The 40,864-nt window shown below is 35.4% G+C and carries 32 protein-coding genes, 1 pseudogene and 1 riboswitch; of the genes and pseudogenes, 15 read left to right on the forward strand and 18 right to left on the reverse strand.

Features of this window, described 5'->3' with window-relative positions; translation table 11 throughout:
* Positions 1-134: 134 nt before the first annotated feature.
* Positions 135-1,856, reverse strand: coding sequence for a methyl-accepting chemotaxis protein (locus DFR57_RS17335; RefSeq protein ID WP_114354483.1), 1,722 nt, complete (start codon positions 1,854-1,856; stop codon positions 135-137).
* A 199-nt stretch (positions 1,857-2,055) separates the two neighbouring features.
* Here DFR57_RS17335 and DFR57_RS17340 point away from each other — a divergent pair, with 199 nt between their 5' ends.
* Entirely contained in the window at positions 2,056-2,430 is a 375-nt protein-coding gene (locus DFR57_RS17340) for an SLAP domain-containing protein (RefSeq protein WP_170133029.1), read from the forward strand.
* Between the two features lie 73 nt (positions 2,431-2,503).
* Positions 2,504-2,854, forward strand: coding sequence for a VOC family protein (locus DFR57_RS17345; protein WP_114354485.1), 351 nt, complete (start codon positions 2,504-2,506; stop codon positions 2,852-2,854).
* Between the two features lie 119 nt (positions 2,855-2,973).
* Here the strand turns inward: DFR57_RS17345 and DFR57_RS17350 are convergent, their stop codons facing one another.
* Together DFR57_RS17350 and DFR57_RS17355 are read right to left on the reverse strand one after the other, a co-directional pair.
* Entirely contained in the window at positions 2,974-4,578 is a 1,605-nt protein-coding gene (locus tag DFR57_RS17350; protein ID WP_114354486.1) for an ABC transporter permease, read from the reverse strand.
* The gene (locus DFR57_RS17355) at positions 4,575-5,480 is read right to left on the reverse strand and encodes an ABC transporter ATP-binding protein (protein WP_114354487.1); all 906 of its coding nucleotides are present in this window, start codon (positions 5,478-5,480) and stop codon (positions 4,575-4,577) included. Before DFR57_RS17355 ends, DFR57_RS17350 begins: the two co-directional genes overlap by 4 nt.
* Before the next feature lie 161 nt (positions 5,481-5,641).
* Here DFR57_RS17355 and DFR57_RS17360 point away from each other — a divergent pair, with 161 nt between their 5' ends.
* On the forward strand, positions 5,642-6,220 hold the full coding sequence (locus DFR57_RS17360) for a TetR/AcrR family transcriptional regulator (RefSeq protein WP_114354488.1): 579 nt from the start codon (positions 5,642-5,644) through the stop codon (positions 6,218-6,220).
* A 138-nt stretch (positions 6,221-6,358) separates the two neighbouring features.
* Positions 6,359-8,794, forward strand: a complete 2,436-nt coding sequence (locus tag DFR57_RS17365) for a sensor domain-containing protein (protein ID WP_114354489.1) — start codon at positions 6,359-6,361, stop codon at positions 8,792-8,794.
* Between the two features lie 140 nt (positions 8,795-8,934).
* Here the strand turns inward: DFR57_RS17365 and DFR57_RS17370 are convergent, their stop codons facing one another.
* The 5 genes from DFR57_RS17370 to DFR57_RS17390 all read right to left on the reverse strand — a co-directional run bounded on the left by DFR57_RS17370 (position 8,935) and on the right by DFR57_RS17390 (position 14,867).
* The gene (locus DFR57_RS17370) at positions 8,935-9,603 is read right to left on the reverse strand and encodes a P-II family nitrogen regulator (RefSeq protein WP_114354490.1); all 669 of its coding nucleotides are present in this window, start codon (positions 9,601-9,603) and stop codon (positions 8,935-8,937) included.
* Positions 9,603-11,084 (reverse strand): DUF1538 domain-containing protein, encoded by a 1,482-nt coding sequence (locus tag DFR57_RS17375; RefSeq protein ID WP_114354491.1) that lies wholly within the window; start codon positions 11,082-11,084, stop codon positions 9,603-9,605. The genes DFR57_RS17370 and DFR57_RS17375 overlap by 1 nt, the downstream gene beginning before the upstream one ends.
* A gap of 474 nt (positions 11,085-11,558) precedes the next feature.
* Positions 11,559-12,710 (reverse strand): iron-containing alcohol dehydrogenase, encoded by a 1,152-nt coding sequence (locus DFR57_RS17380; RefSeq protein WP_114354492.1) that lies wholly within the window; start codon positions 12,708-12,710, stop codon positions 11,559-11,561.
* 283 nt (positions 12,711-12,993) lie between these two features.
* Entirely contained in the window at positions 12,994-13,872 is an 879-nt protein-coding gene (locus tag DFR57_RS17385; protein WP_114354493.1) for an aldo/keto reductase, read from the reverse strand.
* Positions 13,873-13,895: 23 nt separating this feature from the next.
* Entirely contained in the window at positions 13,896-14,867 is a 972-nt protein-coding gene (locus DFR57_RS17390; RefSeq protein WP_114354494.1) for an aldo/keto reductase, read from the reverse strand.
* Positions 14,868-15,112: 245 nt separating this feature from the next.
* Between DFR57_RS17390 and DFR57_RS17395 the strand changes: the two genes are divergently transcribed.
* Entirely contained in the window at positions 15,113-16,705 is a 1,593-nt protein-coding gene (locus DFR57_RS17395) for a histidine kinase N-terminal 7TM domain-containing diguanylate cyclase (protein WP_114354495.1), read from the forward strand.
* A gap of 250 nt (positions 16,706-16,955) precedes the next feature.
* Here DFR57_RS17395 and DFR57_RS17400 read toward each other — a convergent pair whose 3' ends face one another.
* Complete coding sequence (locus DFR57_RS17400; protein ID WP_114354514.1) at positions 16,956-18,245, reverse strand: L-lactate MFS transporter; 1,290 nt, start codon at positions 18,243-18,245, stop codon at positions 16,956-16,958.
* 363 nt (positions 18,246-18,608) lie between these two features.
* Between DFR57_RS17400 and DFR57_RS17405 the strand changes: the two genes are divergently transcribed.
* Positions 18,609-19,538: a DMT family transporter gene (locus DFR57_RS17405; protein WP_114354496.1), complete on the forward strand. Its 930-nt coding sequence runs from the start codon at positions 18,609-18,611 to the stop codon at positions 19,536-19,538.
* Between the two features lie 193 nt (positions 19,539-19,731).
* Here the strand turns inward: DFR57_RS17405 and DFR57_RS17410 are convergent, their stop codons facing one another.
* Positions 19,732-20,394 (reverse strand): type 1 glutamine amidotransferase, encoded by a 663-nt coding sequence (locus DFR57_RS17410; protein WP_114354497.1) that lies wholly within the window; start codon positions 20,392-20,394, stop codon positions 19,732-19,734.
* 475 nt (positions 20,395-20,869) lie between these two features.
* Between DFR57_RS17410 and DFR57_RS17415 the strand changes: the two genes are divergently transcribed.
* The 5 genes from DFR57_RS17415 (at position 20,870) to DFR57_RS17435 (ending at position 26,784) form a co-directional block, all read left to right on the forward strand.
* Positions 20,870-22,231, forward strand: coding sequence for a multi antimicrobial extrusion protein MatE (locus tag DFR57_RS17415; protein WP_114354498.1), 1,362 nt, complete (start codon positions 20,870-20,872; stop codon positions 22,229-22,231).
* Between the two features lie 145 nt (positions 22,232-22,376).
* A riboswitch (TPP riboswitch) is annotated at positions 22,377-22,481 on the forward strand.
* A gap of 181 nt (positions 22,482-22,662) precedes the next feature.
* The gene (tenA, locus tag DFR57_RS17420; protein WP_114354499.1) at positions 22,663-23,334 is read left to right on the forward strand and encodes a thiaminase II; all 672 of its coding nucleotides are present in this window, start codon (positions 22,663-22,665) and stop codon (positions 23,332-23,334) included.
* 402 nt (positions 23,335-23,736) lie between these two features.
* Positions 23,737-24,348: an ECF transporter S component gene (locus DFR57_RS17425; protein WP_114354500.1), complete on the forward strand. Its 612-nt coding sequence runs from the start codon at positions 23,737-23,739 to the stop codon at positions 24,346-24,348.
* The gene (locus DFR57_RS17430) at positions 24,326-26,011 is read left to right on the forward strand and encodes an ABC transporter ATP-binding protein (RefSeq protein WP_114354501.1); all 1,686 of its coding nucleotides are present in this window, start codon (positions 24,326-24,328) and stop codon (positions 26,009-26,011) included. The genes DFR57_RS17425 and DFR57_RS17430 overlap by 23 nt, the downstream gene beginning before the upstream one ends.
* Complete coding sequence (locus tag DFR57_RS17435) at positions 26,005-26,784, forward strand: energy-coupling factor transporter transmembrane component T family protein (protein ID WP_114354502.1); 780 nt, start codon at positions 26,005-26,007, stop codon at positions 26,782-26,784. Before DFR57_RS17430 ends, DFR57_RS17435 begins: the two co-directional genes overlap by 7 nt.
* An 87-nt stretch (positions 26,785-26,871) precedes the next feature.
* On the opposite strand, the gene DFR57_RS17440 is transcribed toward DFR57_RS17435, so the two are convergent.
* The 8 genes from DFR57_RS17440 to DFR57_RS17475 form a co-directional block, all read right to left on the reverse strand.
* The gene (locus tag DFR57_RS17440; protein ID WP_114354503.1) at positions 26,872-28,134 is read right to left on the reverse strand and encodes an ABC transporter substrate-binding protein; all 1,263 of its coding nucleotides are present in this window, start codon (positions 28,132-28,134) and stop codon (positions 26,872-26,874) included.
* A gap of 185 nt (positions 28,135-28,319) precedes the next feature.
* A complete protein-coding gene (locus tag DFR57_RS17445) occupies positions 28,320-28,784 on the reverse strand; it encodes a DUF421 domain-containing protein (protein WP_114354504.1) in 465 nt (154 codons plus the stop codon).
* 277 nt (positions 28,785-29,061) lie between these two features.
* A complete protein-coding gene (locus DFR57_RS17450) occupies positions 29,062-32,145 on the reverse strand; it encodes a beta-galactosidase (RefSeq protein ID WP_114354505.1) in 3,084 nt (1,027 codons plus the stop codon).
* Between the two features lie 16 nt (positions 32,146-32,161).
* The gene (locus DFR57_RS17455) at positions 32,162-33,034 is read right to left on the reverse strand and encodes a carbohydrate ABC transporter permease (RefSeq protein WP_114354506.1); all 873 of its coding nucleotides are present in this window, start codon (positions 33,032-33,034) and stop codon (positions 32,162-32,164) included.
* 5 nt (positions 33,035-33,039) lie between these two features.
* Complete coding sequence (locus DFR57_RS17460) at positions 33,040-33,912, reverse strand: carbohydrate ABC transporter permease (protein WP_114354507.1); 873 nt, start codon at positions 33,910-33,912, stop codon at positions 33,040-33,042.
* A 112-nt stretch (positions 33,913-34,024) separates the two neighbouring features.
* Positions 34,025-35,539 carry a response regulator transcription factor gene (locus tag DFR57_RS17465; protein ID WP_114354508.1) on the reverse strand — a complete coding sequence of 505 codons (1,515 nt, stop codon included), beginning with the start codon at positions 35,537-35,539 and terminating at the stop codon, positions 34,025-34,027.
* Positions 35,514-37,331, reverse strand: coding sequence for a cache domain-containing sensor histidine kinase (locus DFR57_RS17470; protein ID WP_114354509.1), 1,818 nt, complete (start codon positions 37,329-37,331; stop codon positions 35,514-35,516). The genes DFR57_RS17465 and DFR57_RS17470 overlap by 26 nt, the downstream gene beginning before the upstream one ends.
* 122 nt (positions 37,332-37,453) lie before the next feature.
* Positions 37,454-38,776: an extracellular solute-binding protein gene (locus DFR57_RS17475; protein WP_114354510.1), complete on the reverse strand. Its 1,323-nt coding sequence runs from the start codon at positions 38,774-38,776 to the stop codon at positions 37,454-37,456.
* Positions 38,777-39,010: 234 nt separating this feature from the next.
* Here DFR57_RS17475 and DFR57_RS18700 point away from each other — a divergent pair.
* The 4 genes and pseudogenes from DFR57_RS18700 to DFR57_RS17490 form a co-directional block, all read left to right on the forward strand.
* Positions 39,011-39,117: pseudogene (locus tag DFR57_RS18700) on the forward strand (IS1595 family transposase); the annotation flags it as partial.
* A 125-nt stretch (positions 39,118-39,242) separates the two neighbouring features.
* Complete coding sequence (locus DFR57_RS17480) at positions 39,243-39,626, forward strand: hypothetical protein (protein ID WP_114354511.1); 384 nt, start codon at positions 39,243-39,245, stop codon at positions 39,624-39,626.
* 72 nt (positions 39,627-39,698) lie between these two features.
* Entirely contained in the window at positions 39,699-39,899 is a 201-nt protein-coding gene (locus tag DFR57_RS17485) for a DUF4083 family protein (protein ID WP_114354512.1), read from the forward strand.
* A 190-nt stretch (positions 39,900-40,089) separates the two neighbouring features.
* On the forward strand, positions 40,090-40,617 hold the full coding sequence (locus tag DFR57_RS17490; protein WP_114354513.1) for a YfiT family bacillithiol transferase: 528 nt from the start codon (positions 40,090-40,092) through the stop codon (positions 40,615-40,617).
* The last annotated feature ends 247 nt before the right edge of the window (positions 40,618-40,864 follow it).

Here is a 40,864-nt window from a genome sequence, read left to right on the forward strand (position 1 = left end):
CGATAGATATCAAAAACGATTAAACGGCCTTAGCCCTATGGAATATAGAGCTAAAGCCGCTTAAATCATTTTTATTATTTCCACTGTCTACTTGAGAGGGGGCAGTTCATGTTAGAAGTGTGGCTTTTTCATTCTTATAGGTTAAAACGTTTTATTAAACCATTTAAATCTACGGATAAATTTGCTAAGGATTCTGCATTAGCAGCAATTTCCTGCATGGATGAGCTTTGTTGCTCTGCTGTTGCAGAACTTTCTTCTATACCTGCAGCAACCTCTTCTGATGTTGAAGCGATATCGGTACTAGAGCTACTTACCTTATCACTACTTACCGTAATTTCTTGAAGGTTGGTAGAAATAAGACGAATGCGCGTGATCATATCACCCATTGAATGATTGATATCATTAAAGCTTTCGCGACTAACCGCCATCTGTTTATTACCCTCTTCGACCTGTTCATATCCAGCCTCTAAGGATGTAGCTACAGCTGTAGTTTCTTGTTGCACCCCTTGAATAATGCCAGTGATCTCTGTTACAGAATGGCTTACTTGTTCAGCAAGCTTTCTTACTTCATCCGCAACTACGGCAAATCCTTTACCTGATTCACCTGCACGTGCTGCTTCTATCGCTGCATTAAGTGCAAGTAAATTTGTTTGTTCCGCAATATCCTGAATCACGTCAACTAACGTTGAAATTTTATTTGACTGTTTTTCTAAACCTCTTACCTTTTCTACTGATTCTGTTACCATCTTCGTAATTGCTTGCCTTTGTGATACAGAACCATCCATTTGAGTACGACCTTTTTCAGACATCGTTAAGACTTCGCTTGATGCTTGTTTTAAGGTTTCTCCCTCTTCATTTGACTGGATGATTTTACGATTCAATTCTTCCATCGCAACCGAAATATCACTTGAAGAGCTTGCTTGTTCTTCTGCGCCATAAGACATTTCTTCCATTGTTTTCGCAATTTGCTGCGATCCTAAGCTGACCTCTTCTGATGCTTTTGTCAGGTCGTTACTCTGATTGTTCACTTGACCCGAAATCTCTCTTATCTGTCTTACCATACTTCTTAAATATTCAATCATTTGATTTGTGCTTTCTGCTAGCTGTCCGATTTCGTCTTTTCGCTCAGTCGTAGTTGATACAGTACTTAAGTCCCCACTTGCAACTTGTTCGTTTAAAGTAACTAATTCTTTAACTGGTTTTGTAATTTGACGAATTAAGAAAAAGCTTAATAAAAATAAAATTATTATAATAACACTCATTGCTATAACAGAGAAAAGTATTAATTGCGCGTTTTCTTGGTGAATTTCATCAATCATGTTAGTAGCATTTTCTTCTAAGGCAATTTGAATTAAATCAATATCATTTCTGGTATCTTCAAATTCTCCTCGGATAGCTATAAGCTCCTCAATTGGAACAGAAGTGATATCTCTATTAAAGAGGCTCTCAGCATCTGCTTTCCACTCCGTGTAATTAGAATCAAATTCCTCAAAATAACCTCTATTTGTTTCATTATTCAAATAATCATCCGCATACATAATATCTTGTGCAAGTTGCATACGTTCTTCGACTTGAAGGATGTTTTCTTCAAAGGTTGCTTGATCAGCATTATCGGTCCCTTGTGAAAAAACATACATGTTAATTGCTTGATCAGCTTGATAAAAATCCCGATCAGCATTTAATAAAGCAGCATTAGCCTTGTATAAATTATCATAGAGCTCCTCTTCTAAATTATTTGCGGTTGATTGTAAACTAAGCATTAAAAATGTATTACTCACAACAATAGCAATAACTGCAAGCCCTAAAATAATGAATAGCTTTGTCCCTAATTTTCTATTTCTCACCCATTTAGCCATGTGAAACCTCCCGAATTACCATTTTTTAAGATGCTTAATATAAATATCAGCAAATTTCGACATTATTCAAGCTTTATTGCAAAATTAAATTAGGAATTTAAAGGAAATTCAATTACACTAGACAATGTAAAGGGTTTAATAACTAAAATTTTCAAAAACAAGGATCGTTACCTACTATTGAATACAAGGAGAAATGCATATGCACCGTTTATTTTTTGAACCAACATGGGAGAAAAATGTATCTTATGAAATTCGCAAAAAAATAGAAAAACGATTTAGTGACAGAAATACTTCTACTCACATGTTTGATATTCTCTGGACTACACGAAATCACCGTGGACACTTACTCGTTATCACTTTAATTCATAATGAATTAGAAGAAAATTTATCACTCATCCATGAGCAGATAGGTTTATATAAAAATAATCAGTTAATAGCTGAGACTCATGTTACTGAAGAGAAATGTTTTATTCCAAAATATACAAGTATGCCTTGGACTTTCATCTTTCGGGATCACACACAGCTTGATTTACACGGTGAAGAAACGGATAAATTAGAGCTCAGAAAAATTTAATATATAATTTAAAAGGATTATGTAATCTTTCGCCGAATTATTATTCTATTATTTAATTTTGGGAGGTTAACACATGAATCCTATTCAAAACAAAATTAGTGGAATATTCATTCCGGTAAGTAATATTGAAAAAGCGAGAGATTGGTATTGTGATATTTTAGGAGTAGATAATTCAGGGGAGATAATTGCCGGCCACCTGTACGTCATACCGCTAGTTGGCGCAAACCTTGTGTTAGACAGTAAGATATTTAAAGAAAACCATACATTTAAGGTTCCAGCTTTTCATATAGACACAGAGGATATAGAGGCAGCATATCAATATATGCAGGATAAAAAGGTAGAATTAATCACCGCTATTGAGCATGGCCATTGGTTTAACTTTAAGGATCCTGACGGAAATCAACTAATGATCTGCCAATGCTAACTAAATTATTCATCGTTTCTATATTGAAATCTTTTACACCCTTCAATAAATTTTTCTAAGATATTTGATTGATATGCAAATAAACGCATTCCCAAAATATAAGGAATGCGTTTATTAATCTATACTAATGTATCTCTTTTCCTAAAACCGGTAAAACCAACGATACTTAAGGCAAAAGTAATAAGCACTAATACAATTAATGGGAACCACTCCACGTTTTCCACAGGAAGCTGAGGAATGTGTCCATAAACAGAAAGATTTAAAAGCCATTGCGGTAAATCTAACAACCCACCAAGATAGACGGTGAAAAAGGAATAGATCACATACAACCAAATTAAACTGGTTGCTCTCGGAAAAATACCAAGCAGTGTTATTCCAATTCCAATCATAGCCCATATGGCTGGTAAATAAATAAAACCAGCTTCAAAAAAGGTTCCTGCAGCAACCGGTTCTTCCATTACAGAAGCAGATGCTAGCCATATTCCGAGGATTGCAAGACCAAGCATAACAATACTCGATACAAAGGCAAGGACAGTATAGCTGAATAATAGTCTGTATTTTGATACGGACCGTGAAATGAGATGCTCTGTTCGTCCCTTTTTCTCTTCTTTTTTCATTCGCATTAAAAGGATAAGCGTAGGTATGGTAGATAAAATCGCTAAAATGACCATCAGCATGGTAAGAAATTGTTCTGTTAAACTATATGCTGTATTACTCGATAACATTTGCTCTAACATATCATTATTTGCAAAAAAGGATTCTAGATCTCCAAAAACAGATCCATAAGAAATACCTAAAACAAACATTGCAAACGCCCAAGCAATTATCCCTGTTCGTTGTAAGCGTATATTTAAACCGATTGGACTTAACAAGGATTTTGTCGCATTTCTTTTTCCAGCTTTTGAAGGTAAAAAGCCTGCTCCAACGTCACGAATTTTATTTAAATAAAAAGCAAAAAAGAATAATAGAATAAATTGAATCAGAAGCACAAACAGTGGCCACCATATATTATTGACATATACTTCAGTTCGTAATACTAATCCAAGCGGCGAGGCTAATGCTAAAGCTTCACTACTTACATCTCCAATTGCGCGCATTAAATAAAAGAGTAATAGAAAGCCGATCGAAAATCCGACGGTTCCTCTACTGGATTCGGATAGTTGTGCAAAAACTGCTGTAAATAAGACAAAGAAAATGCCAATTGCTGATAAAGAGAAACCGTATAACAAGGATCCTTCTAGACCAATATCTTCTAGCTGCAAAGCGAAAAGAGAAAACCCACTAACTAGACCAATCAGGAAATTAAATCCCGTAAGTACAATAATAGTAGCTGTTAAATTTGTTAATCGGCCTACAGGTAAAGCTCGGACCAATTCTATTTGACCGTCTTCTTCTTCAGCCCTAGTATGTCTCGAGGTTAACAAAATACTCATAATACCAAACACAATTGCAGTAAATAACAGCATTTGATGTGCCATCATTGCGCCATTGTTGTAATTATCAATCCCATAACCCGGCCCCACCATCGCTGTCATCGCTGGATTTTCCATTGTCTCTGCTATTGCTTGTCTTTCTAGGTCTGTTTGATACAACCCTGTAAAAGCAGAAGCAATCAGTACTGTGACAAAGATTAAAGAGATACCCCATATCATGAAACGCCAACGATTTTGTCTAATTTGAAACTTTATTATTGTTCCTAATTGCGCAAATAATTGCCTATTCATGAGGAAGCACCTCGATTTGGGCTATCTTTTTCATAATGACGCATAAATAAATCTTCTAAGGTAGGTGATTTACTTTCAAGCTTCGTAATACCAAATTTGCTGACATATTGCATTACTTGATCTAAATTCTCTGTATCCACTTGAAAGCCAAGTTTTCCCTCCTCTTCTCTTACATCATGCACACCTTTTTGCGAACCTAGTTCTGGTATAGAGGATTTCGTTTCCACAAAGAAATGTGAACGTGTTAAATGGCGCATTTCACTTAACGAGCCACTTTCAATAATTTTCCCTTGACGAATAATGCCAATCCTGTCACATAGTCTTTCTACTTCCGATAATATATGACTTGATAATAATACACTTTTACCATTGCGCTTCGCTTCGTGCACACATTCTTGAAATACTCGCTCCATCAGAGGATCGAGTCCAGATGTCGGTTCATCCAATATATATAAATCAGCTTCAGATGCAAATGCAGCAACGAGTGCAATCTTTTGTCGATTGCCCTTTGAATATGTTCCACACTTTTTGCTTGGATCTAACTGAAACTGTTCGATCAATCGCTCTTTTTTCTTTTGATTTGTTTTTCCTCTTAGTTTTGAGAAAAGATCAATAACCTCTCCTCCTGTAAGGTTTTCCCATAAATTGACGTCACCTGGTACATAAGCAATGCGTTTATGAATCTCAACCGCATCCTGCCACACATCTTTTCCAAAAATTTGTGCACTGCCGGATGTTGCTTGTAAAATACCAAGTAATATGCGAATCGTGGTAGATTTACCTGCACCATTTGGGCCAATAAATCCATAAACTTCCCCTTCTTCTACATTTAAGTCAACTCCATCTAGTGCTGTTACTTTCCCGAATTTTTTAGATAAAGCCTTTGTCGTCACGATCGTCATCTTAAACCCTCCTAGAAAGGAAAAAATATTATTTTTGAAATATTAACCTTTATATATTTCATAATATACCCATTGTTAATTCTTAGCAACTATTTTTTGAACTATTTTTATTGTTTTATTTCATAAAATTCATTAAACTATCATAAAGAGAGGTGAATCAAATGGATGGATTCAAAAAACGCACAGAAATGAAAAAACAAACCATCTTACAAGCGGCCTTAACACTATTTTTAAAGCATGGCTTACAAAAGGTTTCTATTGCAATGATTGCAAATGAAGCTAACGTATCACAAGTAACAATTTATAATTATTATGAAAGTAAAGACAATCTCATCCATAAAGTCATTCATTTTTATATTGACAAAACCTATCAAGACTATGAAGCTCTACTCGAAAGTGACCTAGATTTCCCTGATAAAATTAACCAAATTATTTTTAATAAAACGGAAGTGTCTCAAGAAATTCATGAGGAGCTCTATTCTTACTTAATGAAGGATTTAAACGATAGTAATTACTTAGATAGAATATATCAAGAAAAAGGTCTTCCCTATTTTAAAAAATTAATAGATGAAGGAAAGAACGCTGGCTATATTGATCCAGCATTATCTGAGCATGCTATTATGTATTTTATTCAAATCTTAAAGGACTCGATGCAAAAAGAGGCAGTATATGAATCTATACTACCTTTAACTGAGGATATTATGAACATCTTTTTCTATGGAATCATGGGGAAAAGATAGTGGTTTTCTTCTAGTTAAGACATCTTTACCATTGGAATTTTGCCTGTGCAGTATTCATTTCCTTCTAGTAATGTTAACGTATCCATAGTATGCTTATATGTAAATCAGTCAATCTTCATCAAGGAGTGGAAGACTTGTATGAACGGAATTTTTACTAGTCAAGAATATTATCAAATTCTTCAGCATATAACAGATGCATTATATGTTATCGCTTTAAAACCTAGTGGTGAAATTGGTCAGTTCGTCGAAGTAAATGAAGCGGCATGCTTGCAGTCGGGGTATTCTAGAGAAGAATTATTACAGCTAAAACCTAACGATATGCTTGCATCAGATAGAAACAACATCGACGACTTATTAAATAAACATGTGATGACCGGGAAAACTATAACAATGGAACTTTTGCAGAAGCATAAATATGATGATCCCTTTCCTGTAGAAGTAAACACGCAGCTTATTACGCTAAATAATAATCAACAATATATTGTATCCATTGTTCGCGATATTCGCGCTCGCAAAGAAACAGAGAATAAATTACACGAAAGTACGAAAAAATTACACTCACTATTTGCATTCAATCCCGATATCATCTTCACGATTAATCCTGATGGATATTTTTCTGATGTAAATCCTGCTGCAGAAAAAGTTCTAAAATACCCAAAGAAGGACATAGCTCATATAGAATACCTTAGTATTATTGCTGAGCCATACGTTGAAATGACACAAAAATATTTTGAAAATATTTTAAGAGGAAAAATTGTTCATTTTGAAGTAGTTGTTATCAGTAAAGATGACGAACATATTGAACTCGACATCACAGCTGTTCCAATTATTATCGATGATAAAATTATCGGTGCAATTGGTGTGGGCAGAGATATCACGCTGCAAAATGCCACGCGCAGAAAATTATTAGAAAGTGAGCAACAGTATCGATCCTTGTTCGAAAACAATATTGATCCTGTTATTACCTTTGCTATGGATGGAACTTTCATTTATTTAAATCAAGCAACAGAGGAATTGACCGGCTTCAATAAAGATGAATTAATAGGTGAAACATTCTTGCCCCATATTATTCCAGAAGAACTTGAAAAGACACAAAAAGAATTTGCAGAAGCTTTAAAAGGTAAGCCACATCAATATGAAACATGCATGTACAATAAGATGGGAGAAAAAGTATATTTACATATCACTTTAATTCCGATCATGGTAGATAATAATATGACTGGCATACACTGCATTGGTAAAGATATTACAGAAAAAAGACAAATCGAAGCACGTTTAAATTATATGGCATTTCATGATTATTTAACCGGGCTTCCAAATCAGCATCTATTTCAGAAGGATTTTAAAAAAGCGATGAAGGATGCAAAAAAATTCGATTCTGAACTCGCCCTATTTTTTTTAGATCTTGATCGCTTTAAAGCAATCAATGATTCTCTTGGACATGAGACAGGGGACTTATTGCTGAAGAAAATAGCACAACGCCTTGAAGCACTCTTAGATAACAATGCAGAGGTCTACCGATATGGTGGCGATGAATTCATTATTTTACTTAATAATGCAAATGAAAAAGAGGCAGAAGTGCTTGCTAAAAAGATTCTAGTTGATTTTTCTATTAGTTATGACTTAAATGGAGTGGATGTAGTCGTTACACCAAGTGTGGGGATCAGTATGTATCCGCATAATGGAGTAGATAAGAAAAACCTTATTCGTAAGGCCGATAATGCAATGTATCATGCCAAGCTACTTGGGAAAAATAATTTCCAATTCTACCAAGGGAACATGCGCAATAAAGTAAATGAAAACTTTGAAATGGAAAGCATGCTAAGAAAGGCTCTCGAGCAAGATGAATTATTACTTGTCTATCAACCCCAAGTAAATGCCTCAGGCAATAATGTTGTTGGGGTTGAAGCTTTAATAAGATGGAAAAATGAAAAACTCGGCATGGTATCACCAGGTGAATTTATTCCAATGGCAGAGGAAACAGGATTAATTATTCCTATCGGAGAATGGGTCATTCGTACAGCTTGTTTACAAAATAAAGCTTGGCAAAATCAAGGTTTCGAGCCTATTACCATGTCTGTAAACCTTTCTATTCGTCAGTTTTATCAGAGTAACTTAGCCGCTAAAGTTGAAGAAATACTATTGGAAACAGGATTAAATCCAGTATATTTAGAGCTTGAAATCACAGAGTCTATGGCTATGCAAGCTGATACTGCTACTAAAGTGTTAAATGATTTAAAGAAACTTGGTGTGAAAATTGCAATGGATGATTTTGGAACCGGTTATAGCTCTTTAAACTATTTACGAAACTTTCCAATTGATCATCTCAAAATAGATCAGTCCTTTATTCGTGACATCTCACAAAATGAAGAGGATCAAAATATCATCACATCTATCATTGCGCTTGGTCATAATTTAAATATCAAATTAGTTGCTGAAGGTGTGGAAACAAAAGAACAACGTGATTTTTTAGTAGAGAATGGTTGTGATGTGCTACAAGGCTATTACTTTAGTCGCCCTGTAGAGCATAGTGAAATTCCTGCTTTCATTCGTAGCTTTTTGCATATCAATTAGCATGTAAAAATTCAAAAAGTGATTAATTCTATACGTTCTATACTTTCAGATGTTCACCACATATCTATCTAATTTCTAATAAAATTAAAAAGGCTTTTCAGCGGCAATACATACTCGCGAAAAGCCTTTTTATATTTACTCTACTCATATATTCCATATGTTTGTCCGACTTCCTGGACAAAGATAACCCCATTTCCAGGCTCGTCGATTTTCATCTCTTTTCGAATCGATGCTATAATTGCGTCTGTGCGTGACTCCTCTGAAAGGATCATCACCATTTCTTTTTCCGGCTCAATATTCATGGAAAACAGTTTACTTGTTTCATGAATTCCAGAACCACGCGCATTTATAATGGTACCACCTTTTGAACCTGCCATAACTGCTGCGTCAATAACATCTTCTGCCTTCCCTTTATCCACGATGATAACAATATTTTGATACATGGTTTTATCCCCACCTTCTTTAGCATGCGTATTATCCAGTTTCGAATCGCTTTTTCCATATACACCACTGATAGGTGTTGTAAATGCTATCCCGTGATTTGGTTTTCTAAAATCAAAGGATTTATTTAAACGCTCTAATAAATAATTTGTGTTATCTTGATGAGACAGCATTAACACAATTTCCTTTCTCGTGTCAGAAATAGAAAAAAGTCTTAACAGTCTATTATTTACAGAACCCTTTCCCATTAAAACTGTAGCCCCAGAAACACCATTCTTTTTTGCTACTTGGACCACCTTACTTCCAATACCGTCCTTTACGATGACATAAACTAAATCAATATTAAAATTTTGCTTGGTTGGTTCCATTAATTGAAACCTCCTTTTTTCGACTTAAGTTTAAAAATTAAACCGAGAATTTGAAGGGTGATAAGTGGTGTTAAAGCCACCATAGCTATCATACCAAATCCGTCAACAATCACATCCGCACCTTCAATGGCTTCTGCAGCTCCATGTGTGAAAGCAAGTATAAAGGTAGCTGTCATTGGACCAGACGCAACACCACCTGAGTCAAATGCGATCCCTACAAATAGTTTTGGAGTAACATACATCAAAATAATTGCTATAAGGTAGCCTGGGAGTAGATAATGCCATAGCTGGACCTCTGGAATAAGAATCCGAATCATCGACAACGCCATTGCAATTCCTACGCCAATAGCAAGTGTAAATAGCACGATTTTTCTTTTAACATACCCACTTGTCACATCTTCAATTTGGTGGGTTAATACATAAACAGCAGGTTCTGCAAGTATTGTGACAATCCCTAATATAAAGCCAATTATAATCACATATGATTTATTATCCATTTGGGCAATCGAATAACCAAGTTCGGTTCCTAGCTTCATAAAACCTGCATTTACTCCTACTAAAAATAAAACCAAACCAATAAAAGTAAAGATTATACCGGTTATTATCTTGCGAAAGCTTCGCTTAGATAACTTAAAGGATAATTTCTGAAATACGAGGAAAATTACAATGATCGGTAAAAGAGCAATAAGTACTTCCTGCGATAATAGAGGAAGTTCATGGAAGAAAGGTCCCAAAACAGTACCAGATACTCCGTGCTCCTGTTGCATGGTCCCCTTTATTTCCTCTTGATTAGTAAAGATACTCATTAACATTACAGTAATAATAGCACCCGTTGAGGCAATTGCAACTAGCCCAAAACTATCCTTTTCCGATGCTTTACTATCTTTTTTAAGCATAGAAATACCTAGTGATAAGGCTAAAATAAATGGAACAGTTAAAGCCCCAGTCGTCGCACCAGAAGCATCAAAGGAAATCGCTAAAAATTCGGGTGAAGTAAAGATAGCGATGACTAAAATAATCCCGTATAGAATAGTTAATAATTTATAGAGCGGAAAATTATGAACGATTCTTACGAGCCCGACAGAGAGTAATGCAGCTATTCCAACCGATACAACCACAACGATGGTGAATTTAGGAATAGATCCGCCTGTAACCATTTCAACTTGTCCAGCTAAAATATGTAAATCCGGCTCGGCAATTGAAATAACAAACCCAAGAAACAAACCAGAAAGCATTACTATCCAAATCTTATTTGACTTCGCAATAGCTTTTCCCATGTGATTTCCTATTGGGGTAATTCCAATATCTACACCAAGGAGAAAAATAGATAATCCGATAATAATTAGTACTGCCCCAATAATAAAGCGGATAATTAACATTGGATCAAGCGAGGTTAATGTGAAATTAAGTAGAACGACAATTATTGTAATTGGAAGGACTGCGACAATTACTTCTAGTAGTTTGGATATAAGAATATTCAAATAAACCTCATCCTTTCCTTCTTTCGTTGCTCTATACTATCAATAAATTCTACTATTAGTAGAATGAAGAAATTCGCTAAAAAAGTACTTTTCTTTTTATTAATTGTAGCATATTTCCATATCTTACTGAAAAATATGTACCCTTTCAAAGCCTTTTCCCTTTGAGGTACCTGTACAAACTATCCTCATATGCCCTTTCCTTATCTACCTCCCATTTTATGCATAAAGTAAACATTATAGATTAGAAAAACTAATTTTCCCCCTTTTTCTTTAGCAAATATATTGATACTTCCTATGCTTAATACGTTAATTTTCACTTCTTTGATTAGACTTCTAAGTAAAAAATTTATACTTAACGCACATAAAAGAAACACACTACAGAGTAGCTTAACTACAATGAAGTGTGCCAAAAATCTTATGTTTATTATTGTCTTTTATTCTTCACCAACGTAATATTTTAATCAATCAATCTCATTATAAGATCTCTTTAAACATATCTATAACTTCTTCTTTTGTTGGTTGAAATGGGTTTCCTGGTGCACATGCATCCTTCATTGCATTGTTTGCCAATTTATCAAGGTCAACTTCATTTACGCCAAGCTCAGATAGTTTTGCAGGAATGCCCACTTCTTGAGCTAGCTGTATAATCGCTTGAATGGCTTCTTCCGCACATTGCTCATCTGTTTTCCCTTCTACTTCTAAGCCAGCAGCTTTTGCTATCGCTCGGAATTTTTCAGGATTGCGTTTGGCATTCTCTCTTTCCACAATAGGTAATAACATCGCATTACATACTCCGTGCGGAAGATCATATACTCCACCTAATTGGTGTGCCATTGCATGAACATACCCAAGTCCCGCATTATTAAATGCTACACCAGCAAGGAACATTACATATACCATTTGTTCGCGAGCTTCAATATCCTCGCCATTTTTAACGGCACGTGGTAAATAGCTGAAGACTTTTTCAACGGCTGCTAGAGCGGTGGCATCTGTAATTCCAAAAGCACCAGGTGTAACAATCGCTTCAATTGCATGTGTTAAAGCATCCATTCCTGTTGCAGCAGTTAAATCAGCTGGTTTTCCAACCATTAATTCAGGATCATTAATGGTAATGGTTACCAAACTATTTTTATCCACCATCACCATTTTCACTTCACGCTCTTCGTCCGTAATAACATAGTTAATGGTATATTCAGCAGAAGTTCCTGCTGTTGTATTGACTGCAACGGTTGGTATCGCTTTTTTCTTTGTTTTGCCCACACCTTCAAAATCTCGTACATCCCCGCCATTTGTTACAACTAAGCCAATTCCTTTCGCAGCATCCTGTGGAGAGCCACCGCCGATAGAAACAATAAAGTCACAATCTGTGTTGTTAAATACTAAAACACCGTCATGCACATTTTTTGTTGTTGGATTTGGCTTCACCTCATCATATATAACATAATTCATGCCAATTTGGTCTAATTGATCTGTAACTTTCTTAACAATTCCACTTTCATTTAAATATTTATCTGTAACTACAAGAGCCTTGTTAAATCCTAATTCCTCAATATAAGGACCAACTTCTCGCAAACAACCTCTTCCCATTAAGTTTGTGCTTGGAACATACAATACGTTTGCCATCATTTTCCCTCCTAATTTTTATGCGAAATAAACCATCACTTCTTTATTGCTCAATATTTCACATATTTGTATACTTTTATTTTATTCTTATCACAACAATAAGTCAACGTAAACAAAACTATTTATTTTTGTTTATGTTTGTTCATTCATAATTTAGCCTTTTTTAATGTTCACTTAAAAAAGCAACCAAAATAGTGTTATAACCATTTTGATTGCTTTAACGTTTACAATAACAATTTTAAATATTCAATTTCCTAAAAGCTATAACTACTCGCCCTTTTACTAATTAATCAATCGATGTTGGCGCGCCAAAGATTGTCGTATAACCACTTACCGAACTGAGGATCTTCTCCGCTTCTTCATCTGTCATCGAACCATAGCGTTCCACTGAATCCACTATTTTTGGAAAAAGGTCAACGTCACCCGCACTAGCAAAGCCTGCTAATCCAGGGAAAGATAGCACAAAATGAACACATGCATCAATGATTTCTTGACGATCAAAAGGTTCATACCAAGTATTATATGGTCTATCCGCCCCTTCCTCCCATGGTGCTTTAGCAATTGCTTTTATAACTCGTACAGCTGTTTCTTGTCTTGTTGCTTCTTCCATTAAGGCATCAAATGCTTCTTTATACTCTGGAAGAGAATACATGTAATAGTTTAATGGAAGTAATACAGTATCAAAAGGATAGCGCTTAAGTGCCTCTAAATGTGTTACTGGTGCTTGGTGACCATGTCCTGTAATGCCGATACCACCAATCAGTCCTTCTTCTTTCGCTTCTATCGCTGCTTCTAACGATCCATTTTTTCGTGTGCATTTATCTAATTCTTCTATCGTACCTACAGCATGGAGCTGCAAGAGATCAACAGAATCCACCTTCATTCTTTCTAGTGAACGATATATTTCTTCTTTCGCTTTTTCTTTTGTTCGTTGTCCCGTTTTCGTTGCAAGGAAAATATCATTCCTTACTTCACTAATAATCGGACCTAATCTCACTTCAGCATCACCATAGTCAGCAGCTGTGTCAAAATGATTGATACCATGATCTAATGCATACCTAATCGACTTATTTGCAGTGTCCTGTCCAACATTCCCCAAGCTTGCTGCACCAAACATGACGACAGAGCCATCATAATTTAAGCGACCAATTTTTCTTTTTAACATTTTTATCACTCTCCTAAGTATATTTAAACTGTTTCCTCTGATCGATCGGTTGCGGGAGGAGGTGCTTCTGATAAGCTTGATATAGCTTTTCTTTCTTCATCTGATAATGAAATTTCAGCAGCTTTTAAAGAAGGCTCTAGTTGATCAAGATTTCTCGCCCCAATTATCGGTGCTGTTACGCTTGGATTAGCCATAGCCCAAGCTACTGCTAAAGATGCAGGGTGAGTATCACGTTCTTTAGCATAGCCTTCAAATTTCTCTGCAGTTTCAAAATACCTCTTTTCTTTATAACGTTTTTGATAGCCCTCTTGTTCGATTAAACGTCCTTCTTTTAAATTATTTTCTTTTTTGTATTTACCAGTAAGTAACCCTCCACCAAGTGGACTATACGAAATAACCCCTAGTTTTTCAGAGGCTGCTAATGGTAAAATTTCGACCTCTGCTTGTCTTTTCACTAAATTATACATTGGTTGAATGCACTCAAATCTAGCCAAACTCTCCTTCATCGATATTCCTAATGCCTTGGCAATCTGCCACGCCGCCCAGTTACTAACAGCTGGATACAGTATTTTCCCCTGTCTTTTTAAATCATCGAGAGCCCCCAACGTTTCTTCTATTGGCGTTTCTGGATCAAATGCATGAACAAAATAAAAATCAATTCGATCCGTTTTTAATCTTTTTAAACTGTCCTCCACCGCCATCATGATATGTCGTCTAGAGAGTCCACGATCATTTATTCCATTTCCCATATTTCCATAGACCTTAGAAGTGATAACCAAATCATCACGACAATCCTTCATACACTCCCCAAGAATCTCTTCTGCCCTTCCACCATTATAAACATTTGCACAATCGAAAAAGTTTATACCAGTCTCACGAGCACGATCAAACATCTTTTTTGAAGTTTCCTCATCAGCAATTCCTCCAAATGACATTGTCCCCATACAAAGATTAGAGACTTTTACACCTGTTTTTCCTATAGCTCGATATTCCATTAAAAAACCTCCCTCAAGATCATTTTGGTAACCGCTTCCAATACTGTATCCATCGTTATGTATCTCGATATAATTATACTAAATACACAAAATGATATCGAATAAATAGTCTTATGATTACATAGCAATTTCCTTTCCTGTGACATTGACTTATCGTTCGTTTAAAGTTATAATTTGTTCGTTATAGTATTATTTTTTAATAATTTTGAATACAATTAAAGTATACTTTTAAAGAGGTGTAAACAATGAACGGCTCTGCTCCATACCCTTTTTACCTGATAACCGTTGGCATGCTGCTCTTTCTTCTCAGTTATTCGATCATAAAGCAACCACGCACGTATGGTAGGCAGTATTTAGCGATCATTCTCACTTTATCTGGACTAATGATCATTGCTTCTGCTATGGAATTATTAGCAGCAAGTGAAACGACGATGCTTTGGCTACGTAATTTTCAGCAAATTCCAATCTATCTTACTCCTATATTTTTCTACGGGCTCGCACGTGAATTTTTAGAAAAACCTTCGAATGTTACAATCAAACGAATGACTTGGATGATGATACCTAATTTAGTTTTTATCGTACTTGTATATACTGATGTCTTCCATCATTTCATGCGCGCATCTATTACTTTTGATTCCTATTTTAATCTAACGGAAATGACTTCTACACCGACCTTAACTTCCATATTATTTTCTGCTTACACACAAATTATCTATTTAACCGCTATTTTCTTATTGATCATCAATTTAAACAATGTATACAAGGAAAAGCGTACACAACATTGGTTATTCTTAATCGCGTTTATCATTCCCGTAATTTCTTATCTTTTAATCCCTTTTTCTCCATTTCAGCTTCCAGCTAAAGTTGCACTCAGTCTATCTTTCACAGGACTACTCCTGTATTTTATTTGTAAAAGGTATGATCTAGTTTCTGCATGGCCAATTGCTAAGGAACGTATATTTGAAACGATGAATGACGGCGTATTAATATTTGATCGCTATAAACGATTAAATGAAATTAATCATGCCGCAACTGTCATATTAACGAAAATGTATCCAGGATATACAACTTCTTCTTTTAACAATATATATCTAAAGGATATCTTTAAAGATCAGACCGATATTTTAAAGCTAGTTTCAAATCATCAGGAAAGTAAATTTTCGATTGAGTATCCAGATAAAGATTTATGGATTGATGGTCAAGTGCTTCCCCTAAGAGCAGAAAAATTTACAGATGAAGCAACTTTAATTATTTTATCTGACGTATCAAAAGCAAAAAAGGCAGAACAAAAACTCATTGAAAGAGCAACGATTGATCAGTTAACAAAAACCTATAACCGTTACTTTTTCATGGAAAATTATTATAAATGGGTTAAACATCAGCCACAGCAACAGGTTTTATTAATCATGGACTTAGATTTTTTCAAGCAAATCAATGATAATTATGGGCATCAGGCTGGAGATAAAGCCTTACAAATATTTGGAACTCTCCTAAAAAGCTACTTTGAACAAAATTCCATTATCGGAAGGTTCGGTGGCGAAGAGTTTGCAATCTATACGAATAGTGAATTAGATGTGATCTTAGATCAGGTAAAAAAGTTTCAGGAAACGCTTAAACACACACCAATTCTTACCGATAATAATCAGCGCTTTCTCTTAAAAATCAGTGTTGGTTTATCGATAGCAAAAGGAAATGGTACTACATTCGAAAAGTTATATAAGGAAGCGGATGAAGCTTTATACGATGCAAAACACTCTGGAAGAAACCGTCTAGTAATCTACCAAGATAACTTTAAAATATTAGAAAATGTGCATCAACAAAAACGAAGCGCACCTTGAACACCCACTCTAAGCTAATTATTAAGATACCGGTAATTTTTATAACGAAGAAGAAAGGAGTCTAGATTGTCTAAACACTAGACTTGCAAACCACGCTAATTTTAGAATTACTCGGTTTATCACCAAGTCTTTCTAGCGAAAACCTTAGTTTTATTTATGATATAATCCATAAAATTCATACTCTTCTATTGTGAAATAAAGACGCCACGCTGAATTATTAATTTCAGCATGGCGCCTTTTAATGTACAGATTAACCTATTTTCACTGTATTTGCACTGTTTATTGTTGCGTTCTTTTCAGTTCCAGAACGAATTGCTTTGATATTTGCTTTCATTACTAACGCAGTTACAAATGCTACAACAAGTAAGGCTGCAAACATATAGAACGTTACATTATAGCTTGCAGTTGAATCATAGATGGCAGCTACCATCATTGGCCCAAATACACCGGCACTTGACCATGCGGTAAGAATGTATCCATGAATTGCTCCTAGTTGTTTCGTTCCAAATAAGTCTCCAATAAATGCCGGAAGAGATGAGAACCCTCCACCATACATGGTAAGAATTAAGAAAATAACGATCTGAAAGATTATCGCATTAGATATACTTGGTAACAAGAAGAATAAAATCATTTGAACAGAGAAGAAAATGATAAAAATATTACTTCTTCCTACATAGTCTGATAAGGAAGACCATAAAATTCTTCCTGCTCCATTAAACAGACCCATAATACCAACCATTGAAGCTGCAGCAACGACTGTCATTCCTACTTTTTCCTGAGCCATTGGTGATGCAACGGAAATTAACATGATACCAGAGGAAATATTGATAAACATCATAATCCACAAAAGCCAAAATCTTTTCGTCTTTACCGCTTCATTTGCAGTTAATTGTGCTAAATCATCTGGACGTTTCTTAGCTTTTTTATCATTTAAAGCTTCACCTTCCATTGATTTTGGCACCCAGCCTTCAGGCGGCCTTACAATATAAGATGCTCCAGCTAACATTAAGACAAGATACGCCACACCTAAAATATAAAATGTGCTAGAAATACCCACTGTTTGAATAAAGTGTGCAGCGACTGGACTAGCAATTAACGCCCCTGCTCCAAATCCCATAACAGCCATACCTGTAGCTAACCCTCGACGGTCTGGGAACCACTTTACTAAAGTTGATACAGGAGAAATATATCCAATTCCAAGACCCATACCACCAATAACACCATACCCTAGATAATAAAGCATTAATGATTCAATTTGAATTGCCAATCCTGAGATCAATAGCCCTGACGCAAACAATATAGCTGCAATTGTAGCTGATTTACGCGGACCCCATTTTTCTACAAATCTACCAAATGTTGCGGCTGATAATCCTAAAAATAAAATTGCGATCGTAAATGATAGTGTTACTTCCTTGCTATTCCATCCTAATAAATCCGATAGTGGGTTTTTAAATACGCTATAAGCGTATGTAGATCCAATCGACAAATGAATGGCAATAGCTGATAATGCGATGAGCCAACGGTTTTTCTTCAAGTCAATCACCTCTCAGTTATTTATAATTTAACTATATCAAAGTTTATAAAAGAAGAGCGTGAACATTATGTGAAAAAATGAGCAAATAAAGCGAAAAGGTTCACAAAATTGATAAAATTATTATTTCACCTTAAAAAAGTATAAATTTTTCGCAAAAATGACTAATTGACGAAGTGAAACTATAACTTACTCAATATAAGAAAAGCTAATCCATTCGCTAAAGGACGAGCGAATACGAGTTTTTCTAATTGCTCTATCATTTTAAAGAAATCTGCAAGAAATCAATCTGCTTCAAACACATTAGTTGCTTATAAATTACGATTGGCATACGATAAACTTATTTGAAAATTAGATGTGGAGATGACAGCGTTGAAAGGCATATTTGAAAATAAGTGGTCTGTAATAGGAATTGCCGTGTTTTGTTCGATACTATGGGGAAGTGCTTTTCCTGTATTAAAAATAAGTTATGTTGAATTACAAATGCATCCAGATGATATTGTTGCCAAGCTCGTTTTTGCTGGAATCCGATTTTTCCTTGCTGGCCTTATTGTCCTTGTATTTTTACTATTTAGTAATCCTAAAAAAATCATTGTTACAAGAAGGCAATTTATGGTTCTTATTATATTGGGTGTTATCCAAACATTCCTGCAATATTTCTTCTTTTATAATGGTTTAGCCAAAGTAACTGGCATGCAAGGGTCCATTTTAGCATCAAGTGGGGCTTTTTTTACGGTTATCATTGCGCACTACTATTATAAAAAAGACCGCTTAAATTGGAAGAAGATAATCGGCTTAATCGCTGGTTTTACTGGTATAACATTAGCCAATTGGGGCCAGGAATTTCAATTAACGTTCCAATGGGACGGAGAGGGATTTATGATTCTTGCTGGCTTAACCAGTGCAATTGCAACGATCATGGCTAAAGAGTTAGCTGTAGGCATTCATCCATTTGCAATCTCAGGTTGGTCACTAGCACTTGGTGCTATTCTTATGTTAATAGTTGGCTTACCACAACTTAAAGAAGATGCGATTATTTTCACACCACTTGGGTTGGGGTTATTGATTTATTCTGCATTTTTATCAGCAGCTGCCTTTGGTCTATGGTACTCTATATTGAAGTTCAATCCTGCAGGTGAAATCAGTATTTATAAGTTCATCATTCCAGTAGCTGGGGTAGTGTTATCTTCCATCTTTATACCTGGAGAGCATTTAAATGTAGCTATCTTTGCAGCAATAGCAATGGTTGCAATTGGGATTATTGTACTTAATTATCCGAATAAAAAAGCTACAATACAATAAGAAGGGGAGCTTTTTAGAATCCAATCTAAAAAGCTTCTTATATATTTAGATAGGCTTTGCTAAAAGCATTGTGTGTCATAGTTTCTATTTATTGCAGGTTTAATTTTCAGTGTTTCACCAATAGTATTAAACTATTAAAAAAATGAAACCCACTGGTTTATAAGCAAGTAACCATCAATTAAAAATAACTTATTCATTTTTCCGTCTTATATGCCTCTTCCAAAGTATCTAGCATGGAAAACAATACTTCTTTATTTTCACTTGGAATGGAATAATCTAATGTTTCTTCTACAGATGTTTTAAATACGGACTGACCTAAAAATTCGGCATCTGCTCCAACAATTTCTGATAATGTAGTTTCTGTAGTTTCAAAATGAAACTGTAATCCAATAGCATTGTGTATTCTGAACCCTTGATTTTCCCACCGTGAACTCGAGTAAAGAAGAATAGATTTTTCTGGAAGAGTGAATCCTTCTCCATGCCAGTGAAGAACGGACATATTTTTCCCTGTTGATACGGACTGAACATTCTCCCACCCAACTTCCTGTGGTGCAGGAACAATGGATCCTCCAAACACTTTAGCGAGTTGTTGCGCACCTAGACAAATTCCAAACATTGGCTTTTGTTGCTCTACTACCTCTTTAATTAATTGACGTTCTGTAGCAATCCATTCATCTGAATCATTTGCACTCATAGGTCCTCCAAGCACAACTAAATACTCCACTTCATCACTTGAAGGAAATGACTCCTGATCAAATATTTTTACAACTTCATACGTATGTCTTCGCTCATTTATCCATTCTAAAATAAGACCTGGTTTTTCAAACGGGACATGTTGAATAATATGAATTTTCATTTAAACCCTCCTTCAATTAATCTAATATAATGTACTCTGTATCACCAATTTCGATGATAGAATTATCAGTTAATAGATAATAGAGTAAAAGATAAAATCATTTTCTTTCAACTAAATTGGTCAATATCTTCTTTCTAATCAATATTTCCTTCCTATACCTAAGATAATATAGTTCATTAATTGATAAAATAGATTCTAGAATTAATTTACGAAAAATTTACATGTATTACTAATTACTTCACTTAACGACCTTGCGCTCTATTTGATGTATCTTCACTATAAGAAAAATCCCATCTAATAAAAGGGTGTTTGCTTTGTTCGATCAATCTCAAGAATTTTTTATCATATATCTTAATTCCTCCATTATTTTTAACATCTTTAGTGCTAAATTTGAAAAAGCTTTTTCGATTAACTAGTAATATAGGTGAATTTATCCTATTATTAGTGTTAAACATTCCATAGGAAGTGTCAGCATATGAAACCAACAAAAAATAATCTAGCCACTGATCAAGTTTCCTTTCGTACGCTTTTATTTTTCTTTTTACCACTTGGTTTATCAGCTAGTCTCGTTACCATTTCCCACGTTATTATTAACAGTACACTTGCTCGAGCACCAGACCCTGCGATTGTAATTGCTAGTTATTCTGTTGCCATGAGTATTTTTGCATTGTTAGAAAGATGTGCCGTAATTCTAAGACAAACCTGTTCAACCTTAGTTCGAGATAAGAATTCTTATCACTTAATGCGAAATGTAACGCTCTATGTACTAGGCACTATTTTCTTAATAAGTCTTGTTATCGCTTACAGTCCATTAGGTACTTTTATCTTTTCTACCTTGCTCGGTGTAAGTGGAGACATGCTAAAGCCAACTATTGATGCTTATCGTGTATTAATGTTTGTTACTATTTTTTCAGGAATTCGTTGTCTTTATCAAGGTGTGATTATCTTTAATTTAAAAACCAAGTGGCTCACCATTGGGATGGTTTTTAGATTAACCTTTATGGCGTTAATAGCATGGATCGTACTTCTTAATGATTGGGTAAACCACGGCTACATTGGTGCTTATATATTTTTAGCCGGAATGGCTGTAGAAGCACTTGTTAGCTTTCTTGAAGGTAGATTTATTGTGAAAAAACTACCCGATAAGAAGAAAGATCATCCTATTGTGTCTCAATCGCAAATTTTCCGTTTTTACAATCCTTTGATGATTGCTTCTTTAATTGCAGTCAGTTTAACACCAACGATTAATGCAGTATTAGGCTGGAGCACCAAGGCTGAAATTGCGATTGCATCCTATGCTGTAGCGTTATCGATCGTACATTTATTAAACAGCGTCACCTCTTATATTCACCAAATTGTAATTAATTTTTATAAACAGGATAAGCGAGCGGTTTTTCGTTTTACATTACTAGTAAGTTTTATTCCAAGTGTTTTTCTAATGATATTCGCTTATACACCCATTGGGATTTGGATCTTCCAAAATATTATTGGTGTTTCAGGAGAACTATTAGACCATAGTATACTTGCGCTTCGATTTTTTGTTTTATTTACCCTTTGCTTTCCGTGGATCGATTTTTCCAATGGAATTTTAATGATAAGAGGGCAAACAAAAGTAATGTCATTTTCGCAATCAGGTAACGTTGTTGCCGCGGTGATTGCACTATTTATCCTTATCTTTATCTATCCAAGTGGTGGTGGATCAATTGGTGCCTTGGCTCAATCGATTGGTTTTCTTGTTGAATTAATCGTCTTATTATTCTTTTTAAATGCAACTTCGAGTAATCCAAAACAAATAAAATTCTGGCGACTAAAAAATATTTTTAAGCAATGGACTTAATACTTATTTCTTTTAGGCACAGCGTCGATTCTCTTATACTTTTATCTACGAGAATTCTTGAAAAATAGTTTCAAGAAATATAATTTTTACACTTCGAGGTTTACAAATAATGGGTCACGTGGTAAATTGAATGTAACTTAATAAGGAAGTCCACTAGGGGTGCCATTTCCGGCTGAGATAAGGCGTTGTCCTTGATCCCTTAGAACCTGATCTAGCTAATACTAGCGTAGGAAAGTGGAGTCGACAGTTTTTGATGATCATCTTTTGATGGCATCCTTATACTTTTATGAAAAAATTATCAAGTTAAAATGATATTTTTTCATAGCAGGAATATACAAAACTTATCAGTCGCTCCATTCGGGGCGGCTTTTTTATTTGCCGAATAAAGCTACCCTTCTTGGACTTCTTTATCATTTTAAAGGAGGAATTTGATGAGTTTTTCAAAAGATTTACGTAATGAGTGTGACCACCTATTCAAGGCGTGTTATGACCATCCCTTTGTTCAGGGTATTGCAAAAGGAGAATTAAATAAGGAGCAGTTAATCCATTATGTTAAACAAGACTATGAGTATCTAAATGCTATGATCCAAGCACGTGCATATGGAATGGCAAAATGTACAAATCGCGAGGATATGGAAATGTTTAATACGAGTATTTCCTTCATACTAAATAGCGAAACACATCCTCATCATAATTTTTGTCAAATTGCTGGAGTGAACTATGATGACCTTCAAGGTTACTCCTTAGCACCAACTGCAAAGCACTATGCATCACATATGCTACAAGTTTCCCAAGTCGGGTCTCTTGGAGAAGTGATCGCTGTTACATTACCTTGTCCATGGATTTATCTATATGTTGCAGAGCGTATGATGCAAGAAGTTAAGCCCGATGAGAATCATCCTTTTTATGATTGGATATCCTTTTACGGAGCGCAAGAAGAACCTAGAATGAACGTCTACTTAGATCGTCTTGATGAATTAGCAGAAAATGCTTCTGCCAGTGAAAAAGAAAAAATGAGAGAGCACTTCTTTTTAAGCTGCCAGCTTGAGTATATGTTTTTTGATATGGCCTACAAAGTTCAAGAGTGGCCTGTTCAAAAGTAACAGTTTCATTTAAATGAGTTTCATAAATCTAAACATAATACAAAAATTGACTTACAAGCTCACTTTAGACGGACGCTTTCCCGCGGGCTTGTCTTCAACTAACTTTCGCCCTGCGAAAGTCGATTTTCAGACTGCGCTAATCCGCTGGGAGTCACCGTCTTCCATTACGTCAAATTATGTTTTAGACGAAGGTAAAATGAATTATTTCCAATATCGTTTGTAAAAATTTAGCTGACTTTTTTATTATAAAACCTATTTAATCTAAATAAATATATAAGCGATTGTTGATATTTGAAACTCTATTCTAGTTGCTAACCAAATGATTTAACTCTAAGAAACTATTTTTCTCGAATTTTTTGAAAAAATAGTTTCTTTTAGAAAAAAGTTAAGGATGGGATAAGGATGAAGAACAAGAAAGCGTTAAATTTAAGAGAAATCGTAGTAATGGCATCTATTTCAGTTGTGTTCGGGGTATTATATCTGCTTTGGATATTTTTCGGACAATTTATTCAAGGAATTCTTGGTCCAGTAGGCTGGGGATTATTAACAGGGTTTTGGATCATGGCTCCTATTCTTTGTGCTTATATTATTCAAAAGCCTGGTGTAGCACTTACCGCTGAATTAATTGCTGCTGGGACTGAAATTTTAGTTGGATCTGTAAATGCAGGTGTTGTATTAATTCTTGGGTTTACCCAAGGTCTTGGTGCGGAAATAGCATTTGCGCTATTTTTCTATCGAAGCTATCGTTTACCAGTTTTAATGCTAGCGGGTATGCTAGGAACCTTTGCAAGCTTTCTAACCACATACTTTTTATACGGATATAGTCAATATTCACCGCTTATAACGGGTTTGATGCTTGGTACAATGTTGATTAGTGGCGCTCTTTTAGCTGGCTGGGGTAGTAAAAATATAGCTGATGCATTAACAAAAACTGGTGTACTTGATAACTTTGCATTAGGAAAAATAAGACGCACCCAAAGGATGAAAAAAGATGCCATATCTGAACACGGTTGATTTAACAGTACGTTATCCCTTTCAAGAGCAGGATGTATTAAAAGGGATAACCCTATCGATTGAAAAAGGAGAAAAGGTGTTGATTCTTGGTGCGAGTGGAAGTGGAAAAAGTTCACTCGCACTTTCCTTAAACGGCATTATTCCTCATTCAATGGAGGCTGAAATAGAAGGCGATGTGTACCTTCAGGAGACCTCAGTCAATCAACTTACTTTTAGTGAAGTTTGTAAACACATTGGTATACTTTTTCAGGACCCTGAGAGTCAATTTTGTATGATGACGGTGGAAGATGAAATCATCTTTGGCTTAGAAAATCTTCGGCTTCAAAAAGAAGAAATGGATAAGCGAATAGAAAAAAGTCTAGGATTCGTCGGTCTAGAGAAATGGAGAAAAACTCAATTAAAGGACCTTTCCGGAGGGATGAAACAGAAGGTCGCCATTGCTTGTTTAATTGCAATGGATCCTGAAGTATTTATTCTAGATGAGCCAACAGCAAATTTAGATCCGGTAAGCACCGAGGAAATATTTGCTCTACTATTTTCTCTTTCCAATAAATTCAATAAAACACTGTTGTTTATTGAACATAAGTTAGATTATTTATTACCTTATCTAGAGCGAATTGTCGTTTTAAATAAAGAAGGTCGAGTCAAGAGAGACTGTCCCCCTCGAGAATTATTTACTCACTATTATGAAGAACTAAAAGAACAAGGGATTTGGATACCTACGATTTGCGAAAAAGCCAAGGAAATGGAACAAACAGGAGTCATTTGGGATCAATTCCCGCTTACCTTAGAAGAATTAGAAAACGAATGCACAAGAAAAGGGATGGCCTCTTTAACAGATTCAACACTCTCTTTACCTTCTATCTCTAGCAAGGAGACTGTAGCAGATGATTATTTAGTTGAAGTAAAAAATCTAACTTTTTCATATAAGAACCATTTGGTTTTAAATGATGCTTCTTTTTCAGTAGCAAAAGGAGACTTCTTAGCTATAGCAGGACCAAACGGAACAGGGAAAAGTACCTTAGCCCAACTATTAATTAAGCTATTAAAACCGACACAAGGCGAAATTTTAATCGATAATAAATCTATCCAGCAATATAAAACAAAGGAATTGATGCAAAAAGTTGGTTTCGTTTTTCAAAATCCTGAGCATCAATTTATTACGGATACAGTAGAAGAGGAATTAGCCTATGGGTTAAAAATTCTGGGTTGGGACCAACAAGCAGTTTCAGAGCGTGTCGATCAACTTTTAAAGCAGTTTAATTTAATAGCACAACGCTATTCAAATCCTTTTTCACTTAGCCAAGGTCAAAAACGACGGTTGTCTGTAGCAACAATGTTAACCAATAATCAACAATTAATCATTTTGGATGAACCAACCTTTGGCCAGGATCAAGTAAATACAGAAGCATTGATGCAACTCTTAAAAGAATTAAATGAGGCTGGAAAAACTATTCTTATGATTACACATGATATGGAACTAGTTTTAAAATACGCAAAAAATGTTCTTCTTCTAAATCAAGGTAAAGTTAATTATCAAGGAGATGTTTTATCTTTTTTCGAAAAAGAAAAGATGTTGGAAGAAGCTCAGGTAAAGGCTCCTGTTAGCTATAAGCTAGCAGCCTTAAACAGAAAATTAAGGGAAGGAATCCTATTATGCTAGAGCAATATCAAATGAGTAGCCACTTTTTACAACAGGTTAATCCTACCATGAAGCTTGTCAGTATGCTTTTAATCATTTTCTATATGATTACGGTATTTGATCCCTATACACCACTTATCTTACTTGTCTTAACAGTATGTGTAATTCGGCTCTTTGGTGGCGTACCTCTAAAGTTCTTACTTCTTATCCTGTTACCATTTAGTCTATTTTCTATTAGCTTTATTTGGATTAATGTTGTTTTTCCTGATACACGGGGTACGACTATTCTTTTTTCTATTGGAAGCATGCCCGTTGCACTGGAAAATGTTTTGATTGGTGTATCTCTTGGATTACGCTCCCTTGTTTTTGCTTCATGGTCCCTTTTATTCGTCTTAACAACTGATCCTACAAGGTTTATGTTGAGTCTTATCCAGCACTGCAAGCTTCCTCCGCGATTTGGTTATGGGATGATGGCAGCTTATCGCTTTATACCCTTATTTAAACAAGAATTAAATCAGGTCAGAGCAGCTCATAAGATTCGAGGGTTAGGAGAACCAAGAGGAATAAAAGAGCGGTTCATTGAAATAAAGCGATATAGTATTCCTTTGCTTGCCAGTGCGATTAGAAAAGCTGAAAGAGTAGCGATTGCGATGGAATCAAAGGGCTTTGACGGGAACAGAAATCGAACGTATTATCATGTGATTCATTGGTCCAAAGCAGATTTAACATTTGGCATGGGAATATTGTTTGTTTTTGCTAGTCTGTATCTTATAAGAGTGAACTTTTCTTTATAATTTTCAATCCAACCAGATAGATGAAGGAAGCCCGGTCATAAGGACATGACCGGGGCTCATTCTTTTAATGGATAACTGACAAAATGATTATTCTTCTTCCGTTATATAACCCGGTATTCCGAGTTCTCTACGATAGGTTCCTATTTTAAACCAATAATTGTTAGATTCTTCTTTAACCTGCCAAATATCATAACTTGATAACCTTCTATCCCCCGCTTCATCTAAAACGATTAAACCGGTTGCCCCCTCATAAGTTTCAGCAAATTTGACTAGGTTCTTTTTTAATTCGTCAACATTCCCTGGGGCATCCATCTTCTGAAGGACAGTCATTAACAAACCAGCTATATCATAAGCATAAAGAGCTGTTGGCATAATGCTTGAGCCATACTGTTCCTCTAAATTCTTTTCAATTTCTTCATGCTGTTCTGTTGATGGCACGCCAAAGGAAAGTCCCATAAACTTAACTGCTTTTGCAAAAGATAACACTTCCTCACTCTCTAGTAGAGAATTGTTAAGCGTTAGTGTTTCTGTACCGAACCAGCGGATATTCTCACTAGAAGAAGCTTGTTTAAATATTTCTGCAGCTTCACCAAAGGCTACTAGCATTACCGCAGTTTTTTGATTATCAACTTCAGATAGAGAAACTTTTTCTTGTATTTGTTCTATCACACTTTCAAAATCTCCACTATCACCGTTATATTCAATTGCTTCCGTTACTTTTCCATTTAAGCTAAGTAAGTTAAAATCTTCCTTGAATAATTTGACCAATTCTCTACCATATATATCATTCCGATGCACTGGTATCACATATTCGATATCTTCTTCAACCATTAAGGTTGCTAGAGCATTGGACTGGTGATTATCATTTGGCACCATCCGAAATATACTATCTCCTATATCATCTAGAGAAGGCGCTGTACTACTATAACTGATAATCACGATATCCTTTTCATCTGCCCATGGTTTAAGTGCTTGTATTTCCGCACTAGAACCAGCAATAAAAATAGAAATTCCTTGTTGATAAAGCTCCTTGGCTTTTTTCAAAGCTTCTTTAGGTTCACTCTTACTATCCTCAACAGTTAAATTAAACTTTAAATTTGAACCTCTCTCACCTAAATCATTATTTGCATTTTCCATTGATATGTTCAGAGCTAGTTTTATCATCTCTGCCTTTGAGGATAATTCTCCTGATAGAGGGAGTATTGCTCCAATATTAATTTCTCCAGAACCAGTCGTTTTTGGTAAGGTTGATTCTTTGGATTTTTCACCATCCGTTAATAAAAAAGCAACTAACCCTAAACTACATACAAATATAAAAGCTAACACATAAAAGTATTTATTTATAACCATAAAATCTTCCTAACACACTGTATTTCCCATTAGTATGAACCATTTAAGTTTTTTTACACTATAGGAAAAATTTATCGGACTATAGTATAAAAAAACTAAGTCTCTCTAATTACACTTTTACAGTAATTTATCTGGAAGTTCCATGACTTCTTTCTTTAAACAAATAATAAAAAGCTCATCTGCTTTTATTTTTTGATAACAGACAGCGTTCCATTTGTCTCTAAGATTACTTGATTTATTTGGCTCAAATCTTGTTCACCACTTTCTCTAGCAGCTTGGAGAATTTCCTCTTTTTGTACACGTTCTTTTTCTAACGCTTTCTCTAAAAATTTTCCATTATAATAAAGTAAAGCAGGTTCGGATTTAATCAATTTATTCAAAAATGGTATTTTCACAGCAAAATTTGAGACTAAGTATTGCAGCATCAAGACAACCAGAATGCTTAAAAGCCCGTCCACTACCGTGACTTTATTATTGGTCAATGTAGAAGCAAAAATAGAACCTAGCGCAATCGTAACGATAAAATCAAACGCATTAAATTTAGCTAAACTTCTTTTCCCGAACATTTTCAGGGCAATGATGATAAAAATATAAATACTTACACCTTTTACAAGAATACTGATTAATGTACTATAATCACTAAAAAACATATTGTACCTCCTAATAATACTTCTATGTTAGTATTCCCTTTCCCACATCGATGAATCATTACGCTTTTACTGCCCCTACGTTAATAAGACATCTGCGCAAAAATTTGTACCGCCTCTTTATCCAACAACGAATAGGAGCTTGGAAGATTCCAAGCTCCTAGTAAATGGCTTTATATGTTTGTAGATTAAGAATTAAACCTTGACTATATTTAATCTCATTTTCCATTCATCCAAATTCACATGCTTAACTATCGTTTTCATGATTCACAGCTATGCCTCACAAGCAATCAATTTCCACATTTCGATAAGAGCTAATAATGTCTCCTTGTTTATCTGTAGCAAAGAGAATACTTCGCTCTCTTGGAAGCAGGAATTCAAAAGTTCTTTCATTCATTGGATCTTTTACTGTAATTGTAGTGTCCACTGCATATTCAGAAACGAAAAGATACAAGGATCCCTGCTTAAAAGCAAGCTTCCTTCCATAAACTCCAGGAAGATCCTCGCCCTGTAACCATTCTAATTCTGCGTTTACTCCCGCTTCATTAATTGCTTTTTGATACAACGCATGTAAAACATCGGTGCGCTCATTTAATTCAACAGGTAAAGAACACCATAACAGCTTACCTTTTCCAAGCGTTGTTTCGATTAAGTCGGTTGGCTCTCGTTCCTCTAGCACTTCTTTATTCACTTCGCCAATCCGTCGCTCACCGAATGAAACTGGATATTGTTGATTCTCTAGCTTCAATACTTCCTCGCGCAGAACGTTGGATAACTTATAGCCTTGAAGTAGATGTTGTGTGTAATTCCAGTACGCATCTAAACCAACCGGACCAGTCCATAAAAGTGTTGCTCCACTTTTTTCAACATAGGAGAAAAGTTTTTGTTTCGCATCATTACTGAAATTATGTGCACTTGGAACGATGATTAACTTCGGTGCTTGCTCTTCTAGGGCTTCTAGGTGATACTCCGACATTCCCCGAAAGGGTACATTCATGTCATAGTTCAGTACTCTTGTTAGCTTTGTCGTGGCTTCAAAAGCAAACTTTCGATTAGAAAAATCATTGGAGTATGGAAAAATTACCACAATCTCTTCTAACGTGCGTTCCTCGAATAGATCTCTAATCTCATTGATAAATTTCCCGAAATCGTAAGAAACATCAGCCTCTGGTTTTTGGGTTCCATCTGCTCTTAGTGCACCAATATTAGACTCATTTGTATTGTTCATATAAAAGTTGGTATTCCAAAGCCATTGCACAGCCCCTGCTCCCCCAGTAGAAAAAGCATAGGCATACTTTCTTTCCAATATGTTTCTTAATTCTAGTTCTGAGCGCTTCGCTTTGCTATCAGCAGTTTCTACATACATAATGCCCGTTTCCTGAATCAGGTTGGGTTTAAGTGGAGTTTTGGTAAAAATACCATCCCAAACAAGTTGATCCATAAGCCACCACGAATGGACGGTCGTATAATCAACCGCTTCCTGGTAAAAGAATGGGGTTGGTCGTTGACTGCTTAAAGCTTCATCCTGCCCTACCGTAACAAGTTGTTTAGTATTCATTGATTTAATAGAGGCTGACAATTCCTTCGCCCATTGATTGTGCATTTCCATTGTAAACAATGTATAGTCAAGAAAGCGCAAGCCTTTTTTAGGTTTTTTCATATCCTGAATATCAAAATTAATCTCCACTTGCTCAGGTAAAGTTACTGCTTCAAAACATGATAATTCTTCAGGAGTCATGTCCCATCGCTCTTGGAGAGCAGAGATTGATTTATGTCGTTCTTTTAACCACGCAACAAATGCATGATGCTCAAATTTATCCTGTGCTGAACGCGGTCCTTGGAAGAAGCGCTTTGGATCAAACATGGATGGCTCATTAATTAAATCCCATTGAACATTCGTTGTCTGTGCGTGCCTAGATACTAATGCACGAATAAAACGTTTTTGTGCTTTGATACTGCGAGGGTCTAGGTATGGATTTTCTCCTTCATATGCAATTGGTGTAAAAGCAAAAAAGTTAAAGGTTACTTCTATATCATACTTTTTCGCTGTTAGTAAAAAAGCATCGATTGCTCGTAACACCTCTTCTGAAGGGTGACCATCCACAAACATCATCTGTCTCCATCCTGTCCACAGGCCTGTACGAATAAAATTAATGCCTGCATTTTTCATCGTCGCCATATCATGGTCCCATGCAGCAACATTTGGCATGACGATAAACTTTCTCGCGACATCAGAAGTCATATATGTTTGCCCAACAATCGGAAAAGGACGACCATCCTTCCAAAAATAATCTCGTCCTGCTTCCATCACACTACCTTGTTGAAGTAACGCTTCATCCTTACCCCAAAATCCTTGCCTAAAAATCCTTTTTTCTCCTAACGATGAAGTTGCAGTACAAGTCAATTGATATAATCCTTTTTGAATAGCAAAATCAAGTGGTACCTGATCAAACTGCAGTTCATCCGTAGCGACTATTTTTTTCTGATCTGTCCACACTACTTTTGAATCTAATGTAATCTCTAATTCCAAATTCCACTCTTCTGAGTGATTATTATTTATGCTTTCAGATACAATTTTTTCAGATTGAATTGTCAGCATTGCTTTTTCTCCTGGCTCATACATCGCATAATTAGGTTTTATCCATATTTCAGTAACCCCTTTTCTAATAAAAGACAATAGATCTTCTAGCATGGAGTTCTCTGTCCAAAAAGCATGTGTGACTGCTTGGTTAATGAATATCCACCTACCACCAGCAAAAGCGCCTTTCGTATTTTCCATTAATACTACCGGAGCCGCTACTTCTCTTCCTTCTTGTGATACACCTGTTAACAACGGATAAATGTGTGCATCCATTGGGCCACTTGAACCATTTTCTTCGGGTAAGTCTCGGGAACGCGTAACATGCAAAATGAAGTTATCTGTCGGTTCTTCAACTGAAAATAATGAGTCCTTTCCGTCAATCAAAGGAATATCTTGATTCGCTTTAAGGTAGTCAATCGGTTCTGGGTCCACCTTTAATATTTCATGAATGTGCAGCTGACGATGGTACGCGGTTTGAGCGCGTTCCATTTGCCAAGTCCCATCATCATTTTGGTAAACCGGATGGCGAAAAGGTCTGCCACCCACATTTACAAACCCATTTCCTTTTTCCAAAAAAGCTATTATGCTTGACCATGCATGCTTCGGGAAATATGGACCATGTAAAAGAATGAGTGTATCAGGTTCCTGACTATCTAATTCAGCTGCTAAATCACTTGCATTAACTATTTTCAAATCTTTTTTAATGCTTCCAAGGCACTTTTCAGGTGGCCGTTCTCCAACAAAAGGGAATGTTTCGTCATAAAAAAGTAGTGTGTTTGCCATGTAAAAACCTCCTATGTTAACCCTTCACAGCTCCTTGCGTCATACCATTAACAATCTGTTTCTCCATAATTAAGTAAAATAAAATCGTTGGAATTAATACAAGGGTCAAACCTGCCATCTGTGCCGTGTAATTGGTCGTATACTGTCCGGCAAAGTTAGCCAAGCCTAACGGCAATGTGCTCAATGCGTCATCATTTATTAAAACAAGCGCGAAGGAGAATTCGTTCCAGTTATTTATAAAATTTAAAATGACGGCAGTGGCTAATGCTGGGCGACTCATTGGTAAAATGATCGACCAAAATATTCGAAACACGCTACATCCATCCATAATCGCTGATTCCTCAATTTCTTTAGGAAAGGAACGCATAAAGCTTGTTAGTAAGAAAATCGTAATCGGTAAGTTAAATGCAATGTATGGGAAAATTAACGCTAGATGGGTGTTCATAAATCCAAGCTTCTGCATCAAAATAAACATCGGTACTAACGTTGCGTGTATCGGTACTAATAAACCGACTACGAAAAAGCCATACAGCATATTTCTACCTTTAAAATCGAAACGAGCCAAAAAATAAGATGCGAGTGAACCTATTAAAATACAAATAAATAAAGCGGTAATTCCAACAAATAAACTATTAAAGAAATAGGATCCGATATTCGCTGTCACCCATGCATCCACATAATTAACGAATACCCATTCATTCGGCAATCCGAAGGGATCAAACGCGAATTCCTGCCCTGTTTTAAAAGAATTCATAATCATCCATAGGATTGGATAAGCATTCACGATCGTAAATAAAATGAGAATCAAATAGATCGTGCCTTTTTTCGTATACTTTTTCTTTTTTGCTTGTCTTGAGAGAGTATCATAATCCACGACTGTTTTACTCATTTTACCTACACCTCTTTTCTTCTTAAAAGCTTTGTTGTAATTAAAATTAACACCATGCTAAAAATAAAGATTAAAACGGAAATAGCACTACCATAGCCATAACGAAGGCCTTCAAACGTTTTATTATACATATAAGTGGCCATTACCTCTGTAGCATTTGCTGGGCCGCCAGAAGTCATCACGAATATTAGATCGAAAGTTTTTAAGCTACCACTTATACAAAGCACAATCGAAACTAGAATAATATTCCAAATTGAGGGTAAAACCACAAATCTTGTTTTCTGCCATTCAGACGCCCCATCTAAATCAGCAGCTTCTAGAATTTCATTTGGCACCGTTTGCAAAGCAGATAAGAAAATAATGAAGTATAACCCAACAAATTGCCATATAATTGTGATGCACACTGCAATCATTGCCCATGTTGGATCACCTAACCAGTTTTGTGCTAGCGCACCCAAACCGATTGCTTCAAGAAAATTATTTAGCATGCCATATTCGGAGTTATAGATCATCCGCCACGTGATCGAAATGACTACTGTCGATATGACCACAGGCATAAAGCCTACGGTTCGAAAAAACTTAGCTCCTTTTATTTTGCGATTCAGAAGTAATGCCAAAGCTAAAGCTATTGGTATTTGCCCAAATACAGAAGCAAGTACGACTAAAATATTATTTCTTACCGATAACCAAAAAACAGAATCCTGAAATAGTTCTTTAAAGTTAGCTAAGCCAACAAATTGCATCTCAGAAAACCCATTCCATGACATGAATGAATAATAAAAAGATATAAATATTGGTACAATACTAAACAAAAGATAAATAAACAATGCTGGTAAAATTCCAACAGTTATAATCCAACGGTTCTTCAGTAAATGCATCTTCTCACTCCTTTACAACTACTTTTCTTCCAACCAACATTCGTTGGTGCTGTCTTTCTTCATTATAAAAGGGCTTACATTTTTCTGAAATCCTATAAAATTAACATTATGTCTATTTTTTTACGCAATGAATCCGTCTATATTGGGTAGGAGTCATTCCTACAAAGTTTTTAAAAACTTGCACGAAATATTTGTACTCACGGTAGCCGACATATTCTGCTATCTCAAAAACTTTATTTGGCGTATCAAGTAATAACGCTTTTGCCTTATTGATCCGAATTGTGTTTAAATATTCGGAATAATTACACCCTGTTTCTTGTTTAAAAAGCAAACTAAAGTAATTTGGTGTGATAAAATGTGCTTCTGCTACTTCGATGGCTTTAATATCCTTTTGATAATTTTCCTCGATATATTGCTTTGCTTGATGGATAATGCGGTGATTCTGATTTAATTGACGAACACAGCTTTTCAATCGTTCTAAATCCTCTATTAATAATGTTTTCAGAGCAGGAACACTATTATATATAAGAGAATCAATATGCTTATCAACTCCTAATTCTACCTGCTCTATCATCGTATGTTCTCCACGTTCTTTTAATTGACGTAGTACCTCCTGTAATTGCTCAATCATTTGCTCTAGGGTTAAGCAGTTTTCTGTAAACTCATTAAATAGTTGCTCTGTTATTTCTTCGAGCATTGCTTCATCAGATTGAAATAACTGTTCGCCCAAAGCTGTGATTATCTTCTCATTTATTTGATAGTATTGATTTCGGTCTATTTTTTCTGTTTCTGTTACAATTTGACGGTGCGTTCCTCGAAAAAAATCCAAGCGATCGATCAAGGCATTGTATACGCTTCTTACATTTGTTAGATCCCGATAAAAGGAAGAAAGACCAATTAGCATGTTCATGTCTCTGATCTCTGCTAATTTTTCTGTTATTTGTCCTAATTGAACTTTATCCAGATTATTCCGATCAAAAAACAAAACCAGCAGCTGATTCTCATGCATTTTCATTAATACAAATGCTACTTCATTACTAACTAACACCTGTCGTATTTTTTCTTTCCATTCCTCATGATTCAGTTGATGATCCATGTAGGCTTTTCTTTCTATCAGCATAAGTTGATATTCATAAACTTGAAGATTCAATTTTTTATCCAATTGTTGACGATCTATCAGATGAAAAAGCTGCTGGGTTAGATAATGTAATAGAAGCGTTTCTTCGTTGTCAATTTCCTTTTTTCTACTTTGCTCAATATCTAATTTTACTTTTTCTATTAATTGAAGTAATTCATCAATATCTACTGGTTTTAATAAGTAATCCTTCACACCTATTCGAATTGCTTGACGCGCGTACTCAAATTCGTCATAACCACTGATGATAACAATTCGAATTTCAGGGTGATTTTTAGCAATTATTCTAGATAAACCGATTCCATCCAATTCAGGCATGTGAACGTCGGTTATTACAATATCTATCTTCTTTTCTTCAATAATCTCTATTGCTTGTTTCCCATTTTGAGCGGTTCCGATTACCTCAATATCTAAGTCATTCCATGGGATAGTTCGAGATAAACCTTCGCAAATTAAAGGTTCATCATCAACGATTAACATCTTCAGAGTCATCGTTTTTCCCCTCTCCTTCTATTAGCTGATCGAGCATTTTTTCCTCTCTAATCCAAGGAACCTTCACACGAATAAATGCTCCCCTTTGCGGGTTTAATATTTCAATACCATAGGCTTCACCAAAGGCATTCTTTATGCGATCTGCTACATTTTTTAAAGCAAAGCTATCTTTATCTGTTGCTAGCTCAGAGGATTGAAGCAATTCCTTTGTTTTCTCCACGTTCATGCCCTTTCCATTATCGATTACATCAATTACGACGCTGTATCCTGCTCGATAGGCACGAATTTTTATAAATTTATCTTCTTGTGCTTGTAAAAAACCATGCTTAAAGCTATTTTCGACAAGTGGCTCTAGAATCAGCTTTATTACATAGCATTTGTCTAAGCCCGCTTCTATGAAAATAGAATAATGAAAAGTTGCACCTAAACGCTTTTTTTGTAATTCCATATAACTTTGCACATATCTTAATTCATCTTTCAAAGTAATCCAGATCTTCCCTTGACTAAGTGTAATTCGAAATAAAGTTGATAAGTCCTCGATACTTTTACTCGTTTCTGGAGCGTTCTCTAATCTCGCAGTCCAGCGAATCATGTCCAAGGTATTGTATAAAAAGTGAGGATTAATTTGGCTTTGCAAAGCTTTTAATTCTGAATGCTTATTTTGTATTTCTAGCTTGTACTTGTTATCAATTAATCGTTGAATCTGCTCTACCATCGAATTAAACCTGAAACCTAACTGGCCAATTTCATCCTTGGAGCGAATATCAACTCTTGCTTTAAAATCACCATGTTCCAAACGTTTCGTCTCTCTCGTTAATTCTAAAATTGGTCGTACTACGAAAAAAATAAAGCCTGCAAATGTCATAAGTCCCATTAATACTGCTATAATTATCATATTGCCAAAGGTGGAACGGATGGCATTCATTTCTGTTAAAATATAAGATTCACTTACCACGGATACCAAATGCATATCTATTTTTTCAAGGTATCGCGATACAGCATAATACGTTTCTCCATCTGACGTCAGCTGAAAGCTTTCGCCTTGTGAACGGATGTTATCAATGAATGTGTGATAATCGAACTCCTCTTCAACCTTGGCACCTATCATATCCTCCACTTGGTTGTGAACAAAAAAAGCTTGGTGCTGCTGATTAGTGAAGCCTTCTGTCACATGGCGATAGAGCTCCTGTTGATCTAGCCGAATTTTTATCATTCCGATCGGTTCTCTAATATCATACAAATGATTAATCACTCGGTATAAGGTAATGACCTTTTCATCTTGATTCTTCCTTTGGTTATGCATCAGGTAAGGAGAGCTCCATAATATTTTCCCCTCTTCCTTCAGTGCTTCTTGATTTAAATGATTCTCTTCACCAGTGACAATTTCACCAACAGATAACACCTGTTGGTTTTGACCTTCTATATGGACGGAGTGAAAATAATCCTTTTCTGACTGATGAAAAACGAAAAAACCGGATAAATTACTGCGAATTTCATTTAATTGCTTGTAATCCTCACCAGTTACAGCAGGAAGTGTCATGTAATCTCGAAACTCGTTACTGTATATCATGTATCTCGAAATGTCTTCAATTTCTTCAATAACATTATTCAACTCTGACTCCATATTATTGAGGTTCCGATGTGTTGTATCGATAACTTGCTCTTTTAAAATATTGTTGGATTGATAGATAACTATGGAACCAATTAAACCGCTCGGAATAGATACTAGTAAAAGAAAAATAATAACCGATTTCCATTTTAAGCTATTTTTAATATATTGGATGATTTGCATCGTTTTTTCTCCTCTAGTAAGATTCTTAACAGTTAAATTATAGCATGTAATCTAGCTTTCTCTGATAGAACAAAAAGCAGAGTATCAATGTGACACTCTACTTTTATACAAGCTATTTACATTTATTCCATTTCACTTTCAGCCACACGTTGAATATTCTCAGCGGCTTCTTCTGGGGTTGATCCACCTACTGTTATGGATTGCAATTCGTTTTCTAGCTGGTCATTAACAGCTGGTGTCAGTGTTGCATCATATACAGGTGCAGGCTTAGTATCAGCTATCACTTCTAACATTTCTTCTGTTAGAGGATGAATATCTGCATCGTCTGGAATGTCAACATTTGCTATAATCGGTCGACCTACACTGATTAGACCTTCCCATAGTTCTTCATTATAGACGTATTTCAAAAAGGTATGGGCAGCTTCTAACTCTTCTCCTTCTAAATCACTATTGATCGCGTGACCTGTACCAGCAACTGAGGAGACCGTATTTTTATCATTTAAAGGCATAGTTGCGATACCAATATTTTTATCCTCTGGCATATTTTCAAGAATAGCGGAAAGCCCCCAGTTACCGTCAATTACCATTGCGGTTCTTCCTTGGACAAAGTAATCAATCATTTGTGAGCTATCAATCGTATTTAAATCTGCATTGAATGCTTCTTTATTCACTAATTCCTCAATAACCCCTAATGATTGGACAAAATCGTCATCCGTGAATGCTCTCTCACCATTTGCTACCCCTTCTAAAAAGTCGTTCCCAGTAAAACGGTCAGCAATCGTCGAAATATATACCGATTGTAGTACCCATGCATCTGAGTTCCCCAAAGCTATTGGAGTAATATCATTAGCCTTCAATTCATCGACCAATTGTAAGAATTCATCATACGTCTCTGGAAAACTATCAAATCCTGCATCTGCTAACATATCTTCATCATAAAAAATCATATGGGTTGGATTTGTATTAGCTGGAACAGCATAGGCGTCTCCATTAATGGAAAAGTCCTCGAAATCCTCTTCATCTAGTAGCCCTGTTTCTTCTGTCCAATAGCTTGTTATATCGTTGATGGGTTGTACAACACCACCATCAACTAATGGTTGTAGCTCAGCACCTGGCCATACTTGAAAAATATCAGGCAATTGCCCACCAGCTGCTTGTGTGTTAAGTCTCGTTCTGTAATCCGCATGTGGTGTTGTATTCACTTGAAGCTCAATATCGGGATGTTCTTCATTAAATTTCTCAACTACATCCATGAATACTTCAAAATCCGCTCGACCAATATCCTCTGCTCTCCAAAATTCCAATGTCACCGCATCATCATTTGCCTCGGCTCCGTCATCATTACCGGAAGAAGTCTCCTCCCCACTATCTCCAGAACATGCTACTAAAAAACTAATTAATATGACTGCAGTACCCACGAATAAATAATGTAACCACTTTTTCATCATCAGCCCTCCATTTATTTTGTTATCGCTTTCATTTAGAATTATCTCATAGGTTAAAAAGCTAAAAAATCCAACAAAGTTAAAATAACATCCAATAATTTATAAAAAGAAGATGAATCATTGTTTTGTGATGGATAAAAAATGAGTAACATTCAATAGTATTATAGCATTAAGATTAAGACCCTTTTTTAATAAAGCTCTGTTAAAGTATGATATGGATAATTTGATTTACAGGAACATCAAAGGAATCCTGTAACTATGAATAACTTGATGATTAAAGAGAATTTAATACAAAATATGGAAGATATGATACACTTAGGTTATCTATATTCATAATATAAACATTACTGCTTGTTCCACTAATGACGCATGCTAGTAGAATTAACAAATCTAAAGGTATGTAAGTTTGGAAGGTTAGAAACTTATAATAATTGATAATTGCATTTATATGAAAGGAAGTAATAAATTGAAAAGTATTGGATTGATTTCAGTTTTATTTATAGCCTTTATTGCAGTGTTTGTATTTATAAATAAATTACATTACCCTTCTCTTCCGATAGATGATATATCTGCAAAAGAAGCGATTGATATACTTAATGAATCGGATAGTAAAATAGTTGAAATTGCAGTAGAAGGCGATTCAATTTGGTATATCACAAGTAGTGAGAACAAAGGTATGTCGACTTCTGATAAAAATATAAAACAAATGATTGCTTCAAATGGATGGAAATTCAAAGAAAAAGATGGTGCTGGTTTGTTCTTTGAAAAAGAAGGAAAAAAATTAATTGCCACCACTCAAATGTGGACCGAAAATTATATTCTCGTTAAAATTCCAAGAATTTTTAAATAATGTTGAGAGTTTTTTTATTAAACTTACAGGTGCTTATCTTAAAACATGAGAACTTTCAAAGGGGGTTTGAAGATGGAGTTTGCACAATCTGTTTACTTAGTTATAGTGGTTGGACTGATTTTTTTATTCTTTATATCTTTGACTGTCTTTATTAGACGTTTGCTTACAAATTATTCATTAAGAAGCAATGAAGCAAAGGATGTTGAGAAGAAGCTCGATAAGCTAATTGAACAAAACGATATAATAATTTCACTATTAAAAGAGAAAAAGTGATTCTTCTTAGACTAAAGGAGATAGAGTTTAACAAGGCAATCAGTGATTGTCCTTTTTTATTGGAAATACAAATGGAATATTATGTTATTATTGAATTGTGGATTTTGAGCTAACTGAAAGTAGATTTGAAGGATAAAAAATTCACAATGTTTATCAAAGATGTAAAAACATAATAAAAGGATGAGGATTTATGCATGAGGCTATTCGTTTTCCAATAGGTCAATTTGAAGCAGTACAGAATCCAACTGAAGAACAACGCAAAAAATGGATTCAGGAGATTTCAGAATTGCCTAGACTCCTGAATCTTACAGTACAAAATCTATCTATTGACCAATTACAAACACAATACCGCACTGGTGGGTGGACTATTCAACAGATAGTCCATCATATAGCTGATAATGATATGAATGCCTTAATACGTTTCAAGAAAGCGCTGACGGAAGATAACCCAATAGCAAGTTCTTATCGAGAGGATTTATGGGCAAACTTGAGTGATTATCAAAATACACCGATTGAAATCTCTTTGAACCTTATTGAATCCATTCACATTAGATTCGAAATACTACTCTCTTCATTATCCACAGATGAATTTCAAAGGACATTTAAGAGTCCTACACACGGCTTTATGAATCTAGATGTGGCAATACAAAGATTTGCTTGGCATGGTAAACATCATGTTGCCCAAATAGAATCGCTTAAACAACGTTCGGGATGGTAATACAAAAGCATTTTCTAGAATATTTTGAAACAATACACTTAAAAGAAACGGGTGCTTTCCTTGAATTAGGAGTTGCATTCTTGTGCAACAACGGACAGGTTAGTGGAAGAAGAGATACAGTAATTAAAAATATTTTTAGTCAAAAAGATGGTGTAACAATGGATATCGATAATGATTTCGAAAAGAATATTGAACGTACTAAAAAACGAGCAAAATGGGGTTGCCTCACTTGGGCAATCATATTATT

This window comes from Saliterribacillus persicus (genome assembly GCF_003337485.1).
GTDB lineage: Bacteria > Bacillota > Bacilli > Bacillales > Amphibacillaceae > Saliterribacillus > Saliterribacillus persicus.

Bases quoted from the DNA above. Each gene is read 5' to 3' on its own strand.
- DFR57_RS17335 (WP_114354483.1), bottom strand. From the start codon at position 1,856: ATGGCTAAATGGGTGAGAAATAGAAAATTAGGGACAAAGCTATTCATT.
- DFR57_RS17340 (WP_170133029.1), top strand. From the start codon at position 2,056: ATGCACCGTTTATTTTTTGAACCAACATGGGAGAAAAATGTATCTTAT.
- DFR57_RS17345 (WP_114354485.1), top strand. From the start codon at position 2,504: ATGAATCCTATTCAAAACAAAATTAGTGGAATATTCATTCCGGTAAGT.
- DFR57_RS17350 (WP_114354486.1), bottom strand. From the start codon at position 4,578: ATGAATAGGCAATTATTTGCGCAATTAGGAACAATAATAAAGTTTCAA.
- DFR57_RS17355 (WP_114354487.1), bottom strand. From the start codon at position 5,480: ATGACGATCGTGACGACAAAGGCTTTATCTAAAAAATTCGGGAAAGTA.
- DFR57_RS17360 (WP_114354488.1), top strand. From the start codon at position 5,642: ATGGATGGATTCAAAAAACGCACAGAAATGAAAAAACAAACCATCTTA.
- DFR57_RS17365 (WP_114354489.1), top strand. From the start codon at position 6,359: ATGAACGGAATTTTTACTAGTCAAGAATATTATCAAATTCTTCAGCAT.
- DFR57_RS17370 (WP_114354490.1), bottom strand. From the start codon at position 9,603: ATGGAACCAACCAAGCAAAATTTTAATATTGATTTAGTTTATGTCATC.
- DFR57_RS17380 (WP_114354492.1), bottom strand. From the start codon at position 12,710: ATGATGGCAAACGTATTGTATGTTCCAAGCACAAACTTAATGGGAAGA.
- DFR57_RS17385 (WP_114354493.1), bottom strand. From the start codon at position 13,872: ATGTTAAAAAGAAAAATTGGTCGCTTAAATTATGATGGCTCTGTCGTC.
- DFR57_RS17390 (WP_114354494.1), bottom strand. From the start codon at position 14,867: ATGGAATATCGAGCTATAGGAAAAACAGGTGTAAAAGTCTCTAATCTT.
- DFR57_RS17395 (WP_114354495.1), top strand. From the start codon at position 15,113: ATGAACGGCTCTGCTCCATACCCTTTTTACCTGATAACCGTTGGCATG.
- DFR57_RS17410 (WP_114354497.1), bottom strand. From the start codon at position 20,394: ATGAAAATTCATATTATTCAACATGTCCCGTTTGAAAAACCAGGTCTT.
- DFR57_RS17415 (WP_114354498.1), top strand. From the start codon at position 20,870: ATGAAACCAACAAAAAATAATCTAGCCACTGATCAAGTTTCCTTTCGT.
- tenA (WP_114354499.1), top strand. From the start codon at position 22,663: ATGAGTTTTTCAAAAGATTTACGTAATGAGTGTGACCACCTATTCAAG.
- DFR57_RS17425 (WP_114354500.1), top strand. From the start codon at position 23,737: ATGAAGAACAAGAAAGCGTTAAATTTAAGAGAAATCGTAGTAATGGCA.
- DFR57_RS17430 (WP_114354501.1), top strand. From the start codon at position 24,326: ATGCCATATCTGAACACGGTTGATTTAACAGTACGTTATCCCTTTCAA.
- DFR57_RS17435 (WP_114354502.1), top strand. From the start codon at position 26,005: ATGCTAGAGCAATATCAAATGAGTAGCCACTTTTTACAACAGGTTAAT.
- DFR57_RS17440 (WP_114354503.1), bottom strand. From the start codon at position 28,134: ATGGTTATAAATAAATACTTTTATGTGTTAGCTTTTATATTTGTATGT.
- DFR57_RS17445 (WP_114354504.1), bottom strand. From the start codon at position 28,784: ATGTTTTTTAGTGATTATAGTACATTAATCAGTATTCTTGTAAAAGGT.
- DFR57_RS17450 (WP_114354505.1), bottom strand. From the start codon at position 32,145: ATGGCAAACACACTACTTTTTTATGACGAAACATTCCCTTTTGTTGGA.
- DFR57_RS17455 (WP_114354506.1), bottom strand. From the start codon at position 33,034: ATGAGTAAAACAGTCGTGGATTATGATACTCTCTCAAGACAAGCAAAA.
- DFR57_RS17460 (WP_114354507.1), bottom strand. From the start codon at position 33,912: ATGCATTTACTGAAGAACCGTTGGATTATAACTGTTGGAATTTTACCA.
- DFR57_RS17465 (WP_114354508.1), bottom strand. From the start codon at position 35,539: ATGACTCTGAAGATGTTAATCGTTGATGATGAACCTTTAATTTGCGAA.
- DFR57_RS17470 (WP_114354509.1), bottom strand. From the start codon at position 37,331: ATGCAAATCATCCAATATATTAAAAATAGCTTAAAATGGAAATCGGTT.
- DFR57_RS17475 (WP_114354510.1), bottom strand. From the start codon at position 38,776: ATGAAAAAGTGGTTACATTATTTATTCGTGGGTACTGCAGTCATATTA.
- DFR57_RS17485 (WP_114354512.1), top strand. From the start codon at position 39,699: ATGGAGTTTGCACAATCTGTTTACTTAGTTATAGTGGTTGGACTGATT.
- DFR57_RS17490 (WP_114354513.1), top strand. From the start codon at position 40,090: ATGCATGAGGCTATTCGTTTTCCAATAGGTCAATTTGAAGCAGTACAG.